Origin of the sequence: Caballeronia sp. Sq4a, from assembly GCF_023170545.1 — a bacterium.
Classification (GTDB): domain Bacteria; phylum Pseudomonadota; class Gammaproteobacteria; order Burkholderiales; family Burkholderiaceae; genus Caballeronia.
This window is the reverse complement of sequence record NZ_CP084250.1, coordinates 508414-566084: the sequence shown is the minus strand read 5'-3', so window position 1 is coordinate 566084 and position 57671 is coordinate 508414. Positions and strand designations below refer to the sequence as shown.

General features: G+C 65.5%; 46 protein-coding genes (2 of these 46 only partly in view). 19 read left to right on the top strand and 27 right to left on the bottom strand.

All coding sequences use genetic code 11. The features are described 5' to 3' along the window. The 4 genes from LDZ24_RS02605 to pdeM all read left to right on the top strand — a co-directional run. Nucleotides 1-1611: the 3' portion of an ATP-dependent DNA ligase gene (locus LDZ24_RS02605; RefSeq protein WP_248321397.1), read on the top strand. It extends 57 nt beyond the left edge of the window; the window shows 1611 of its 1668 coding nt (coding positions 58-1668); the start codon falls outside the window, past its left edge; its stop codon occupies nucleotides 1609-1611. 493 nt (nucleotides 1612-2104) lie between these two features. Next, nucleotides 2105-4819 carry a ligase-associated DNA damage response DEXH box helicase gene (locus LDZ24_RS02600; protein ID WP_248321395.1) on the top strand — a complete coding sequence of 905 codons (2715 nt, stop codon included), beginning with the start codon at nucleotides 2105-2107 and terminating at the stop codon, nucleotides 4817-4819. Between the two features lie 160 nt (nucleotides 4820-4979). Continuing rightward, nucleotides 4980-5582 (top strand): hypothetical protein, encoded by a 603-nt coding sequence (locus LDZ24_RS02595; protein ID WP_248321393.1) that lies wholly within the window; start codon nucleotides 4980-4982, stop codon nucleotides 5580-5582. A 13-nt stretch (nucleotides 5583-5595) separates the two neighbouring features. Then, the gene (gene pdeM, locus LDZ24_RS02590) at nucleotides 5596-6264 is read left to right on the top strand and encodes a ligase-associated DNA damage response endonuclease PdeM (RefSeq protein WP_248321392.1); all 669 of its coding nucleotides are present in this window, start codon (nucleotides 5596-5598) and stop codon (nucleotides 6262-6264) included. Between the two features lie 10 nt (nucleotides 6265-6274). On the opposite strand, the gene LDZ24_RS02585 is transcribed toward pdeM, so the two are convergent. Continuing rightward, entirely contained in the window at nucleotides 6275-6715 is a 441-nt protein-coding gene (locus tag LDZ24_RS02585) for a hypothetical protein (protein ID WP_248321391.1), read from the bottom strand. A 280-nt stretch (nucleotides 6716-6995) separates the two neighbouring features. Here LDZ24_RS02585 and LDZ24_RS02580 point away from each other — a divergent pair, with 280 nt between their 5' ends. Both LDZ24_RS02580 and LDZ24_RS02575 read left to right on the top strand, forming a co-directional pair. Further along, complete coding sequence (locus LDZ24_RS02580; protein WP_248321389.1) at nucleotides 6996-8168, top strand: MFS transporter; 1173 nt, start codon at nucleotides 6996-6998, stop codon at nucleotides 8166-8168. 17 nt (nucleotides 8169-8185) lie between these two features. Then, nucleotides 8186-9355 (top strand): MFS transporter, encoded by a 1170-nt coding sequence (locus LDZ24_RS02575; RefSeq protein ID WP_248321388.1) that lies wholly within the window; start codon nucleotides 8186-8188, stop codon nucleotides 9353-9355. 185 nt (nucleotides 9356-9540) lie between these two features. Here LDZ24_RS02575 and LDZ24_RS02570 read toward each other — a convergent pair whose 3' ends face one another. From LDZ24_RS02570 to hmgA, 3 genes are read right to left on the bottom strand one after another with little or no spacing between them, the layout of a single operon-like run. Next, nucleotides 9541-10878, bottom strand: a complete 1338-nt coding sequence (locus LDZ24_RS02570) for an MFS transporter (RefSeq protein ID WP_248321387.1) — start codon at nucleotides 10876-10878, stop codon at nucleotides 9541-9543. Nucleotides 10879-10888: 10 nt separating this feature from the next. Continuing rightward, entirely contained in the window at nucleotides 10889-12181 is a 1293-nt protein-coding gene (gene fahA / locus LDZ24_RS02565) for a fumarylacetoacetase (RefSeq protein ID WP_248321385.1), read from the bottom strand. Continuing rightward, nucleotides 12178-13506 carry a homogentisate 1,2-dioxygenase gene (gene hmgA / locus LDZ24_RS02560; RefSeq protein ID WP_248321384.1) on the bottom strand — a complete coding sequence of 443 codons (1329 nt, stop codon included), beginning with the start codon at nucleotides 13504-13506 and terminating at the stop codon, nucleotides 12178-12180. The genes fahA and hmgA overlap by 4 nt, the downstream gene beginning before the upstream one ends. A gap of 190 nt (nucleotides 13507-13696) precedes the next feature. Here hmgA and LDZ24_RS02555 point away from each other — a divergent pair, with 190 nt between their 5' ends. Then, a complete protein-coding gene (locus LDZ24_RS02555) occupies nucleotides 13697-14524 on the top strand; it encodes an EAL domain-containing protein (RefSeq protein WP_248321382.1) in 828 nt (275 codons plus the stop codon). Nucleotides 14525-14539: 15 nt separating this feature from the next. Here LDZ24_RS02555 and LDZ24_RS02550 read toward each other — a convergent pair whose 3' ends face one another. Next, nucleotides 14540-16084 (bottom strand): FGGY-family carbohydrate kinase, encoded by a 1545-nt coding sequence (locus tag LDZ24_RS02550; protein WP_248321381.1) that lies wholly within the window; start codon nucleotides 16082-16084, stop codon nucleotides 14540-14542. 331 nt (nucleotides 16085-16415) lie between these two features. Between LDZ24_RS02550 and dalD the strand changes: the two genes are divergently transcribed. From dalD to LDZ24_RS02535, 3 genes are all read left to right on the top strand, one after another. Continuing rightward, a complete protein-coding gene (gene dalD, locus LDZ24_RS02545; protein WP_248321379.1) occupies nucleotides 16416-17816 on the top strand; it encodes a D-arabinitol 4-dehydrogenase in 1401 nt (466 codons plus the stop codon). Nucleotides 17817-17932: 116 nt separating this feature from the next. Further along, nucleotides 17933-19414, top strand: coding sequence for a xylulokinase (gene xylB, locus LDZ24_RS02540; protein WP_206467660.1), 1482 nt, complete (start codon nucleotides 17933-17935; stop codon nucleotides 19412-19414). 71 nt (nucleotides 19415-19485) lie between these two features. Further along, complete coding sequence (locus LDZ24_RS02535) at nucleotides 19486-20433, top strand: sugar-binding transcriptional regulator (protein WP_248321377.1); 948 nt, start codon at nucleotides 19486-19488, stop codon at nucleotides 20431-20433. 4 nt (nucleotides 20434-20437) lie between these two features. Here the strand turns inward: LDZ24_RS02535 and LDZ24_RS02530 are convergent, their stop codons facing one another. The 7 genes from LDZ24_RS02530 to LDZ24_RS02500 form a co-directional block, all read right to left on the bottom strand. Beyond that, on the bottom strand, nucleotides 20438-21301 hold the full coding sequence (locus LDZ24_RS02530) for an MOSC domain-containing protein (protein WP_248321375.1): 864 nt from the start codon (nucleotides 21299-21301) through the stop codon (nucleotides 20438-20440). Nucleotides 21302-21373: 72 nt separating this feature from the next. Further along, complete coding sequence (locus LDZ24_RS02525) at nucleotides 21374-22534, bottom strand: ABC transporter ATP-binding protein (RefSeq protein WP_248321374.1); 1161 nt, start codon at nucleotides 22532-22534, stop codon at nucleotides 21374-21376. A gap of 63 nt (nucleotides 22535-22597) precedes the next feature. Next, nucleotides 22598-23266 (bottom strand): HAD family phosphatase, encoded by a 669-nt coding sequence (locus LDZ24_RS02520; protein WP_248322253.1) that lies wholly within the window; start codon nucleotides 23264-23266, stop codon nucleotides 22598-22600. Between the two features lie 40 nt (nucleotides 23267-23306). Beyond that, complete coding sequence (locus LDZ24_RS02515) at nucleotides 23307-24158, bottom strand: carbohydrate ABC transporter permease (protein WP_175939603.1); 852 nt, start codon at nucleotides 24156-24158, stop codon at nucleotides 23307-23309. After that, the gene (locus LDZ24_RS02510) at nucleotides 24155-25090 is read right to left on the bottom strand and encodes a carbohydrate ABC transporter permease (protein ID WP_206467656.1); all 936 of its coding nucleotides are present in this window, start codon (nucleotides 25088-25090) and stop codon (nucleotides 24155-24157) included. The genes LDZ24_RS02515 and LDZ24_RS02510 overlap by 4 nt, the downstream gene beginning before the upstream one ends. A gap of 75 nt (nucleotides 25091-25165) precedes the next feature. Beyond that, nucleotides 25166-26524, bottom strand: coding sequence for a sugar ABC transporter substrate-binding protein (locus LDZ24_RS02505; protein ID WP_248321373.1), 1359 nt, complete (start codon nucleotides 26522-26524; stop codon nucleotides 25166-25168). Between the two features lie 198 nt (nucleotides 26525-26722). Next, complete coding sequence (locus LDZ24_RS02500; RefSeq protein WP_248321371.1) at nucleotides 26723-27496, bottom strand: L-iditol 2-dehydrogenase; 774 nt, start codon at nucleotides 27494-27496, stop codon at nucleotides 26723-26725. Nucleotides 27497-27857: 361 nt separating this feature from the next. On the opposite strand from LDZ24_RS02500, the gene LDZ24_RS02495 reads away from it, so the two are divergent. From LDZ24_RS02495 to LDZ24_RS02470, 6 genes are all read left to right on the top strand, one after another. Next, entirely contained in the window at nucleotides 27858-28700 is an 843-nt protein-coding gene (locus LDZ24_RS02495; RefSeq protein WP_248321369.1) for a hypothetical protein, read from the top strand. A gap of 245 nt (nucleotides 28701-28945) precedes the next feature. Continuing rightward, nucleotides 28946-29152: a hypothetical protein gene (locus LDZ24_RS02490; protein ID WP_248321367.1), complete on the top strand. Its 207-nt coding sequence runs from the start codon at nucleotides 28946-28948 to the stop codon at nucleotides 29150-29152. Between the two features lie 138 nt (nucleotides 29153-29290). Then, nucleotides 29291-29776: a Fur family transcriptional regulator gene (locus LDZ24_RS02485; RefSeq protein WP_248321365.1), complete on the top strand. Its 486-nt coding sequence runs from the start codon at nucleotides 29291-29293 to the stop codon at nucleotides 29774-29776. After that, the gene (locus LDZ24_RS02480) at nucleotides 29773-30663 is read left to right on the top strand and encodes a metal ABC transporter solute-binding protein (RefSeq protein ID WP_248321363.1); all 891 of its coding nucleotides are present in this window, start codon (nucleotides 29773-29775) and stop codon (nucleotides 30661-30663) included. The genes LDZ24_RS02485 and LDZ24_RS02480 overlap by 4 nt, the downstream gene beginning before the upstream one ends. Further along, the gene (locus LDZ24_RS02475) at nucleotides 30660-31559 is read left to right on the top strand and encodes an ATP-binding cassette domain-containing protein (RefSeq protein ID WP_371747378.1); all 900 of its coding nucleotides are present in this window, start codon (nucleotides 30660-30662) and stop codon (nucleotides 31557-31559) included. The genes LDZ24_RS02480 and LDZ24_RS02475 overlap by 4 nt, the downstream gene beginning before the upstream one ends. Beyond that, nucleotides 31552-32340 (top strand): metal ABC transporter permease, encoded by a 789-nt coding sequence (locus LDZ24_RS02470; protein WP_248321360.1) that lies wholly within the window; start codon nucleotides 31552-31554, stop codon nucleotides 32338-32340. Before LDZ24_RS02475 ends, LDZ24_RS02470 begins: the two co-directional genes overlap by 8 nt. Nucleotides 32341-32367: 27 nt before the next feature. Here the strand turns inward: LDZ24_RS02470 and fghA are convergent, their stop codons facing one another. The 4 genes from fghA to LDZ24_RS02450 all read right to left on the bottom strand — a co-directional run bounded on the left by fghA (nucleotide 32368) and on the right by LDZ24_RS02450 (nucleotide 37104). After that, entirely contained in the window at nucleotides 32368-33216 is an 849-nt protein-coding gene (gene fghA, locus LDZ24_RS02465) for an S-formylglutathione hydrolase (protein ID WP_248321358.1), read from the bottom strand. A gap of 14 nt (nucleotides 33217-33230) precedes the next feature. Then, nucleotides 33231-34337, bottom strand: a complete 1107-nt coding sequence (locus LDZ24_RS02460) for an S-(hydroxymethyl)glutathione dehydrogenase/class III alcohol dehydrogenase (protein WP_248321357.1) — start codon at nucleotides 34335-34337, stop codon at nucleotides 33231-33233. Between the two features lie 34 nt (nucleotides 34338-34371). Further along, the gene (locus tag LDZ24_RS02455; RefSeq protein WP_248321355.1) at nucleotides 34372-35586 is read right to left on the bottom strand and encodes an AGE family epimerase/isomerase; all 1215 of its coding nucleotides are present in this window, start codon (nucleotides 35584-35586) and stop codon (nucleotides 34372-34374) included. A 96-nt stretch (nucleotides 35587-35682) separates the two neighbouring features. Continuing rightward, nucleotides 35683-37104: an FGGY family carbohydrate kinase gene (locus LDZ24_RS02450; RefSeq protein WP_248321353.1), complete on the bottom strand. Its 1422-nt coding sequence runs from the start codon at nucleotides 37102-37104 to the stop codon at nucleotides 35683-35685. A 344-nt stretch (nucleotides 37105-37448) separates the two neighbouring features. On the opposite strand from LDZ24_RS02450, the gene LDZ24_RS02445 reads away from it, so the two are divergent. Continuing rightward, nucleotides 37449-38840, top strand: coding sequence for a nucleobase:cation symporter-2 family protein (locus LDZ24_RS02445; protein ID WP_248321351.1), 1392 nt, complete (start codon nucleotides 37449-37451; stop codon nucleotides 38838-38840). Nucleotides 38841-39009: 169 nt separating this feature from the next. Here LDZ24_RS02445 and LDZ24_RS02440 read toward each other — a convergent pair whose 3' ends face one another. The 3 genes from LDZ24_RS02440 to LDZ24_RS02425 form a co-directional block, all read right to left on the bottom strand. Continuing rightward, nucleotides 39010-40740, bottom strand: a complete 1731-nt coding sequence (locus tag LDZ24_RS02440; protein ID WP_248321349.1) for a bifunctional diguanylate cyclase/phosphodiesterase — start codon at nucleotides 40738-40740, stop codon at nucleotides 39010-39012. Nucleotides 40741-40873: 133 nt separating this feature from the next. Further along, nucleotides 40874-42589 (bottom strand): methyl-accepting chemotaxis protein, encoded by a 1716-nt coding sequence (locus LDZ24_RS28050; protein WP_284506474.1) that lies wholly within the window; start codon nucleotides 42587-42589, stop codon nucleotides 40874-40876. 542 nt (nucleotides 42590-43131) lie between these two features. Beyond that, nucleotides 43132-44277, bottom strand: a complete 1146-nt coding sequence (locus tag LDZ24_RS02425) for a hypothetical protein (protein ID WP_248321347.1) — start codon at nucleotides 44275-44277, stop codon at nucleotides 43132-43134. A 171-nt stretch (nucleotides 44278-44448) separates the two neighbouring features. On the opposite strand from LDZ24_RS02425, the gene LDZ24_RS02420 reads away from it, so the two are divergent. Next, nucleotides 44449-47130: an excinuclease ABC subunit UvrA gene (locus LDZ24_RS02420; RefSeq protein ID WP_248321345.1), complete on the top strand. Its 2682-nt coding sequence runs from the start codon at nucleotides 44449-44451 to the stop codon at nucleotides 47128-47130. A 75-nt stretch (nucleotides 47131-47205) separates the two neighbouring features. On the opposite strand, the gene LDZ24_RS02415 is transcribed toward LDZ24_RS02420, so the two are convergent. The 3 genes from LDZ24_RS02415 to LDZ24_RS02405 are packed head-to-tail and all read right to left on the bottom strand — an operon-like array spanning nucleotide 47206 to nucleotide 53193. Next, on the bottom strand, nucleotides 47206-48741 hold the full coding sequence (locus LDZ24_RS02415; protein WP_248321343.1) for an efflux transporter outer membrane subunit: 1536 nt from the start codon (nucleotides 48739-48741) through the stop codon (nucleotides 47206-47208). 1 nt (nucleotide 48742) lies between these two features. Further along, nucleotides 48743-51943, bottom strand: a complete 3201-nt coding sequence (locus LDZ24_RS02410; RefSeq protein WP_248321341.1) for an efflux RND transporter permease subunit — start codon at nucleotides 51941-51943, stop codon at nucleotides 48743-48745. 17 nt (nucleotides 51944-51960) lie between these two features. Continuing rightward, nucleotides 51961-53193 carry an efflux RND transporter periplasmic adaptor subunit gene (locus LDZ24_RS02405; protein ID WP_248321339.1) on the bottom strand — a complete coding sequence of 411 codons (1233 nt, stop codon included), beginning with the start codon at nucleotides 53191-53193 and terminating at the stop codon, nucleotides 51961-51963. A gap of 393 nt (nucleotides 53194-53586) precedes the next feature. Between LDZ24_RS02405 and LDZ24_RS02400 the strand changes: the two genes are divergently transcribed. Then, nucleotides 53587-54231, top strand: a complete 645-nt coding sequence (locus tag LDZ24_RS02400; RefSeq protein WP_248321337.1) for a TetR family transcriptional regulator — start codon at nucleotides 53587-53589, stop codon at nucleotides 54229-54231. A gap of 9 nt (nucleotides 54232-54240) precedes the next feature. On the opposite strand, the gene LDZ24_RS02395 is transcribed toward LDZ24_RS02400, so the two are convergent. The 5 genes from LDZ24_RS02395 to LDZ24_RS02375 form a co-directional block, all read right to left on the bottom strand. Continuing rightward, entirely contained in the window at nucleotides 54241-54855 is a 615-nt protein-coding gene (locus LDZ24_RS02395) for a cysteine hydrolase family protein (RefSeq protein WP_248321336.1), read from the bottom strand. Between the two features lie 58 nt (nucleotides 54856-54913). Continuing rightward, on the bottom strand, nucleotides 54914-55711 hold the full coding sequence (locus LDZ24_RS02390) for a CoxG family protein (RefSeq protein WP_248321334.1): 798 nt from the start codon (nucleotides 55709-55711) through the stop codon (nucleotides 54914-54916). Between the two features lie 75 nt (nucleotides 55712-55786). Next, nucleotides 55787-56161, bottom strand: a complete 375-nt coding sequence (locus tag LDZ24_RS02385; RefSeq protein WP_248321332.1) for a DUF427 domain-containing protein — start codon at nucleotides 56159-56161, stop codon at nucleotides 55787-55789. Nucleotides 56162-56312: 151 nt separating this feature from the next. Then, nucleotides 56313-56813, bottom strand: a complete 501-nt coding sequence (locus LDZ24_RS02380) for a carboxypeptidase regulatory-like domain-containing protein (RefSeq protein WP_248321330.1) — start codon at nucleotides 56811-56813, stop codon at nucleotides 56313-56315. 129 nt (nucleotides 56814-56942) lie between these two features. Next, nucleotides 56943-57671, bottom strand: partial view of a DegQ family serine endoprotease gene (locus LDZ24_RS02375; RefSeq protein ID WP_248321328.1) — the end only. It continues 774 nt past the right edge of the window; only the last 729 of its 1503 coding nucleotides appear in the window; the start codon falls outside the window, past its right edge — the gene reads right to left on this strand; the stop codon is at nucleotides 56943-56945.

Genomic DNA, 57671 nt, shown 5'->3' with positions numbered 1-57671 from the left:
AAGCTCGAGGCGCTGATCGCGTATTTCTCCGGCGCGGAACCGGAAGACGCGGCGTGGGCCTCGTACTTTCTCGCGGGCGGCAAGCCGCGCCAGTCGGTGCCGACGCGTCTTCTGATCGAATTCGCACGCGAGCGCGCGGGCTTGCCGGAGTGGCTCTTCGAGGAGTCGTATCAGGCGGTCGGCGATCTCGCGGAAACCATCGCGCATGTGCTGCCGCCGCCGCAGCGCGAATCGGAGCTGGGCCTCGCGCAATGGATCGAAGACCGCGTGCTGACGCTGCGCGGCGCGAATCCCGTCGAGCTGCGCGAGCGCATGCTCGGCTATTGGGACGAACTGAACTGGAGCGAGCGGTTCCTGCTGACCAAGCTGATCGGCGGCGGCTTTCGCGTGGGCGTGGCGCGGCAACTCGTCGTGCGCGCGCTCGCGCAGGTGGCGGGCGTGGATCACAAGCGCATTGCGCAACGCATGGTCGGCTGGACCGATTCGCGGCAGGCGCCGAGCGCCGCGCGCTATCTTCGGCTGATCGCGCCGGCGGCCGAGGGCGACGACATCGACACGCCGCATGAGAGCGACATCGGCCTGCCGTATCCGTTTTTTCTCGCGCATCCGTTGCAGGCCGATCCCGCGACGCTCGGCGCGCCCGCCGACTGGATCGCCGAATGGAAGTGGGACGGCATTCGCGCGCAACTCGTGAAGCGCAGCGGCCGCGTGTGGATCTGGTCGCGCGGCGAGGATCTGCTGACCGAGCGCTTTCCCGAACTCGCGTCGCTCGGCGCGGCGCTGCCGGACGGCACGGTGATCGACGGCGAAATTCTCGCGTGGGAGCCGGGCGCGACCATGCCGTTGCCGTTCGCGCGCCTTCAGCCGCGCATCACGCGCAAATCGCTGACGAAGAAAGTGCTCGCCGATTCCCCGGCCGCGCTGCTTGCCTACGATCTGCTCGAAGCCGACGGACGCGACCTGCGCACCGAACCGCTACACGCGCGCCGCGCGAAACTCGATGCGCTCGCGCATACGCTTTCGTCGACGCTCGCGGTCGATCTGCTGCGCGTGTCGCCCTTGGTCGATGCTTCGGACTGGGACGCGCTCGCCGCATTGCGCGACGAGAGCCGGGCGCGCGGTGTCGAAGGGCTGATGTTGAAGGAGCGCGCGTCGATGTACGGCGTCGGCCGCACGAAGGCGTCCGGAACGTGGTGGAAGTGGAAGATCGACCCGTATTCCGTCGATGCCGTGCTGCTCTATGCGCAGCCGGGCCACGGCCGGCGCGCGAGCCTCTACACGGATTTCACGTTCGCGGTCTGGGACGAAGCGGACGGCGTGCGCACGCTGGTGCCGTTCGCGAAGGCGTACTCGGGCCTGACCGACGAGGAGATGCGCCAGGTCGATGCCATCGTGCGCAAGACGACCGTCGAGAAGTTCGGCCCGGTGCGCAGCCTGACGCCGACGCTCGTCTTCGAGATCGGCTTCGAAGGCATTCAGGCGAGCCCGCGCCACAAGTCGGGCATCGCGGTGCGTTTTCCGCGCATGTTGCGCTGGCGGACGGATAAGAGCATCGACGATGCGGATACGCTCGACATGCTCAAAGGCTTTTTGAACGAGGCGATGGCATGAGCGGGCGCTGTTCACGCGACGAGGCGGGGAAGCGCGGAAGGTCGTCGCATGCGACGGGTTCGGGCGGCGGAGTTTGCGTTTGTCGTGAGTTTGGCGGTTGGGATTGCGTGCGCGCTTGTGGCGGTCTTCGAATTGGCGGCGGCTCTCGCATTCGTCGCGGCTCTCGAATTTGCGGTGGCTCTTGCGTTCCCGGCGGTTTTCGCATTCGCGACGGCTCTTGCGTTCGTGGCGGGCTTGGCGTTCGCGGCGTGTCTCGCATTCGCGATTGCGCTGGCGTTCGTAGGAAGCTTCGCGTTCGTGGCGGTCTTCGCATTCCCAACGGCTCTCGCGTTCCCGGCCGGTTTAGCATTTGCGGCAGCTCTTGCGTCCGCGACGGCTCTCGCGTTCCCGGCGGTTTTCGCGTTCGCGACGGCTTTCGCGTTCGCGATTGCTTTCGCGTTCCCGGCCACCGTCGCGTTTCCGATCGCTTCGAATACGCGAGCGAGGCGGCCGCATGAACCGCGACGATCAACTCTCAACCGAATATGGCGACGAGCAATCGCCCGAACCGGCGGCTCGCGCCAGACGCCGCGCCCCGCGTCCCCGCCGCGTGCCGCGCACGCAGGCCGCGCAAGCCAAGCTGGATGCCGCCGCCGAACTCTTCCGGCCCGCGCCGTTCGTCTACGACGCGATCGAAGCCGCCAAGCCGATGGACGAACGCATCGCGCGCTGGTTCGATGCGCGCGGCTGGCAGCCGTTTCCGTTTCAGCGCGAAGTCTGGCGCGAGGTCGAGCGTGGCGCGAGCGGCCTGCTGCATGCGACCACCGGCGCGGGCAAGACATGGGCGATCTGGCTCGGCGCGTTGACCGCCTTCGCCGGCCCGCCGAAGGGAAAGGCGAAGGCAAACCGCAAGCGCCGCTCGCTTACGCAGGCCGCAGACTCAACCGCCGACATCGCCGACATCGCAAAGACGCCGCTCCCCGCCCCGCTCACCGTGCTCTGGATCACGCCGATGCGCGCGCTCGCCGCCGACACCGCCCGCGCCCTGCAAACCGCGGTCAGCGCGCTCGCGGTGCCGTGGACCGTCGGGTTGCGCACGGGCGACACGTCGTCGACGGAACGCGCGCGGCAGAACCGCCGCATGCCGTCGGCGCTCGTCACGACGCCCGAAAGCCTCACGCTGATGCTCACGCGCGCGAACGCCCGCGAAGAACTCGCGCACGTGCGGCTCGTCGTGATCGACGAATGGCACGAGCTGCTCGGCAACAAGCGCGGCACGCAGACGCAACTGGCGCTCGCGCGCCTCGCGCACTGGCGGGCCGATCTGCAAATCTGGGGCTTGTCCGCGACGCTCGGCAATCTCGCGCTCGCCCACGACGCGCTGCTGCATCCGGTGAAGACGCCGCGCGTCGTCGTGCAGGGCGCGCAGCCGAAGACGCTCGTCGTGGATACGCTGATTCCCGAGACCATCGAACGCTTTCCGTGGGGCGGGCATCTCGGCGTGCGGCAGGTCGGGCCGGTCGCCGACGAAATCGAGCATGCGCAAAGCTCGCTCGTTTTTACCAACACGCGGTCGCAGTCGGAGATCTGGTATCGCGCGCTGCTCGATCTGCGGCCGGACTGGGCGGGACTCATCGCGCTGCATCACGGCTCGCTCGACAAGGAAGTCCGCGACTGGGTCGAACTCGGGCTCAAGAACGGGCAACTGAAGGCGGTCGTCTGCACGTCGAGCCTCGATCTCGGCGTCGATTTTCTGCCGGTGGATCGCGTGTTCCAGATCGGCTCGCCCAAAGGCGTCGCGCGGCTGATGCAGCGCGCCGGTCGCTCCGGCCACGCGCCGGGCCGCGTGTCGCGCGTGACGATCGTGCCGACGCATGCGCTCGAACTGGTCGAAGCGGCGGCGGCGCGCTGGGCGATCGGCGAGCATCGCATCGAAGGACGCGACATGCCGTTGAAGCCGCTCGACGTGCTCGTGCAGCATCTGGTCACGGTGGCGATCGGCGGCGGCTTCAAGGCGGCCGATATGTTCGACGAAGTGCGCACCGCGTACGCGTATCGCGATTTGACGCAAGCCGAATTCGACTGGGCACTGGCTTTCGTGGAGCGCGGCGGCGCTTCTCTCGCGGCGTATCCGGACTATCACCGCGTCGTGCTAGGCGATGACGGCGTGTATCGCGTGCCGCGCGAAGACCTCGTGCGACGGCATCGGAACAATGTCGGCACCATCGTCGCAAACGCCACGATCAACGTCGCATATATGACGGGCGGACGCATCGGCGCGATGGAGGAATCGTTCATCTCGCGCCTGAAGCCCGGCGACGTATTCACGTTCGGCGGACGCGCGCTGGAACTCGTGCGCGTGCGCGACATGACCGCTTACGTGAAGCGCGCGACGTCCTCGCGCGGCGCCATGCCGCAGTGGGCAGGCAGCAAGATGCCGCTGTCGTCCGAACTGGCGGAAGCCGCGCTCGTGATGCTCGCCCGCGCCAACGACGGCATCTACGACGAGCCCGAGATGCAGGCCGTCAAGCCGCTGCTCGACCTGCAGGCGAAGTGGTCCGCGCTGCCGGGACCGGGCGTGCTGGTCGTGGAGACGGTGCGATCGCGCGAGGGGCATCACTTCTTCTGCTATCCGTTCGCGGGGCGCATGGCGCATATCGGGCTGGGTTCGCTGATCGGCTGGCGCGTGGCGCGCGATCAGCCGAGCACGTTCTCCATCTCGATGAACGATTACGGCTTCGAGTTGCTGTCGGCGCGTCCGTTCGACTGGGAAACGCTGATCGCGGAAGGACTCTTCTCGCCCGACAATCTGGAGCACGACATTCTCGCGAGCCTGAACGCATCGGAACTCTCGGCGCGGCGCTTTCGCGAAATCGCGCGGGTGTCGGGGCTCATCTATCAGGGCCATCCGGGGCAGCAGAAAAGCGCGCGGCAATTGCAGGCGTCGAGCGGCCTCTTCTATGAAGTCTTCCGCAAGCACGACAGCGGCAATCTGCTGCTCACGCAAGCCGATCAGGAAGTGATGCTCCAGGAGCTGGAATTGAGCCGCCTGCGCCACGCGCTCGTGCGGATGAGCGAGAGCCGCCTTGCGCTCACGCATCCGAAAAAGCCGACGCCGTTCGCGTTCCCGCTGATCGTCGGGCGGCTGCGGGAGAAGGTGAGCACGGAGAAGCTCGCGGATCGCGTCGAGCGGATGTTGGCGGAGTTGGAGAAGGCGGCGCAAGCCTGAAGCATCGCGCGGACGGTCTTTGACCCGGCCGCTGCGAGACATTTCGAACTCCTTCGAATGACGTGCGACGGCATCGGCCTTTACGCTGTCGCGCTGGCCGCTTCGGCCGTCCGCCGGCATTCGAGCCGCGGCTTCTCAGTCGAACCACGCTTCGTCCAACATGAAAAGAACAATACGTACGCTCGCTCTCGCGCTCACCGCTTTAGCCACCGCCGCCTGCGCCAGCGATCCGCGCCTGCTGGATCAGCACGCGCTCTATGAATCCGCCAAGCTGCCCGCGACGAAGGTGCTCATCGTCGTGGATAGCAAAGCCGTCAGCGATCCGACGCTGACCGACGAGATCCACGCTTACACGCAGTCCATGAGCGAGGCCGTGCAGGAAGCGCTCATGCCCATGCGTACCCAGCTGCTCGACGTCACCGCGACGACGGACAGCCGTCCTTCGGCGAAAACGCTCGTCGATATGCGCCCGAGCCATGTGATCCGCATCGCGCCATCGGCGAGTTCGTCGGTGAATGGGATGCCGGTCCGCTACACTTGGGTGCTCGAAGTCGCCGATGTGTCGATCAGGCGATTCGCGGCCATCGACGGAAAGCCGTCCGGCACGAGCATCAAGACGATCCCGATCTACGAAATGCGCGCCGAAGGCGACGCGTGCTTTCTGACCGCGCGCCGGGCGCAGGAATGCGGCGCGGCAATGGGCAAGCTGCTCGGCGAGACGCTGCGCGCCGCGCCCGAGTCGCCGTTCAGTTCCGGCTCTTGAATCTACGAGGACAATGGCAGTAGAAGCCCTGACCATCGATCTAAACGGCCACGCGCTCGTGCTCTCCGCCGAGCGAGCCGCATTCGATCCGCTCGAAAAGAGCCTCTTCATCGCCGATGCGCATTTCGGCAAAGACGCCGTGTTTCGCGCGCGCGGCATTCCGGTGCCGGCGGGCGCCACGGCCGACAACCTGACGCGGCTCGATGCGCTTATCGCGACGCATCGCCCGGAGTCGATCGTGTTTCTCGGCGACCTGCTGCACGCACGCGAATCCCACGCCGATGAAACCCTCGCCGCGCTCGATGCGTGGCGCGCGACGCATCGCGCGTTGCGGCTGGTGCTCGTCGAGGGCAATCACGACCGTCATGCGGGCCAATTGCCGTCGCGCTTCGGCGTGGAACTGGTGCAGGAGCCGTATCGGCTCGGACCATGGGCGCTGTGCCATCACCCGCAGAACGTGGACGACGGCTACGCGCTCGCCGGTCACGAGCATCCGGTGTATCGGCTCGCGACACGGGTCGACAGCGTGCGGCTGCCGTGCTTTCGGTTCGGCCGGCGCGCGGGCGTGCTGCCGGCGTTCGGCGCGTTCACCGGCGGCTTTGAAGTCAACGACGCCGTGCGCCGCGCGAACGAAGCCGTGTACGTGGTCGCAGGCGAGCGCGTGTTCGGCGTGCGGACCTGACCGCGTACGCTCAGTGATACGTCTTCGTCGAAGATTGCAGCTTCGTGAGCGCCCCGCGCTCCAGCTTGTACCAGCCCGCCGTGGTCTGCATGACGACTTCGTCGCCTTGCCAGAACACGCGCTGCACCGTCATGCGCTTGCCCGCGCGCTGAACCAGCGGCGGATTGCGGCGGAAGTCGTAAAGCACCGGGCCGGTGTCCGTCTGCATCAAGGCGCGGGTGATGGAACCGTTGCTGCCCGTTTCGTCGAAATGCGCGAGACGGCGGGCGTCGAAGCGGTCGAACGCCTGGGTGCCGAGCATCGCCGCGAAACCGGACTCATCGCGCAGGAAGTAGACGGTGCCCGCTTGCGTCGCGACGGGGCCGGCGGCATCGCTTTGGGCGTGGACGTGCGTGGCAAGCAGGACCGCGCAGGCGATGGCCGCGCGCAGGCAGGTTTTCAAAGGCAACATATCTCTTCAGTCAGTGCTGTGTTTTTCCAACACCCGCGCCGCGCAACGACTCGCGCATGCCGGGCAAGAATGCAGAATGTGGGCCGCGCCGCTGACCCGAATCATGCAGAATCCTGCGCCGCGCGGGCCAATCCATAAAAGGAACCGCTCATGATCCGGCATTGTCGGCGCGGCGCAATCTCAGGGTTTCTACCAGCACCAAAAATCACCTTTCGGTAGAATTCGAGCCTTCCTTGCGTCGCCATGCAGGCCGGCGCGCCCATTTTCCCCGCCTTTTGCCATGCCCTTGCCTCTCCTCGCTCTTGCAATTGCCGCGTTCGGCATCGGCACGACCGAATTCGTCATCATGGGTTTGTTGCCCAACGTCGCGCGCGATCTCGCCGTGTCGATTCCCGCCGCCGGCATGCTCGTCTCGGGCTATGCGCTCGGCGTGACCATCGGCGCGCCGATTCTCGCCATCGTCACCGCGAAGATGCCGCGCAAGAAGGCGCTGATGGGCCTGATCGGCGTGTTCATCGTCGGCAATCTGCTGTGCGCGCTCGCGCCGAACTACTGGGTGCTGATGGGCGCGCGCATCGTCACGGCGTTCTGCCACGGCGCGTTCTTCGGCATCGGCTCGGTGGTCGCCGCCGATCTCGTCGCGCCGAACCGTCGCGCGCAAGCCATCGCGCTGATGTTCACGGGCCTCACGCTCGCCAACGTGCTCGGCGTGCCGCTCGGCACCGCGCTCGGTCAGGCGGCCGGCTGGCGCGCGACGTTCTGGGTCGTGACGCTCATCGGCATCGCGGCGGCGGGCGCGCTGGCAGTGTGCCTGCCCAAGCACATCGAGATGCGCGAAACCAGCATCCTGCGCGAATTCAAGGTGCTCAGGAACCCGCAAGTGCTGATGGTGCTCGGCATCAGCGTGCTGGCTTCGGCGAGCCTCTTTTCGGTGTTCACGTATATCACGCCGATCCTCGAAGACGTGACGGGCGTTTCGCCGCACGCGGTCACGTACGTGCTGCTGCTCTTCGGTCTCGGGCTGACGGTCGGCAGCACGCTCGGCGGCAAGCTCGCGGACTGGAAGCTCCTGCGCTCGCTGCTGTCGTTCCTGCTGTCGATCGTGGTGATCCTGACGGTCTTCGCCGCGACGATGCACGAATCGATCTCCGCGATGATCACCATCTTCCTGTGGGGCGTGCTCGCGTTCGCCATCGTGCCGCCGCTGCAAATCCTGATCGTCAACCGCGCGAGCGATGCGCCGAATCTCGCCTCGACGCTCAATCAGGGCGCCTTCAACCTCGGCAACGCGACGGGCGCGTGGCTGGGCGGCTGCGCGATCAGCGCCGGCGCGCCGCTGACCTCGCTGCCGTGGGTCGGCGTCGCGATGGCGTGCGGCGCGTTCGGGCTGACGCTGCTCTCCGCGACACTCGACAAGCGCGCGCGCCGTCTCGCCATCGGGCAGGCTGCCTGAGTCTCGCTGCGCGGTCGATGAGAGGCGTCCTCTCGCGCGACTTCTTCGCGCTGATTTCGAGCGTCGCGGTGGTGGGCCTGGGCCTCGGCGCGACGCTGCCGCTCACCGCGCTCGCGCTGACGCAGGCGGGCTACGGGTCGGACGTCGTCGGCATCATGACGGCGATGCAGGCCGGCGGCGGACTCGTCGTCGCGCCGTTCGCGAGCCGCATCGCGTCGCGATACGGCGCACGCGGCACGATCATGGGCGCGGTCGTCGTCGCGGCGCTCGCGACCATCGCGATGCAGTTTTCCATCGACCTGTGGCTTTGGGCCGCGCTGCGTTTCGCGTGCGGCGCGGCGCTGATGCTGCTCTTCACCATCGGCGAGGCGTGGGTCGCCGCGCTCGCGGACGATTCCACGCGCGGCCGCGTCGTCGCCCTTTACGCGACGAATTTCACGCTGTTCCAGATGGCCGGGCCGGTGCTCGTGAGCGTGGCGGGCGGCTGGCAGTCGACGCGCTTCGCCATCTGCGGCGCGATCTTCCTGCTCGCGTTGCCCGCGCTCGCGACGATCCGCGTGTCGCCGCAGGGCCTAGGTGCCGACGGCATGGAGCACGCCGGACACAGCGACTGGCGGCGGGTGCTGCCGCGCATGCCGGCGCTCGTGATCGGCACGGGCTTCTTCGCGCTCTTCGACACGCTCGCGCTTTCGCTCTTGCCGCTCTTCGCGATATCGCACGGCGTGAGCGCGAATACCGGCGTGCTGTTCGCCTCCGCGATCCTGCTCGGCGACACGACCATGCAGTTCCCGATCGGCTGGCTCGCGGATCGCTTCGGGCGCGCGAAGGTGCACATGGGCGCGGGCGTCGTGGTCGTCGCGCTGCTGCCGGCGCTGCCGTGGGCCGTCGCCTATCCGTGGCTCTGCTGGCCGCTGCTGTTCACGATCGGCGCGGCGGCGGGCAGCGTCTACACGCTGTCGATCGTCGCGTGCGGCGAGCGCTTTCGGGGCGCGGCGCTCATATCGGCGACGGCGATCGTCGGCGCTTCGTGGAGCGTCGCGAGTTTCGGCGGGCCGATCGTCGCGGGCACGCTGATGCGGCGCGCGGGCGCAAACGCGCTGATCGCGGTGCTGTTCGCCGCGGCGCTCGCGTTCGTGGCGGCGGCCGCGTGGGAAGGACGCAGACGCCGCGCGTCGGTTGACGCTTAGACCCTGGCTGCTTGACCGCCCAAGCTACCGTCCCTGCGCACGACCGCGAACAGCACGACCAGCAGCGCCGAACAGAACACCGGCACGGCCGCCGCGTGATTCAGCGCGGCCGCTCGCGTTCGTCGCCCCGGCGGCGTGGGAACAACGCGAGACGGCTCCCGTCGGTTGATGCTTGTCACGCGGGTTTAGACCGCCGTCACCACGCTACCCCGTTCCCTGCGCACCACCGCAAGCAGCACGACCAGCAGCGCCGAACAGAACACCGGCACGGCCGCCGCGTGAAACAGCTCGACGTTGCTCCATCCGAGCGCGATCATCTGCCCGCCGACGAGCGGCCCGATCACCGATCCCACGCGCCCGATGCCCAGACTCCAGCCGATGCCGGTGGAACGCAGCGTCGTCGGATAGTAATGGCCGGCGAGCGCGTTGACGGCAGGCTGGCCGCCGACGATGCAAAAGCCCGCGGCGAACACGGCCACGAAGAGCCACATTTGGACGTGCGCGACGCCGCCGATCACCCCGACGCAAAGGGCGCCGACGCAGAAACACCCGAGCAGCACGCGCACGAAGCCGAAGCGCTCGATGAACCAGCCGAGCAGCAAGGTCCCGAGCACGCCGCCCGTCTGCAACAGCGTGCCGACGAGCACCGCCATGCCGGGCGAATAGCCCGCATCGCGCATGACGGTCGGCAGCCAGTTCGAGAGGAAGTACAGGTCGATCAGATTCATGAAGCTGATCGACCACAAGATCAGCGTGACAGGCGCACGGCCCGAGCGGAAAAGCTCGGCCACCGGCGCGCCCTCGCCGCCTTTTTCCCGGACGATGAGGCGCGTCGTCGAGTCGATGCGCAGCGACGGATCGAACTTCGCGAGCCACGCGCGCGCCCGGGCTTCATGCCCCTTCAGCACGAGAAACTGCAGCGATTCGGGCAGCCCGACGAACATGGCGAGCGCGAGCACGAGCGGCACCGCGCCGCCGACCCAGAAGACCGAGCGCCAGCCGAGCGACGGAATCAGCGCCGCGCTCAGGAAACCGCCGAGCGCCGCGCCGAGCGTGAAGCCGCAGGAGACCAGCATCATGCGCTTGACGCGGTGCTGAGTACTGGAGAATTCGCCGACCAGCGCCATCGCGTTGGGCATGATGCAGCCGAGGCCGAGGCCGGTCACGAAACGCAGCGCGGTCAGCACCGGCAGGCTGTGCGTGAAGGCGGTCGCGATCATCGTGAGTCCGAAGAAAAGCGTCGCGCCGATCAGCACCGGCCTGCGCCCGATGCGGTCGGCCAGCACGGACAAGCCGAGCGCGCCGAGCAGCATGCCGAAGAGGCTCGCGCTGAACACCGGCCCGAGCGCGGACTTCGGCACGCCCCATTCGGCGATGACGGCCGGCGCGACGTAGCCCATCGCCTGCGCGTCGAAGCCGTCGATCACGAGGCACAGCCCGCACAGCGCGAGCAGCATGAAGTGAAACGCGGGCCGGTGCGCATCGCCGAGCGCGCGCTCGACGTCGATTGTCGTCTTTGTCATGTTCTATGCCTCACATCAAGGAACGCGCCGGGAGGATGCGCCCCACGCACTCGCCGAAGCCCACGCGATAACCCTCGCCCTGACACCAGCCGCGCAGCGTGATCTCGTCGCCGTCCTGAAGGAACGCGCGCTCGCCGCCTTCTTCGAGCCGCACGGGCCGCTGGCCATTCCATGTCGCTTCGAGCAGGCTGCCGCACGAGTCGGGCGTCGGCCCGCTGATCGTGCCCGAGCCCACCAGGTCGCCCACGCGCGTGTTGCAGCCCGATACCGTGTGATGCGCCAACTGCTGCGCCATCGACCAGTACATCAGCCTGAAGTTGGTGCGCGAGATGGTCGTCGCGGTGGCCGCGCCTTCGGGCCGCAGGTCAACGGACAGCGCGATATCGAAAGCGTGATCGCCCGCATGTTGCAAATACGCGAGTGGCTCTGGCTCCTGCGCGGGCGTCGCGGTGCGGAACGGTTCGAGGGCATCGAGCGTGACGATCCACGGCGAGATGGTCGTCGCGAAGGTCTTCGAGTTGAACGGGCCGAGCGGCACGTATTCCCATTGCTGGATGTCGCGTGCGCTCCAGTCGTTGAGCAGCACCATGCCGAAGATATGCGCTTCGGCTTCTTCGCACGGGATCGGTTCGCCGAGCGCATTGCCTTGCCCGACGATAAAGCCCGTCTCCAGCTCGATATCCAGCTTGCGGCATGCGCCGAAAATCGGGCGCGGCTCGTCGGGCAGCTTCAACTGGCCGTTGGGCCGGCGCACCGGCGTGCCGCTCACCACGACCGACGACGCGCGTCCGTTATAGGCAATCGGCATCTCGGACCAGTTCGGCAGGAGCGCGTTCTTCGGATCGCGGAACATGGAACCGACGTTCGTCGCGTGCTCCTTCGACGAATAGAAGTCCGCATAGCCGGGAATCTCGACCGGCAGATGCATCGTCGCGGTCTCGCGCGGCACGAGCGCGCGGCGGCGCAGCGCGGCATCGTCGCGCAGCGTCGGCGTATCGCGTGCGAGCAACGCGGAGAGCGCGACACGCACCGCGCGCCACGACTCGCGTCCCAGCGCGATGAACGCGTTCAGGCGCGGCTCGCTGAATGTGCCGTGCGCGTCGATCAGCCGCGCGTCTTCCAGCGCCGCCAGGTCCACGATCCAGTCGCCGATCGCGACGCCCGCGCGCGGCCGCTCGTTCACCGCGTCGCTGAAGACGCCGAACGGCAGGTTCTGAATCGGAAAGTCGCTCCTGGGATCGTTCGCGGATTCGATCCAGCTTTTGAGCGTCGGGGCGAGCGTCGCCTTTAGCGCATCGTTCATCGTTGCTCCGGGTTGAAATGTTTCGTGAGGCCCTGCCAGCACTCGTAGTAATGCGCCTGCAGCTGCGCGGTTTCGAGCGCGAACTGCGTGGGCTTGATGAGCGTGCGCGTTTCGAACATGAAGGCCATCGTGTCGCCGACTTTCGAGGGCCTCGACGTATCGCTCGCGGATGCCTTCTCGAACGTATCCGCGTCCGGTCCGTGTCCGGACATGCAGTTGTGTAGGCTCGCGCCGCCGGGCACGAAGCCTTCCGCCTTCGCGTCGTACACGCCGTGCACGAGGCCCATGAACTCGCTCGCGACATTGCGGTGAAACCACGGCGGCCGGAACGTGTCCTCGGCGGCGAGCCAGCGCGGCGGAAAGATCACGAAGTCGATGGAATCGACGCCCGGCGTGTCGCTCGGCGATTGCAGCACGAGAAAGATGGACGGATCGGGATGATCGAAGCTGATCGAGCCGATGGTGTTGAAGTGCCGCAGATCGTACTTGTAGGGCGCATAGTTGCCGTGCCACGCGACCACATCCAGCGGCGAATGGCCGATATCCGCGCGCCACAGCACGCCGTTCAGCTTCGCAACGAGTTCGAAGTCGCCCTCGCGGTCCTCGTAGGCGGCGTGCGGCGTGAGAAAGTCGCGCGGGTTCGCGAGCCCGTTCGAGCCGATCGGCCCGAGATCCGGCAGTTGCAGCAACGCGCCGAAGTTCTCGCAGATGTAGCCGCGCGCCTCGCCGTCGGGCAGCGTCACGGCAAAGCGCACGCCGCGCGGAATCACCGCGATCTCGAACGGCGCGATATCGAGGCGGCCGAGTTCCGTCGCAATCGAAAGCCGTCCCTGCTGCGGCACGATCAGCAGTTCGCCGTCCGCGTTGTAGAAGAAGCGGTCGCGCATCGGGCGGTTGGCCGCGTACAGATGAATCGCGCAGCCGGTCATCGACTCGGCCGCGCCGTTGCCGGCCATCGTCACCCAGCCGTCGATGAAATCCGTCGGCGCGTCGGGCATCGGCAGCGGGTCCCAGCGCAATTGATTTGGCGGCGTCGGCGGAACGTCGGCGAAATTGGCAACCAGCCGCGCGTTGTCCCTCACCCGCGTGAACGGCTTGTGAACCGCCGCCGGCCGGATGCGATACAGCCACGAGCGCCGGTTGTGCGCGCGCGGCGCGGTGAACGCGGTGCCGGAAAGCTGCTCGGCGTAGAGGCCGTACGCCGCGCGCTGCGGCGAGTTACGGCCGATAGGCAGCGCGCCGGGCAGCGCTTCCGTGGCGAAGTCGTTCGCGAAGCCGGACTGATAGTGCCGGCTCGCGTCGGTGTGCGTGTCGAACGGGGGCATCGACGGATCTCCTCGACAAGGTTTTACGAATGTTAAACCGATTACGTTTAGTGAAATAGCTCGTATACCCTGATTCGATGCGACCCGGCGGCATATCAATATGTCAGTTCGGTGCAAGCGGCCATCGCGCGCGCTGATACCATCCGAATAATCACAAGCGTCCGGTCGGCCCGCACCCGAACCCACATCCATGATCTCCCCGTCCCTGCCGGAACTCGTCGCCCGCGCCGCCGAACATCCGTTTCTCGGCGCGCATATCGTGCTGGACGGCGACGGACAGGCGCGGCAGGCCATCGCGCGCTACGGCGAACTGACGGTGGCGAGCGCGTACGAACCGATCTTCGATGTCGGCACGCACAGCTTTCCGCAAACGCTGTCCGCATCGGCCGAAAGCGCGCAACGCTTCGGCGACGAACTCGGCTTGCAGGCGCTGACGTTGATTCAGGGCGACATGCCGCGCGATCCGTTCGCGCACCTCGAAGACGACAACGAGCTCGTCACGCTGGACCGTCTATCGCGCGCGCTGCATGCGTTCAATTTCTTCGGTCCGCAGCGGCCGGGCTTGCTGTTCCTGCGCGTGCACGAGCGGCTTCTCAAAAGCGTGAAGTACGACCACGGCTTGGTTTTCTCGTCGGTGCTGCGCAAGTTCGGCATGAACCCGGCGCGCGTGGTGATCGAGCTGCCCGCGGCGGCGGTCGCGCACAAGACGTTTCTCGGCTATCTGACCAAGAGCTATCAGCGCTACGGATTCAAGGTGGCGGGCAATCTGCCCAATGCCGGGCAGATCATGGCGGTATCGGAGATGGCGCGGCTCGATTTCATCAAGATGGATGCGGGGGCCGCATTGCGCGATTCGGTCGTGAAGCATCTCGTCGCGTATGCGCACCGGCTGAAGATTCCGCTCATCTTCTCGAACGTGTCCGACGAAGCGCAGTTCGACGCGCTTCAACAGTTCGATGTCCACTTCGTGCAGGGACCGGTGTTCGACGCGCATCCGACGCAGATGCGCGAGCCGTGAACGTGAAGGCCGGCGTCAGGCGTCGCGCAGCCGATGCATCGCGTCCTTGAGCGCGGGATAAAGGTCGAGGTACACGCCGAACCGCGCGTCGTACACGCGTTGTCGCGCGGCATCGGGCTTCGCGCGCTCGACGAGCGTGACCCAGCCGCCCTCCGCCGTCTCGCGCGAAATCAGCCCCGCGCCGAGCGCCGCGAGCAGCGCAGCGCCCATCGCGGCTTCCACTTCCTGTTCGATCGACAAGACCGGAAAGCCCGTCACGTCCGCGATGATCTGCATCCATAGATCCGAATGCGCCGCGCCGCCGACGACGATCAGCCGGTCATCCAGCGATTGCGCGCCGCGCCGCCCCGCTTCCATGTTGTGCCTGAGCGCGAACGCGACGCCTTCCAGCACCGCGCGATACAGCGTGGCGCGCGTATGAAAGAGATTCAGGCCGACGAACGTGCCGCTCGCGTGCGCGTCCCACACGGGGCTGCGCTCGCCCATCAGATACGGCAGGAACACGACGCCGTCCGCGCCCGCCGCCACGTTCGCTGCCGCATCCTCCAGCAGCCGATGCGGGTCGCCGTGCGGCGTCGCTTTCGCGGCTTCGATTTCCGCCTGACAGAACTGGTCGCGATACCACGCGACGCACGCGCCCGCCGTACTCGCGCCGCCGAACACATAGAGATCGCGCTTGCCGTTGTAGACGTGCGGCATGGAAACGAGGCCGTGCCGCGCATCGACGCTCTGGTTGACGTAGCCCCAGCACATGCTCGTGCCGATCATCGCGACGTGGTGGCCCGCTTGCGTGACGCCCGCGGCGAACGTGGCGACGGCCGCATCGACGCCGCCCGCGACGACCGGCGTGTTCGCGGCGAGCCCGAGCTTGTCGGCCCATTGCGGCAGAAGCCCGCCGACCACCTCCGACGATTCTACGAGACGCTCGGGCATCATCGAAACGGGAATGCCGAGCATCCCCAGTGCTTCATGTGACCACGCGCGCGCGTTGACGTCGTACACGCCGCCGAGATTGCCCGCCGAGCTGTGATCGACGGCAAGCTCGCCCGTGAGCCGCTGAATCACGAAGGCGTTGGGCGGCAGCAAATAGCGCGTCTTCTGCCAGACATCCGGCTTGTGCTCGCGCAGCCACAGCATCTTCGTGAAGCCGTAGTAGCTGTCCACGCCGTTGCCGGTGATCGCTTCGAGGCGCGGCACGTCCACCTTTTCGCGCACCCAGTTCACTTCGGCGGTGGCGCGGCGATCCATCCAGATCAGGCACGGATGAAGCGCCTCCATATGCTCGTCCACCGGAATGCCCGAGCCGCCGTAGAGGCTGCTCACGCACAGCGCCTTGATCTGCCGCGCGTCGATGCCCTGCGCCTTCGTCTTCTCGACGCATCCGGCGATGCACTCGGTCACCGCATCGAACCAGACGGACGGCCACTGCTCGGCCCAGAGCGGCTTGGGCGTATCCGGATGATAGGCGCTCGAATGCTGCGCGACGATCGCGCCTTCCGTATCCACGACGAGCGCCTTCGTGCTCTGCGTGCCGATGTCGATGCCGATCACATAGTCCATGTCCGTGTCTCGCGTTATGGTTGTGCTTGCCGCTGCCGCTGCTGTTGGTTTCGTCGAAGCCGCATGCACCTTCCGTCAATGCGAGCCGCGTTGACTATCCGGGTATGTCCCAATCCGTCTGCCCGCGTTCGATGGTGCATTGCAACGCGCCCCGCGAAGCTCGCGCGCATGGCATAGCGCGGCGATCCACGCCGCACCGCAGCGACGACGCGCCCGCCGCGCGCCTTGACTTTCAACCGGGCGAATACGATCATTCGACCACCCATCGAGCAAATGCTCACGAACCGTCCGCGCAGAACGGGCGCATCAGCCAATCAGAGGAAGACAAGACATGAGCAGCGTATCCAGCGAAGGCACGGCGAGCGCGAACGTGATCCTGCATATCGGCGCGGGGTCGTTTCATCGCGCGCATCAGGCGTGGTATCTGCACAAGCTGATCGAATCGGGCGATGCGCAATGGTCGCTCGCCGTCGGCAACATTCGCGGTGACATGAACGCCGTGCTCGACGCGCTCGCCGCGCAACACGGCGAATACACGCTGGAGACGGTCACGCCGCAAGGCGAGCGCGAGTACGAAGTCGTGCGCTCGATCAAGAAGGTCGTGCCGTGGTCGGCCGATCTCGGCGAACTGATCGCGACCGGCGCCGCGCCCGCCTGCAAGATCGTCTCGTTCACCGTGACCGAAGGCGGCTATTACCTCGACGAGCACGACAAGCTCGACACCGCCAACCCCGATCTCGCCGCCGACCTCAACGGCGCGAAAACGACCATCTACGGCGCGCTCGCCGCCATCCTCGAAGCGCGCATGCAAGACAATGCGGGCAAGGTCTCGCTGCAGAACTGCGACAACCTGCGCAGCAACGGCGACCGCTTCAAGGCCGGCATGCTCGAATTCCTGCAACGGCGCGGACAGACGGCGCTGCGCGACTGGATGATTGCGAACACGTCGTGTCCGAACGCGATGGTCGATCGCATCACGCCGCGCCCCACGCCCGATGTCGCCGAGCGCGTGAAGGCGGCCACCGGCTTCGACGATCGCGCGCCGGTGATGGGCGAGAAGTTCATCCAGTGGGTCATCGAAGACAAGTTCTGCGCGGGGCGTCCCGCGTGGGAGAAGGTCGGCGCGGAGATGGTGCAGTCTGTGCATCCGTATGAGGAGGCGAAGATCCGCATTCTCAACGCGAGCCATAGCTGCATCGCGTGGGCGGGCACGCTCGTCGGCCTGCAATACATTCACGAAGGCACGCAGGACATGGAGATTCGCGCGCTCGCCGAAGCCTATGTCACCGAAGACGTGATTCCGTGCCTCACGCCGAGCCCGATCGACCTCGCGAAGTATCGCGACGTGGTGCTCGACCGCTTCAGCAATCCGTATATCAAGGATACGAACCAGCGCGTCGCGGCCGACGGCTTCTCGAAGCTGCCAGGCTTCATCGCGCCGACGCTCTCGGAATGCTTCGCGCGCGGCATCGATCCGAACGCGACGGCCATGCTGCCCGCGCTCTTTTTCCGCTTCCTCGAACGCTGGCACGAAGGCAAGCTGCCGTACACGTATCAGGACGGCGTGATGGACCCGGCCGTCGCGCACGGCTTCTTCACGGCAGCCGATCCGATCAAGGCGTTCACCGGCGACAAGCTGCTTTGGGGCAGCATGGCGCAGAGCGAGAGCCTCGAGCGCGTGATGCGCGCGGCCATCGCGCGCGTCGATGCGTGGCTCGCGAACCGTCCATGAGTTCATCCGCAAGCACCTGAAGCTCCGGTATTGTGCTCATGGCGCGCCGTCGCGCCGGGCGGTAAATTTCACGTTTTCGCCGGACATGCGCTCCGGCAACGACCAAGGGCTCGTTCATGTACTTAGGCATCGACCTCGGCACCTCCGAAGTGAAAGTGCTGCTGCTCGCGAGCGACGGCAGCGTCATCGGCACGGCGGGCACGCCGTTCACCGTCTCGCGTCCGAAGCCGCGCTGGTCGGAACAGAATCCGCTCGACTGGTGGGAAGGCACGCGCGCCGCGCTCGTCCAGTTGCGCGAGAAGTTTCCGTCGGAGTTCGCGCAGGTTCGCGGCATCGGCCTGTCCGGTCAGATGCACGGCGCGGTGCTGCTCGATTCGAGCGATCGCGTGCTGCGTCCCGCGATCCTCTGGAACGACATGCGCAGCGACAAGGAATGCGCCGAGTTGTACGAGCGCGCGCCGAACCTGCATGAAATCGCCGGCAATCTCGCGATGCCCGGCTTCACCGCGCCCAAGCTGCTGTGGGTCGCGCACAACGAACCCGCCATCTTCCATCAGACCGCGTGCGTGCTGTTGCCGAAGGACTATCTGCGCATGCATCTGACGGGCACGAAGGTGTCCGATCCATCGGATGCCGCCGGCACGCTCTGGCTCGATGTCGCGCGCCGCGACTGGTCCGACGAACTGCTCGCCGCGTGTGGCATGTCGCGTCAGCAGATGCCGTCGCTTGCCGAAGGCAGCGAGCCGTCGGGCACGCTGCGGCCCGAACTCGCGGCCGAACTCGGCTTGCGCGATGACGTCGTCGTGGCGGCGGGCGGCGGGGACAACGCGGCGAGCGCGGTCGGCATCGGCGCGACCGAACCGGGCGATGGCTTCCTGTCGCTCGGCACGTCCGGCGTGCTGTGCGTGGTCGGCGACCGCTTCCGGCCGAATCCGGCGTCCGCCGTGCACGCGTTCTGCCACGCGATTCCGGACCGCTGGCATCAGATGAGCGTGGTGTTGTCGGCCGCGAGCTGCCTGCGCTGGGTCTGCAAGCTGACGTCCACCGACGAGCCCACGCTGCTCGCCGAAGTCGAGGCGTTGCCTCCGGACGCGCTCGCGACCGCCCCGCTCTTTCTGCCGTATCTCAGCGGCGAACGCACGCCGCACAACGACCCGTACGCGCAAGGCGTGTTCTTCGGCATGACGCACGCAACGGACCGCGCGCTTCTCGGCTATTCGGTGCTCGAAGGCGTGACGCTCGCGCTCACGGACGGGCTGGATGCGCTGCAATCGGCGGGCACGCAAACGCGCGCATTGTCGATGCTCGGCGGCGGCGCGAGAAGCGCATACTGGGGCCAAATGTTCGCCGATGCCTTCGATACCCCGACGCGCACGCACGGCGGCGGGGAAACCGGCGCGGCGTTGGGCGCGGCGCGCCTCGGCTGGCTCGCGGCGGGCGGCGATCCGTCGGTCGTGCTCGCGAAACCGGCGGTGAAGCAGGAGTTCACGCCGAACGGCGAGCGGCATCAGGCCTTGCGACAGCGGCTGAAGAGCTTCCGGGAGCTGTATCAGCACGTGCGGCCGCTGTTCGATCCGGCGCGCCCTCGCCTGGCGTAGCTGACGTAGGGCGCCAGCCACGCCGCGCACTGACGAACCAGCGAATTCGCGAAGGAAAAGAAAAGACCTCAGTGCCTAAATCAACCGAAAAACTCGACCTGGCGACCCGCGCGGCGTGGCTCTACTACGTCGCCGGCAACACGCAGAACGAGATCGCAGAAAAGCTCCAGATCTCGCGTCCCGTGGCGCAGCGGCTCGTCGCGTTCGCGGTGGAAAAGAATCTGATCCGCGTGCGGGTGGATCACCGCATCGCGGATTGCCTGTCGCTCGCGAAGCAACTGTGCGACCGCTACGGCCTCGCGATGTGCGAAGTGGTGCCCATCGACGGCGATTCGAAAGAACAAGTCGACCGCAAGCTCGCCGTCGCGGGCGCGCAGGTGATGGAGCGCTATCTGGTCGATGAGAAGCCGATCGTCGTGTCCATCGGCAGCGGGCGCACGCTGAAGGCGGTCGTCGAGCAGATCGGACAGATCGACCGCCCGCAGCATCGATTCGTGTCGATGGTCGGCGCCATCGCGCAGGACGGATCATCGAATCGCTATGACGTCGCGCAACAGCTATCGGAGAAGACCGGCGGCAAGCACTTCATGCTGCCCGCGCCGCTCATGGCCGACAACGAAGCCGAGCGCGCGCAATGGGTCAATCACCGGCTGTACCGTATCGTCGATGAGCTCGCGCAGAAAGCGGACGTGGCGTTCGTCGGCATCGGCAATGTGGGCGTCAATTGCCCGCTGCATCAGGACGGCTTCATCACGCGCGCCGAAGTGGACGAGATGATGAAGGCCGGCGCGGTCGCGGAATGGCTCGGCTTGCCGATCGACGTGAACGGCAAGCGCGTGCAGTCGAAGACCGGCGCGCGCGTCACGAGCCTGAAGCTCGATGCGCCGCCGAAGCGGCCGACCATCGGCTTCGCGGGCGGCGAGCGCAAGCGCGAAGCGTTGATCGCGGCGCTCAAAGGTCAGTGGCTGTCGGGACTCGTGACCGATGAGCTGTGCGCGAAAGCCGCGCTCGACGCCTGAGCCGTTAGAACGCGATCTGCGCGTCCACCGCTTGGCCCGTTTCGAGCATCGCGCCTTCGCCTTCCACCACCATCGCGTTCTTGCCGAACGTGAGCTTGCCGTCGTGCTGCGCGCTTGCGCGATACGCGCTCATGGTGTCGAGCGGTTCGTGCGGCCAATCGGGATTCGGCGCGCCGGTGAGTTGGTCGATGGTCGGCACCGGGCAGCGCGTGCAGAGCTTCACGAGGCGCAATTGCACGTCGCGGCCGTCCGCGCGAATCAGCATGTCTTCGACGAAATCTTCGTCATAGGCATCGAGCCCGCCGATCACGAGATTCGGGCGGAAACGGTTCGCGGCAATGGCGGGCGCGCCCTTCTGCGCAAGCCGTGCGTTGAGATCATCGAGCGATGCCTGACCGAGCACGAGCAGCGGAAAGCCATCGGCGAAACGCGTGTGCGTGGTGAGCGGCGCGGTCCACTTTTGATCGACGTTGCGCCGCGCCTGCGGTGCGAAGCGCGCCAGGCGCGCGGGCATGCCGAGGAGTTCGCTGAACCATTGCGCGGTCTGCGCGCCGGTGTCGAGCGCATCGACGGTATCGCGCCAGACGGTCGCGCGCATCGGTTCGGCAATCGACAGCGCGGCAGCATCCAGCGGCGTGCGCAGCGTCGGCATGCCGGGCGCGTCGATGACGAGATCGCCGCCATCGAACGCCGTGCGGATCAGCGCCATGCGCGGATGCGCGCGCTGCGTCAGCATGCCGCCCGACGCGTCGGTGACCATCCAGTTGCGGTCGTATTCGAGACCGGTTTCCCGCAGCATCGCGCGTTGCAGCGCGATGCCGGCGCAGGACTTGATCGGATAAACGTAGAGCTCGTTCAGAACGTGCATGGCGCGTGTCGGTGCGGTGGCGGGAGGAGCCGCATTATCGCCTGCCGACATGCGAAGAAAACACGCGCCGCGTCACGCCGACGCGCTTTGCACGCGCGGCATCTTTACCTCGGGATGCTCCGCGAGATACGCCTGCACCGCATTGCGCGCGAACGCCTGCCCTGCTGCGTCGAACATATGGCAGTGGTCCGGCTCCGCGCCGAGCTTCAGCTTCTGGCCGCGCGCGTGCTTTTCCAGCGGCGGAATCCGCGAGATGAGGCCATCCGGCGCCACCGACGTTTCCGCATAGAGATAAGCGGCATCGCCGAGCGTTTCGACGGTCATCGTGCTCGCGGACACGCCGTAGTCGCTCGTGGCGGGCATCGGCTGCAAGTGCTCCGGACGAATGCCGACGGTCACCGCATCGCCCGGCTTCGCGTTGCCCGGCAGCACGCCGACCAATTGCGTCTCACCGGTTTCGTACTTGACGAGCACGCCGTCGCTCTGAACCAGCGCGACCGTGCCCGACAGGAAGTTCATCTTCGGCGAACCGATGAAACCCGCGACGAACTTGTTCGCCGGCGCGTGATACAGCGTGTTCGGCGTGCCGACCTGCTCGACGTTGCCCGCGGACAGCACGACGATCTTGTCCGCGAGCGTCATCGCTTCGACCTGATCGTGCGTCACGTAGATCATCGTCGTCTTGAGATCATCGTGCAGGCGCGCGAATTCGAGGCGCATCTTCACGCGCAGCGCGGCGTCGAGATTCGAGAGCGGCTCGTCGAAGAGAAAGACTTTCGGCTTGCGCGTGATCGCGCGGCCGATCGCCACGCGCTGGCGCTGACCGCCCGACAACTGCTTCGGCTTGCGGTCGAGCAGATGGTCGATATGCAGAATCTTCGCGGCCTGCTTCACGGCTGCGTCGATGGCGGGCTTCTTCTCGCCCGCGAGCTTCAGGCCGAAGGCCATGTTGTCGTACAGCGTCATGTGCGGATAGAGCGCGTACGACTGGAACACCATCGCGATGCCGCGCTTGGCGGGCGGCAGGTCGTTCACGCGCGCGCCGTCGATCATCAGGTCGCCGCCGCTGATGTCTTCGAGACCCGCGATCATGCGCATGAGCGTGGACTTGCCGCAGCCCGACGGCCCCACGAACACGACGAACTCGCCGTCTTCGATATCGAGGTTGACGCTGCGCATCACCTCCGTGTCTTCATAACGCTTGTTGATGTTGCGTAACGTCAGGCTAGCCATGATGTGTCTCCTGTCGGCCTTGCTTTCGCCGAGTCATGTGCGGCGCACGTGTGCCTGTGCGCGCTAATTCGTTTCGAACGACGCGTGTTGCAGCCAGCGATCGACGAGCGCGGGCAGGCGCGCCATGTCGTCGAAGACGAGTGCCGCGCCCGCGCGCCTGAGCGTGTCCACCTGCCCTTCGGTCGCGTGTCCGCCGCCGATGAAACCGAGCACCGGCATGCCCGCCGCCCGCGCCGCCGTGACGCCCGTCACGCTGTCTTCGACGACGAGGCACATCGACGGCTCGGCGTTCATTGCGCGCGCCGCCGCCAGATACACGTCCGGCGCGGGCTTCGGATTGGCGACCATGTCCGCGCAGAAGCGCCGCTCGCCGAAGAAGCGCACGAGGCCGGTGCGTTGCAACGCGGTATCCACGTACGACGAGAAGCTGTTGCTCGCGCAGGCTTTCGTGAGCGGCACGGCGGCCAGCGCCTCGGCGATGCCCGCGACGGGCGGCGCCTGCACCGCCGCCGCCTCGACCGAACGCCGGATCGCGATGACCTGCTCCGGCGTCAAGGTACGATTGACGCTGTCGGCGGCGCTCGCGAGCACGGCCTCGATGCGCAGGCCGAGCAGCGGCAGCACCACCGGCTCGACATCGACGCCCGGCCACAGCGCCTGCAATTCGGTGACGAGCATGCGCGCCGCCACGGCTTCGCTGTCGATCAAGACGCCGTCGCAATCGCAGATCATCAGGCGGTCGTGTGGGAAAGTCAGGTTCACGAGCCCGCCCTCACTTGACCGCGCCGAAGGTGAGACCGCGCACGAGCTGCTTCTGCGAGAGCCAGCCGACGATCAGGATCGGCGCCACCGCGAGCAGCGAAGCCGCCGAGAGCTTCGCCCAGAAGAGCCCTTCCGGACTCGAATACGACGCGATGAACACGGTGAGCGGCGCGGCATTCGAGCTCGACAGGTTGATGCTCCAGAACGCCTCGTTCCACGAGAGGATCACGAGCAAGAGCGCGGTCGATGCGAGGCCCGGCAGCGCCATCGGCATCAGCAGGTAGACGATCTCCTGCCATGTCGTCGCGCCGTCGATGCGGCCGGCTTCCAGAATGTCCTTCGGCACTTCGTTGAAGTACGTGTAGGCCATCCACACGGCAATCGGCAGATTGATGAGCGTGTACACGATGATGAGACCGCTTACCGTATCCAGCAGCCCCGAGTTCTTCCACAAGAGGTAGATGGGCACGAGCACGCCGACCGACGGCATCATCTTCGTGGAAAGCATCCACAAGAGCAGCTTCTGCGTCTTGCGCGTGGGGAAGAAGGCCATCGCGTAGGCGCACGGCACCGCGAGCAACAGGCAGACCACCGTGACGCCGAGTGAGATCAGCACCGAATTCCACGCGAAGCCGAAGTAGTTGCTGCGCGCGAAGACTTCGCGGAAGCTGTCTAGCGTCGGCGAGAAGATGAGCGACGACGAATACGCCTGCTGCTCGGTCTTGAACGCGGTGATCGTCATCCAGAAGATCGGGAAGAACAGCAGGATGGAGACGAGCCACGCGAGGACGCCGGGCACGATGCGCTTTACATGATCCAGCACGGGCACCGAAGTCGTGGAGGTAACGGGATGCGTGCTCATGACTCGTACTCCCCTTTGAGGTTCTTCGCGAGCATTCTCACGAGGAAGAACGCGACGATATTGGCGAGAATCACCGCGAGAATGCCGCCTGCCGAGGCGAGGCCGACATCGAACTGTTGCAGGCCGAGCGCATAGATCAGGTACGACAGGTTGGTCGTCGCGGTGCCGGGGCCGCCGCCCGTCGTCGTGTAGATCTCCGCGAAAATCGACAGCAGGAAGATGGTTTCCATCATCACGACGACCGCGATCGCGCGCTTCAGGTGCGGCAGCGTGATGAAGAAGAACATCGCGAACGGACCCGCGCCGTCGATGCGCGCGGCTTCCTTCTGCTCCTGATCGAGCGACTGAATGGCGGTGAACAGAATGAGGAACGCGAACGGCAACCACTGCCACGCGACGATCACGATTACCGCGAAGAGCGGATACTCGGCGAACCAGTCGATGGGCTGCATGCCGAGAGATCGCATCAGCGAGGCGACGAGGCCGTACACCGGATGCAGGATCATGTTCTTCCAGATCAGCGCGGAGACCGTCGGCATCACGAAGAATGGCGCGATGACGAGCAGCCGCGCGATGCCCTGCCCGATGAACTTGCGGTCGAACAGCACCGCGAGCAGCACCCCGCCGATCACCGTGATCGCCAGCACGGACGCGATCAGCGTCAGCGTATGCGCGATGGACGGCCCGAACGCGGGATCGGTGACGAGGAACTGGAAGTTGTCGAGCCCCGCGAAGCCTTTGACATCGGGATTCAGCAGGTTGTAGCGCGAGAACGAGTACCAGATGGTCATCGCGAGCGGAATGGCCATCCACAGGAACAGCAGCCCGGACGACGGCGTAATCAGCCAGCGGACCGACTTCGCGCGCTTCTTGTCGCGCTCGGCGGCGGACACGTCGAAGTGATCGGCGATGGGGGGATTCAGTTGGCGCATGATCGTGTCACCTCTCGATGATGCCGGCGGGCCGATCTGTGTGAACGGCCCGCTTGCTTGCTGCTTATCTGCCGCTTACTTCTGATAGCCGGCCTGTTTCACCGCGCGATCGGCGGTGGCGTTGGCAGCCTTCAGCGCATTGTCGACGCTCGTCTGTCCGGCGACGACGCCCGCGATGGACTGCCCGACCACCGTGCCGAACGACTGGAACTCCGGAATGCCGACGAACTGGATGCCGCTATACGGCACCTTCTTCAGCGTCGCGTCGTTCGGATTCGCGGACTCGATCGCCTGCAACACGAAGTCGCCGAACGGCGCGGCCTGCTTGTACTCGGGGCGAGCGTAGGTCGACTTGCGCGTGCCCGGCGGCACAGAGGCCCAGCCTTCGTCCTTGCCGACCATCTCGATGTATTCCTTCGACGTCGCCCACGCGGCGAACTTCTTCGCGGCGTCCTGCTGCTTCGACGTCTTCGGAATCGCGAGCGACCACGACCAGAGCCAGTGCGAGCCCTTCGGCGTGACTTGCGTCGGCGCGGCGGCAAAGCCGATCTTGTCGGCCACTTGCGACTGCTGCTTGTTATAGAGCATGCCCGCGGCCACCGTCGCGTCGATCCACATCGCGCACTTGCCCGAGGACATCAGCGTGAGGTTTTCGTTGAAGCCGTTCGAGCTCGCTCCCGGCGGGCCGTCGTTCTTCAGCAGGTCCGCATAGAAGGACACGGCCTTGTGCCATTCCGGCGTGTCGAGCTGCGCCTTCCACTGCTCGTCGAACCAGCGGCCGCCGAACGTGTTCACGACCGTCGAGACGTACGCCATGTTCTCGCCCCAGCCCGCCTTGCCGCGCAGACAGATGCCGTACTGGCCCTTCGACTTGTCGGTGAGCTTGTCGGCGAACTGCTTGATCTGGTCGTAGGTCGGCTGATCCGGCATCTTCAGGCCCGCGGCCTGGAACAGGTCCTTGCGGTAATACGTCATCGAGCTTTCGACGTAGAACGGCAGCGCGTAAAGCTGGCCGTTGTACGAGAGACCGTCGCGGGCCGTCTTCACGACATCGTCGAGATCGTAGTTCGAAGGCAGATTCGACATCGGCGACAGCCAGCCGCGCTTGCCCCACTGCGGCGCTTCGTACGTGCCGATGGTCAGCACGTCGAACTGGCCGCTGTTGGTCGTGATGTCGGTGGTCGCGCGCTGGCGCAGCACGTTCTCTTCGAGAATCACCCACTTGAGCTGAATGTCGGGATTGGCCTTCTCGAACGCCGGCGAGAGCTTTTTCAGCTCGATCATGTCCGGATTGTTGAGCGTGGCGATGGTGATGGTCGTCGCGGCGTGCACGGCGAGCGGCGCGAGCGCGGCGGCGGCAAGCGCGGCCGAGACCGCCGCGATGGAACGCCGCGTGCGCGGCTGGGGCTGGACGGTGCGTTGGGTGCGTTTCATGGGTTCGTCTCCTTTTTCGTTTGCACGGTGCAGCGGATCGTGCATGCATGGCGCACGTGCCGTCTGTGCCGCTGCCTGATTCTGCTGCGCTGGGAACCGCGTGGTTGCTCGTTTTCGTAGGCGTGCCCGCGTATGCTTCGCCGCGACGCCGTTTCACTATAGACGGTGCGCCTCATGCTGCAAGGCGCACGCGCCGGGTCAACTCATCCAGTTGCCGCCATCGACGTTGATCGTCTGCGCGGTGATGTAATCCGAATCCGCCGATGCGAGGAACAGCGCCGCGCCGGTCAGGTCGTCCGGCACGCCCATGCGTCCGAGCGGCACTTCCTCGCCGACGATGCGCTTCTTTTCGCCGAGCGGCCGGTTTTCGTAACGCGCGAAGAGCGCATCGACCTGTTCCCACATCGGCGTATCGACGACGCCCGGCGCGATGCCGTTCACGTTGATGCGCGATTTCGCGAGCGCGAGCGCCGCCGATTGCGTATAACTGATGACGGCCGCTTTCGTCGCGCAATAGTGCGAGACGAGCGCTTCGCCGCGCCGTCCGGCCTGCGACGACATGTTGATGATCTTGCCGCCGCGTCCCTGCTCGACCATGCGCCGGGCGACCGCCTGCATCAGAAAGAACATGCCCTTGACGTTGACCGCGAAGAGGCGGTCGTAGACGTCCCAGGACTCGTCGAGGATCGGGCGCATGTCGAAGAGCGCCGCGTTGTTGAAGAGAATGTCGATGCCGCCGAAGCGCTCCACGGCGCTCGCCACGATGCGCTCGATGTCTTCGCGGCGCGTGACGTCGGCTTCGAGCGCGAGCACGCGGCCGGCGGCGTTTTCATAACGCTGCGCCATGCCTTGCGCGTCTTTCACGTCGACTACGACGAGCTTCGCGCCTTCGTCGAGATAACGCCGCGCGACTGAATCGCCGATTCCGCTCGCGGCGCCTGTGATGACCGCGACCTTGTCTTTCAGTCTCACCGATGTCTCCGATTCTCTGCCCGACCGGCGCGAAAGTGAGCGAACGCTCGACGGCCGATCAATTGCTCTATGTTTGATCGAATGATCGGTGTTGCGGAGGCGCGTGTCAAGGCGTGGTTTCGCGGTTTCGATGCTGCAATGCGCAATCCCAGGCCGCTGATTCGTGTGCGGGCATCACTTCGGAAGTTTGAGTCGCTGAATCTCAGAAAACGTCCATTGACGCGTTTGCGGCTACGGCTTTAAGTTCTTGACCCTCTTCTTCCCGGAATCACTGCGACGGAACCTGATGCGCTGCGCTGTGCGTACTCATACGACGTGAGAATCCGGCGACCCACTTTGGACCGTGCAGGTTTAGCCGCACATGAATGGCAATCAACTCGTAGACTTGCTGGCTCGCTCGAGATTCGCACCGAACGTAATAGCGCTCGCCTTCCCCCTCATTGCGAACGCGGCGCTCGGCGCCTCACATGCCGCCCATCCGGTCGAGACGGTTCAGTCCTCGCACCCGCCCTATGTCGCCAACGTGGCGGACGGGAATCTGATGTCCATTGCGCTGCCGCCGCTGCGCTTGCGGCTCGACATGAACGCCGCGAACTCGATTAGATCAGAGACCGGAGACTTCAAGCCCGCACGGTATTCGTTCCCTGAAGCTCGCGTGCCGCAGTCCGTGCTGTCGAACCTGACTGACATTTACCGCTACGATCGTCGGCGCGACGTCCCTATTGTTTCTTCCGGGGGAGACTGGGTCATTGCCGAGTACTTCCGCGCGGGGTCACACGTGCCGGTCGTGCGATTCCAGCTACTTGGCAAGCAAGTGCAGCGTCAGGAAGTGCTCGACCGAACCGGCAAGGCGGTGGAAATCGTCACTGTCGGCTGGACATCGTCCACGGCAAAAGATGACGAGGATACAACCGAGCCGTCCACGGTCGACGCACATCCTGCATGGATACGTGTGTTCAAGGTATCGCCCGCCGGGAACAAGACACTGGTCGCGTTGGCCTGGCGCAAGACACGCTTCCTAGTGGCGCCGGACCGATACGCTACGCCCAAAGATGCCGAACTCGTTTTCGGGCTGCCGAATGGAAAGGTCAAATGGCGGACGAAGGCGGAATTTCTGAAGGCCAGCCATATCGACCTCGATGCGAAAAGTCTTGGCGGGCCGCCTGAGTCGACGCCGCCTCATTCGCGAAGCACCAAACGATGAGCACAGGCCGTCGTCGTTTCTCACAGTTCTTGTCCGTCTTTTGCCTTCTCTTCACTGTCCGCGCGGCTGTTTCACATTGGCTCGCTGCGCCCGATGAGTTCCATTTGGATCGAGCAGGCAGAGTTGCGCCGACGCCTCGACCCGAACGCTCATACGTCGGGAGGCAAGGAGACGCGTTCGTCTACGAAAAACCCTCGGTCGACGGCGCGGATACCGAAACGCCCGTTCTGGTCTGGTATGTGGGCGTGAGCGAAGGCAACGAGCCTGTCGTTCGCTATCAGGACGGACCGAGCACCGGAACACTGACCTGCTATGTCGACTGTCAGTTCGTGATGGGTATCACGCAGACCGGCGGAAGAATCACGCAGACCGGTCGGATCCGCGTGACGAACGACCCCCTCATCGACGCGATCATGCGCGACGCCCGCTCGGGCGCCCTCTCGCAGCCTTAGTCGCTGCTCTCTCGACGAACGGTCGGCCAGCACCGCGCCGGACGCTTCGGGCACAGCGGAAAGCCGACGTGCAAACCACCGTGATACGTTATATCATCGCCACTCGCTCATAGCGCCGCCTCGCGCGGCCACGATGACATGACCGCATCAATCGAAACCATGCTCGCCCGCGCCGAGGCGTTAGCCGACGAGCGCGGCCTCGCGCTCACGCCGCTGCGCCGGCACGTGTACGAACTCGTGCTGAAGGCGCACAAGCCCATCGGCGCGTACGACCTCATCGACGCGCTGGAGCCGCAGCGCGGCGCGCGCGTGCCCCCGACCACCGTTTATCGCGCGCTCGACTTTCTGGTCGAAAACGGGCTCGTGCATCGCATCGAGTCGAAGAACGCGTTCGTCGCGTGTTGCGACGCCGGCCGCCCGCACGAAAGCCAGTTCCTGATCTGCGACGAATGCGGCGCGACGCTCGAAATTCAGGGACGCGAACTCGCGTCGTCGCTGTCGGCGAGCCCGCCCGCGCACGGCTTTCAGTTGCGGCATCAGGTCGTGGAACTGAGCGGCCTGTGCAGCGACTGCCAGCGCAAGCATCACGCGAACGATCACGCTCACACGGAAGGAAGCCGATGAAACGCGCGTACATCCTGAGTTGCATGGTGGCCGCGCTTTGCATCGGCCAGAGCGTGGCGCATGCCGCTGGCGTGCCGGTGGTCGCGGCCGAAAACTTCTATGGAGACGTCGTGCGCCAGCTCGGCGGCGATCACGTGGAGGTCACGAGCATTCTCAACAATCCCGACGAAGACCCGCATCTCTTCGAAGCCAGCCCGAAGACGGCGCGCGCGCTGCAGCATGCGGCGCTCGTCGTCTATAACGGCGCGGACTACGATCCGTGGATGGACAAGCTGCTCGCGGCATCCAAAAGTAGCGGCAAGGGCAGCGGCAAGCGCACGGTAATCGTCGCGGCGCAGTTGACCGGCAAGAAGTCCGGCGACAATCCGCATCTCTGGTACGACCCGCCGACGATGCCCGCCGTCGCGAAAGCGGTGAGCGCGTATCTGGCGAGCGCGGACCCGGCGCACAAGAGCGACTACGACGCGCGCCTCGCCGCGTTTCTGGCGTCGCTGAAGCCCATCGACGCGCGCATCGCGCAGTTGAAGTCGCGCTATCGCGGCGTGCCCGTGACCGCGACGGAGCCGGTGTTCGGCTATACGGCCGATGCCATCGGCTTCGAAATGCGCAACCAGCGGTTCCAGACCGCCGCGATGAACGAGACGGAGCCGAGCCCGGCCGATATCGCCGCGTTCGAGAAAGATCTGCGCGAACGGCGCGTGCACATCCTGATCTACAACAGCCAGGCGACCGGCGCGCTCACGCGGCGTCTGCTCGGCATCGCGAAAGACGGACATGTGCCGAGCATCAGCGTGACCGAGACGCTGCCCGCCGGCAAGACGTATCAGCAATGGATGGAAACGCAGCTCGACGCGCTCGCGGGCGCGCTGCAAGGATGGCAGCAATGATCCGCGAGTCGAAGGCCGCGCTCGAAGTCGATCGCGTGACGCTCGAGCTCGGCGGACGCGCGATTCTGAAGGATGCGAGCTTCGCCGTTCACACCGGCGAGTTCATCGGCGTGCTCGGACCGAACGGCGCGGGCAAGACCACGCTGATGCGCGCGCTGCTCGGCCTCGTGCCCGTCGCGTCCGGCGCGATTCGCGTGAACGGCGAAGCGGTCGTGCGCGGCAATCCGTCCATCGGCTACATGCCGCAGATTCGCGCGGGGCTCGCCAATCGCCGCGTGCTCGGGCGCGATTTCGTCGCGATGGCCGCCGACGGGCATCGCTGGGGCCTGCCGCATCGCGACGCGCGCACCCGCGCCGACGTCGAGCGCGTGCTCGATCTCGTCGGCGCCCGGCAACTCGCGGCGCGGCCGTTGTCGGAGCTATCGGGCGGCGAGCGCCAGCGGCTTCTGCTCGCGCAGTGTCTGCTCGGCAGCCCGCGTCTCTTGCTGCTCGACGAGCCGCTCATCAGCCTCGATCCGCGCCATCAGACGGGCGTCGTGGAACTCGTGCGGCGCGTGCAGCGCGAACTCAACATCACGGTGCTTTTCTCCGCGCACGAACTGAATCCGCTGCTCAATTCGCTCGATCGCGTGCTGTATCTCGGCAACGGGCGCGCGGCGCTCGGCACCGTCGATGAAGTCATCACGAAGCCCGTGCTTTCGCGTCTCTACGGCTCGACCATCGACGTCATGCGCGTGAACGGCCGCATCTTCGTGATGTCGGGCGATGTGGAAATCGACAAGCTCGATCACGCGCACGAAAACGGCAACGGGCATCAGCACGAACACGAGCACCAGCACGACCACGCTCATACGCACAGCCACGGCAAGAAGGGAAAGCACACGCACGATGTTTGAATACGACTTCATGGTGAACGCCTTCGCGGCGTCGGGCATCGTCGCGGTGCTGGCGGGGATCGTCGGGTATTTTCTGGTGATGCGCGGGCAGACGTTCGCGGGACACGCGCTGTCGCACGTGGGCTTCACCGGCGCGACGGGCGCGGTGCTGCTCGGCGTGTCGCCCATCTGGGGCATGGTCGGCTTCACGCTCGCGGCGGGCGTCGGCATGGGCGCGCTCGGCGAGCGGCTGTCGGGGCGCGACGTGGCCATCGGCGTGATTCTTTCGCTGTCGCTCGGCTTCGGGCTGCTGTTTCTGCACTTCTTCACCGCGTACGCGACGCAAGCCACCGCGCTCCTGTTCGGCAACGTGCTCGGCGTGAGTCACGAAACGCTTGTCGTACTCGCCGGACTCGCGGCGGTGAGTCTCGTTGCGCTGGGCGTCATCATGCGGCCGCTGCTCTTCGCTTCGTTGCAACCCGAGCTGGCCGAGGCAAAAGGCGTGTCGCTGCGCCTCGTCTCCGTGCTGTTTCTCGCGATCACCGCGCTCGCGGTGGCGGCGTGCACGCAGATCGTCGGCGTGCTGCTGGTGTTCGCGCTAATGGTCGGGCCGGCAGCGGCGGCGCAGAACGTGACCACGCGCCTGTCGACGGGCCTGCTGCTCGCCGCGCTCTTCGCGCTGGGGCAAGCGTGGGCGGGCCTCACGCTCGCCTATTACACCGACTGGCCGACGAGCTTCTGGATCACGATGCTCGCCGCCGTGGTCTATGCGGCGAGCCTGGTGGCGCGGCGCGGAAGCTGACCGACTGCTGCCGCTACCGCGCCGCGCTCAACGGCAGAGCACCCGCGCATGATGCGCGATGTGCTCGCCGATGAACGTCGAGATGAAGAAGTACCCGTGGTCATACCCTTCGTGACGACGCACCGTGACGCTATGCCCCGCCTCGCGCGCGTTGCGCTCGAACACATCGGGATGCAACTGCTCGGCGAGAAACTGATCGGCCAGCCCCTGATCGATCAGAATGCCGCCTTCGAAGCGTGACGCTGCATCGCCCTTCACGAGCTCGCTCGCGTCGTACTGCTTCCACGCGTCGCGGTCGTCGCCGAGATAGCCGGTGAACGCCTTCACGCCCCACGGACATTGCGAAGGCGCCGCAATCGGCGCGAACGCCGACACGCTGCGGTACACATCCGGATTGCGCAGCGCGAGCACGAGCGCGCCGTGCCCACCCATCGAATGCCCGAAAATGCCGAGCCGGTCCTCGCGCACCGGCAATTCGGCCAGCACCGCTTCGCGCAAATCCTGCGTCACGTACGAATACATGCGATACCGGTCGCGCCACGGCTCGCGCGTCGCATCGACATAGAAGCCCGCGCCGACGCCGAAGTCCCAGGCGTCCTTCTCGCCGGGAATGTCCGCGCCGCGCGGCGACGTATCCGGCGCGATCAGCGCGATGCCATGCTCGGCCGCGTACCGCTGCGCGCCGGCCTTGATCGGAAACGTCTCTTCGGTGCACGTGAGACCGGCGAGATAGAAGAGCGCCGGCACTTTCGACGCCGACGCAGCGGCGGGCAAGAACACCGAAAAGCGCATCGGCAGGCCGATCGACCGCGACTCGTGCCGATAGATGCGCTGCACGCCATCGAAACAACGGTGTTCCTCGACGAGTTCGAGCATGGCGTCCTCCTCGCTCAATAGATGACGACCGAGCGGATCGACTCGCCTTTCTTCATCAGGTCGAAGCCGTCGTTGATCTGATCGAGCTTCAGATGATGCGTGATGAGGTCGTCGATATTGATCTTGCCTTCCATGTACCAGTCGACGATCTTCGGCACGTCCGTGCGACCGCGCGCGCCGCCGAACGCCGAGCCTTTCCACTCGCGGCCCGTGACGAGCTGGAACGGCCGCGTGCTGATTTCCTCGCCCGCCGCCGCCACGCCGATGATGAACGACTGTCCCCAGCCCTTGTGCGTGCATTCGAGCGCCTGACGCATCAGCTTCACGTTGCCGACGCACTCGAACGAATAGTCCGCGCCGCCATCGGTCAATTGCACGATGCGATCGACCACGTTGTCCACCTCGTTCGGGTTGATGAAATCCGTCATGCCGAACTTCTTCGCCAGCTCGACACGGCCCGGATTGATATCGACGCCGATGATCTTGTCCGCGCCCACCATCTTCGCGCCCTGAATCACGTTCAGGCCGATGCCGCCGAGCCCGAACACGACCACGTTCGCGCCGGCTTCGACCTTCGCCGAATACACGACCGCGCCCACGCCCGTCGTCACGCCGCAGCCGATGTAGCAGATCTTGTCGAACGGCGCGTCCTCGCGCACTTTCGCCACCGCGATCTCCGGCACCACGATGTAGTTCGAGAACGTGGACGTGCCCATGTAGTGAAAGAGCGGCTTGCCGTCGAGCGAGAAGCGCGAGGTCGCATCGGGCATCAGGCCCTTGCCTTGCGTCGCTCGGATCGCCTGACACAGGTTGGTTTTGCGCGAGAGGCAGAACTTGCACTGGCGGCATTCCGGCGTGTAGAGCGGAATGACGTGATCGCCCTTCTTCACGGTGCCGACGCCCGGCCCCACGTCCACGATCACGCCCGCGCCTTCGTGGCCGAGAATCGCCGGGAAAATGCCTTCCGGGTCCGCGCCCGAGAGCGTGTAGTAATCGGTATGGCAGATGCCCGTCGCCTTCACTTCGATCAGCACTTCGCCGGCGCGCGGCCCTTCGAGATCGACTTCCTCGATGGTGAGCGGCTGGCCTGCTTTCCATGCGATTGCGGCTTTTGTCTTCATCGTTCGGTTCCTCGTTTCAATGGCAGTGTTTCGTTCAGCGCAAGACGTTCAGGACTTCGTAACATGCGCCCATCGTGTGATAGTCGGTCTTGCCGGCGGGGCTTTTCTCGTCGCTGTACTGGCGGTTGTCGCGCGTCAGGATGCGATACCACGCGCCGTATTTGTGATCGACGAAATGCGTCCAGCTATAGGCCCACAACCGGTCGTAATCGCTCCAGTAGCGCGCGGCGGCCGACTGATCGCCATCGCGAGCCGCGCGATCGGCGAGTAGCGCCGCCGCCGCGAGCGATTCCGCCTGCACCCAGAAGTACTTGTCTTCGTCGTAGAACTTGCCGTCCGGATCGAAGCCGTAGACCATGCCGCCGTGTTCATGATCCCATGAGAGTTCGAGCGCGCGATCGAACAGCTCCCTCGCGCGCTCTGCATGCCACGCTTGTGGCCGATGCCGGTCGAGAATCAGCAGCAGCTTCGCCCATTCCGTCTGATGTCCCGGCTGAAAGCCCCACGGACGAAAGATGTTGCTGCGGTCGCCCTTGTTGTAGTCCCAGTCGATCGACCAGTCCGGCTTGTAGTGCTCCCACACGAGCCCGCCCGCGAGCGCGGCCTGTCGGTTCACCATGTTGTCGGCCAGAAGCGCCGCGCGATCCAGATAACGCGTCTCGCCGGTCGCTTCGAACGCGGCGAGAAACGCTTCGCATGCGTGCATGTTCGCGTTCTGCCCGCGATAGTCCGACACGTTCCAGTCCGCGCTCGCCTCGTCTTTGTAGAGCCCGTGCGGCGCGTCCCAGAAGTGCGTCTCCATCAGGTTCCACGTTTCGTCGAGATAGGCGCGCGCCTCGTCGAAGCCCGCTTCCACTGCCTTTGCATATGCGAGCACGACGAACGCGAGGCCGTAGCAATGGTTCGTCGCATCCGTCACTTCACGGCCGTTGAGCGTCCACGCATAGCCGCCCGTTTCCGGATTGCGATGAACCTCACGCAGATAGTCGATGCCGTGCCGCACGCCGCCGCGATACTCGTCGAGGCCGTAGTGCTTGTACGCCATCGCGTAGTTGAAGACGAAGCGCGTGCTCGACACGAGATGACGCGACTTGCGGTCGTAGATGGTGCCGCCGTTCTTGTAGAAGTGATAGAAGCCGCCTGCCGGGTCCATGCAGTGCGGGTGATAGAAGATCATCGTGCGCAGCGCGTGATCCAGCAAAAACTGGCGCGAGCGGAAATCGGGTTGCGGCGTGACGGATGCGGACATAGCGGATGTCGTTGATGTTGTAATGAGCCGACGGCGAGGCCCTTGCCTGAAGCCGATGTGAATCGCACGTCAGTTTAAGGGCTCGCGCGCAAGACGTCAGAACCAGTCTTCGACGCGCTCGTAGAGCGTGATGAAACGCGCGTGCCTTTCGTCGAACGCGGCGTCGCCTCGCGGACTCGCGACGCGCGTGCTGGCAGGCGCAAGCGCCGGCAAGTCATCGGCGCGCCAATGCCCCGCCGCCATGCCGCCGATGATCGCCGCGCCGCGCGCCGCCGCGTTCGGGCAATCGCAGGCGTGCAGTTCGACATGCAGCGCATCGGCGAGCAGTTGACGCCAGCGCGCGTCGATCGAGCCGCCGCCTGCAAGCCGCATCGACGACAACGGCGTGCCGCTCGCACGGATCGCGTCGAGTCCCGCACGCAATGCAAATGCCACGCCTTCGAACGCCGCGCGCATCATCGAGCCGCGTGTGTCGTCGAGGCCGAGGCCGAGCCAGCCGCCGCGCGCCGCCGGGTTCATCCACGGAGAACGCTCGCCGCTCAGGTACGGCAGGAAGCTCACGGACGCGCTCGCATCCGATGCGAAGGCGTCCTCGTAAGCGGCGGGCCACGCTGCATAGCCGAGCCAGCCGCGCACCGTCTCCAGCGCGACGCCCACGTTCTGCATCGCCGCCATGCGATACCAGCGCGCGCCACTGCTGGCCGCGCCGCGATACGTATGCAGTCCGCGCACCGGCGACGGCGCTTCGTCGCTCATCACGACGATCTGCCCGCCGCTGCCCGTGGTCAGCAGCGCGTCGCCATCCGCGATGAGGCCGCTGCCGAGCGCGGCGCACGGCGTATCGCCCGCGCCGACGGCCATCCGAATGCCCGCGCGCAAGCCGAGCGCCGAAGCGGCCGCGGCGGACAACGCGCCCGCCGGCGCATCCGATGCCGCAAGCGGCGCGAACCACTCGCGCGACAAGCCGAGCCTCTCGATGAGCGCCGCGTCCCATTCGCCCGATGGGGCAGCGAGCGCGGTCGCGCAAGCGTCCGACGGATCGGTCACGAACGCGCCGCCGAGCTTCGCGCGCAGCCAGTCCTTCGGCTGCAACGCCCAGCGCATGTCGCCGGCGAGCGCCGGTTCGTGCGTCGCGAGCCAGCGCAGGAGCGGCCCGGCCATGCCCGGCGCGACCGGGTTCGGCTGCGGTTCCGGCCACGCGTCGAGCAGCGCGCGGGCCCGCGTGTCCGGCCAGAGCATGGCGGGGCGCAGCGCGCGGCCATCGGCGGCGGTCGGCACCACGCCGTGCATCTGCCCTGAGAAGCCGATCGCGCTCACGGCTTCGCGTTCGTGCGCGGGCAGGCGAGAGGCGGCATCGACGACAGCGGCATACCACGCATCGGCGGATGTCTCGGCCCAGCCCGGCTGCGCGCTCGTCACCGCATACGCCGCGCTCGACGCTGCGACTTCGCGCGCGTATTCGTCGACGATAGCCAGTTTCACGGAACCCGTGCCGAGATCGATGCCGAGAAAACGCATGGATGAGCCGCTCGAAAAGACGTTAGGGAAAACGCGGTAAGCGCGGAATCACGCGGGTTAACCCCGCCGCTCGCCGCGATGAACGAAAAACGGACTATACGCGCGCCGTGATGAACATCATAACGACGCGCCCCTTCAGGCGGCCTTGCAGCAGCCGACAAAAATCCCTCGCGATGCGTCAAGTCCCTTGCAGCAAGGGCCTCCGCGCGCTTCGGCTCTGCTCATCGCGCCGTTTCCATATCGCCCCGCGAACGCGATGTATAGCGCCGCGTGGTCTTGTTCGCGCTTTTTGTCGCACTTACCTTGGAGGCCATTCAAATGGAAAGGCAATCAAGGAGACACATATGGCATCGAGCACGAGCCACCCGAAGGTTCATCCGTGCGACGAACGGCTGCCGACCGGCCAGTTGCTCACGCTCGGCATACAGCACGTCCTCGTGATGTACGCGGGCGCCGTCGCGGTGCCACTCATTCTCGGCGCGGCCATGCATCTGTCGAAGGATGAGGTCGCGTTCCTCATCAGCGCGGACCTGTTCTCCTGCGGCGTCGCGACGCTGATCCAGACGCTCGGCCTGTGGATCTTCGGCATCCGGCTGCCGGTCATCATGGGCTGCACGTTCGCGGCGGTCGGACCGATGGTCGCCATCGGCACGAATCCGTCGCTCGGCATTCTCGATGTGTTCGGCGCGACGATCGCGGCCGGCGTCATCGGCATCTTTCTCGCGCCGATGATCGGCAAGCTGTTGCGCTTCTTTCCGCCGGTGGTGGTCGGCACGGTGATCGCGGTGATCGGCCTGTCGCTGATGGGCGTGGGCATCAACTGGGCAGCAGGCGGCGTCGGCAATCCCGATTACGGCAATCCGGTGTATCTGTTGCTGTCGCTCGTCGTGCTCTCGCTCATTCTGCTCATCAACAAGTTCGCGCGCGGCTTCATCGCGAACATCTCGGTGCTGCTCGGCATCGTCGCGGGCTTCGTGATCGCCGCGATGCTCGGGCGCGTCAACATGGACGGCGTCGCGCATGCGCCGTGGGTCGGCATCGTGCTGCCGTTTCACTTCGGCATGCCGCACTTCGATGCGCTCTCCGTCGCGACGATGGTGATCGTCATGTTCGTGACGTTCATCGAATCGACGGGCATGTTCCTCGCGGTCGGCGATCTCGTCGAGCGTCCGGTCGATCAGAAAGCGCTCGTGCGCGGCTTGCGCGTGGATGGTCTCGGCACGCTGATCGGCGGCGTGTTCAACTCGTTTCCGCATACGTCGTTTTCTCAGAACGTGGGCTTGATCGGCGTGACGGGCGTGAAGAGCCGCTTCGTCTGCGCGACGGGCGGCGTGATTCTCGTCGTGCTCGGCCTCTTTCCGAAGATGGCGCAAGTGGTCGCTTCAGTGCCGCCGTTCGTGCTCGGCGGCGCGGGCATCGTGATGTTCGGCATGGTCGCGGCGAACGGCATCAAGGTGCTGTCGAAAGTGGACTTCGTGAAGAATCACCACAACCTGTTTATCGTCGCGGTGAGCGTCGGCCTCGGGCTCGTGCCGGTGGTCGCGCCGAAGTTCTTCTCGCAACTGCCGCACGCGCTGGAGCCGATTCTTCATAGCGGCATTCTGCTGGCGTCGGTATCGGCGGTCGTGCTCAATATCGTGTTCAACGGCGTGCGCAAGGAACGCGAAGCGCGCTGCGAGATTCGACAGGCCGGGCATGATTTCGACGGCGCGGCGCGCGCATCGGAAGTGCAGTGATGGCTTGAAGGAAGTGCTTGCGGGTGGTGACGGGTTGGCGCCGCGGTGGGAATCGCGGCGCTTTTTTGTTTGGGCCCTTCGGGGCGACGGACGAGAAAAGCGCTCTGTTGTCTAGCGGAGGCAGGCGTCGACATTGCCATTGAAGACAAACTTCGATGCCACAACGAGGTTATCGTGCCGCGTCTTGTCTGCCCAGGGAAGCACGCGACGACGACGCATGCGCGGCCGCGAAGCTGCGTGTGCGATTAAGGTCCAGCGCGGCAGCCGGAACTGGCCTGCCGATGAAATATCCCTGCGCAGCATCGCACCCGAGCGTGCGTACCAGAGCGAATTGCCTCTCGCTCTCGACGCCTTCAGCGACCGTTTGCATGCCGAGCGCGCGGGCGAGCGCCACCATCGCCTCGATCATCGCCCGCCCCTGGCGGCGCGTTTCGTCAACGGTAAGCTGCTGCACGAACGACTTATCGATCTTGATGCGGTCGACCGGCAGCCGGGCAAGATACGAGAGGCTCGAATAGCCCGTGCCGAAGTCGTCGAGAGAGACGGTCGCGCCGAGTTCTCGCACCGCCGCAAGCGATCGCGATGCGGCCAGGAAATCGCTGACGACGACCGCCTCCGTCACCTCGATATCAAGCGCCGAAGCGCACACGCCGGCAGCCTCGGCGGCCTTCGCGACCAGCGCAGCGAGATCGGCGTCTTGTATCGTGGCGGCCGAGAGGTTGACGGCGACCTTGAACCGCATGCGGTCCGACGCCTGCCATTGCGCCGCCTGGCGTAACGCCAGACAAAGCAGCCACTCCCCGGTGGCCTCGTGCGCTCGCGACCCGAGCAGTACATCGAGGAAATCGGCTGGCGTCAAAAGTCCCAGCTCGGGATGGTTCCATCGCAGGAGCGCTTCTGCTCCGACCATGCAGCCCGTGGCCAGGTCCAGTTGCGGCTGATAGTGCAGTTCGAACTGTCCTGTCGCGCTGGCATTTTCCAGGTCCGCGCGCAGCCGCAGGCGAGTCGAGAGACGCTGTGCGTCTTCCCTGCCGAACGACCAGACACGCGAGCCGCCCAGCCGCTTTGCGTGATACATGGCAGTGTCGGCATTGCGGAGCAACTCGTCCGCATTGCCGGCCGACACCGGGTAGCGAGCTACGCCGATGCTCGCACTGACCGAAGCGCGCACCGACGGAGTGTCAATGCGCTCTCGCATGCGCGCGATGATGTCGCTCGCGACGCGCTCGGCTTCGCCATCAGGCGCGTCAACGAGAAAGACCACGAACTCGTCGCCACCGATGCGCGACGCATGGGCGCGCTCGCCCATCGAAGCCGACACGCGCTGGCCGATCACGCGCAAGACTTCATCGCCAGCCGCATGGCCGACCGAATCGTTGATCTCCTTGAAGCGGTCCAGGTCGATGAAGAGCAGATCGACGGAATGGGCGATGCGTCCATCGACGAGATCGCTCAGGCGGTTCAACAGCTCGCGCCGGTTGATGAGGCCCGTGAGCGCGTCGTGCGCGGCTTGATTCGACAAGCGCTCCGACATCCTGCGTGCCTCGCTGACATCGCGGACCAGCACGGTGATGCCGTCCTCGCACGGAAACGCCCGCGCTTCGAACCAGGCGTCGAGGGGCGCATAGAACTCGGTCACTGTCGTAGGCAGCCCGGTCTCGGCCGCCTGCCGATACGCCTTTTCGTAACCTGTCCCGAGAAGCTCGGGATAGGCAGCCCAGATGCCACGACCGATCAGCTCCGCCGACGGAAGCTGCAGCAGCCGCGCAGCAGTGCCGTTGACGCTGCGAAATCTCCACTGTCGATCCAGCAGCATCACGCCGTCCGTGATGTGGTCCAGCAGGTGGAAGCCGTCCGCGTCTTTGGTGCCGTGGACATGTCCGCCAGTGAAGCGAAACACGTCCCGCCGTCGCGAGTCTTGTTTGTCGTTATGCTTCGTCATGACTTCGTGATGTGGTTCAACCGGAGGTCTGGCGTCGTGATGGCGCGGTCGCACTCTCCCGGTCAGTGCGCCGCGACGTCGCGCGACTCTGTTAGAAGACGGACCAGTCGCCCGGCAGCGAGGGCTCGACCTGTCGCGAAGGTTTCACCGTGACTTCCGCATGATGTGGCGTCGCAAGCGCTGCTGCCTTGGCCCGCTGGCGCCCCGTCGACCGGCCGCGCTCTTCGGTAGTGACCGCGGGCGGGAGTTGCTGTGCCGGCTCATCCCTTTCCGACGTCTTGAAGACAGCCATCGCGCTTCGCAGATGCGCCGCTTGTTCCTCCATCGAGGCAGCGGCTGCGGCGGCCTGTTCGACGAGCGCAGCGTTCTGCTGTGTGACCTCGTCCATCTCGCTGATGGCTTGATTGACCTGTTCGATACCGCGGCTCTGCTCTTGGGAAGCGGACGCGATTTCATCCATGATGTCGGTCACGCGCTGCACCGCGGACGTCATCTTCTGCATCGTCTCGCCCGCCTTCGCGACCAGTTCAGTGCCGACGTGCACGCGGCTCGTCGAGCTTTCGATCAGAGCGCGTATGTCCTTTGCCGCACTCGACGAACGTTGCGCGAGGCTGCGAACCTCGCTCGCTACCACCGCGAAACCGCGGCCTTGTTCGCCCGCGCGCGCTGCTTCCACCGCTGCGTTCAGCGCAAGAATGTTCGTCTGAAAGGCGATGCCTTCGATCATCGCGATGATCTCCGCGATCTTGCTGGAGCTTTCCTCGATCGAAGCCATCATGTTGACGACGTCGCCAACGATCTCAGCGCCTTCCTCCGCCACGCTGCGCGCGTTTTCTGCCAAGCCGCTCGCCTGTCGCGCGTTCTCGGAGTTCTGCCGCACGGTCGCGGTCAGTTCCTCCATGCTTGCAGCCGTTTCCTCGAGTGACGCCGCCTGCTGTTCCGTGCGCGACGAAAGGTCCGTGTTTCCCGAGGCGATTTCCTTGCTCGCGTTGGCGATGGCGTTTGCCGACTGCTTCACGGTGCTGACAGCGGCGAGCAGTTGCTTCTGCATCCTCGACATGGCCGCCATCAGACTCGCGTCGTCACCGGCGGCGGTCTGCACAGCGACGGACAGGTTGTTGTCTGCGATCTGATTTGCGAGCGCCGCCGCGACGCCCGGCTCGCCGCCAAGCGAGCGCAAGATGCTCCGGTTGAGCAGTGCGACAACGACACACAGGCTGAGCGCCACGATCAGCACTGCCGCAAGGCTCCAGGCGACCGTTGCGTGAAACGCGGCGTCGATATCATCCATGTACACGCCGGTCATGTAGACCCAGGCCCACGGTTGGTAACCCAGCACGAACGACAACTTGGGAACGAGTTCGCCTGTGCCGGGTTTCGAGAAGGCATAACGGACATAGCCGCTGCCGTCGCGCTTGGCTGTTTCGATCGCATCGCGGTAAATGTACACGCCGTCGGGATCGCGGAAGTCGAGCATCGGCTTACCGATGATCTCTGGTTTCGTGCCGTGCGTGAGTATCTTGCCGCTGTAGTCCAGCACGGTGAAATAGCCGCTGGCGCCGTAGTGGACCTGGCGAATGCTTTCGAGCGCTTCGGCTTGCGCCGACTGTGCAGTCATCGTCCCTGCCGACACGCGCCTCGCGTACGCCCTCACAATGCTGTCGACCACCTGTGACGCATGCTGGAGGTCTAGTTGGCGCTCCTCGATCCGCAAGTTACGTGTGTGATAAGCGTCTGCAAGTGAAAGGCCGACCAGGCAGAGCAGACTAAGGATGAGAGGAAGCCAGAGTTTCTTCGCGAAAGACATTTTCAAAGTTACAGCTCGTTGAGGTTTTGTTCACATACCAATTTCATTGATGGGATAACGGCGCGTGTCCCGTTTTATGAATCGCGCCCTATATAAAGCGTTTGTTCGATGTGTTTTTGGACTCGGCGGTGGTGGTCGACCGTAAGCTGCGGGCGCGTATTCGCAGTCGTACGACTAGTGGTCCAAAGCCTTGCTGCACAACCGACAACGGGCGTATTCCAGTTTTGTTGGAGCGAAGCAATATGCCGTCATTCGCCGGTTCAAAGGCGGAATGTAAGGATTAGTGGAGCCCCTATAAGAAGGATTGATCGACTGCATCAGCAGTCGGTATCACAGACCTGCAGGTCCGCCCTGTCACCATCGCGACTCCCTCGAGTCCGTCAGTCTCATGACTGCCTTTAGCGCTGCTCAACCGGGGCGGTAGCAACGCGACCGCTCGCATTTCAGTTTGAAATACTAATTAGTTATGCCGGTACGAGCGAATGCATCGGACAAGACCATCGAGCCAGCCCATGATGGATAGCAATTAGCATCGGCGTACATCACGACACCACCCGCCCTACCGCCGTCGACTGCTCTGACGACGCGCCGAGATTATCGAGATCCACCGCCGAATACTGCGCGATGCTCATCACCAGGCCATTCCAGACGGCACGCTGTCTAACGTACTCGTCGGCTCCGCCATCATCGATTAGCTGTTTGAGTCCCGCAGCGCGCAGCGCTTGTGCCGCGCGCCCGAAATGGTCGGCCCATGCGACACGCGTGTCATCGCTCAACTCTGTGCCGCAGCCCCGAGCGCGGCGGTCCGAGTGCACGTACGCGCCATCCAGCGTGTCCAGCGTGGCCAACGCGGCCCGCCAAAGCACTTCTACAGCACCGCCATGCCTTAGCAAGTCGGAGGCGTCGTCGCGCAGGCAGGCTCTGAGCAGTGACACCGTCTCGAGCACCATGAAACAGATCGCAGCCAGCGAGAAGTGCGGCTCGGGATAGCGGAAGAAGAAAGTGATCGGGTAAATCCTCAGCGACTCGTGCACCGACGACAGCGACTGGGCAGCGTCGGCAAGCATCGAATAGGCCGTCTCCGGATGCTGCCCGACCGCCAGCCCGTGAATAAGCTCGACTGCGTCGCCTGTTTCTCGCGTGAGGAAGAAGAGCTGCTGCCCCAATGTATTCTGCCGCTGCAATGCACCGTATAGCTGCAACAAGTACGACAGCGTCAAAGTCACGACGGCCGTGCCGATGAACGAGCCGGTCAGGTAGACCATCCTGTACCCGTTCGTGTGCGGGATGAAGTCGCTGGAGCCCGTGATCGACAGGCTCGTCGCCGCGGCGTACACGGCTGCAAAGAATCCCGTCGGTGTCGGCCCCGAACTGGAGCGCACGCTGTCTCCCAGCGCGGGCCACAACAGCAGCGCATCGCCGAGCGTCAGGCAAAGCGTCCAGGTCACAAGCAACAGCACCAGAATCAAAGGGCCCGCGAATGACTGCGCCTCCCGCTTCGGGCCGTCCTTCAGAGGCAGGCGACGGAAGGCCGCCCAGACTCCCCGTGCGATGGCAAGGCTGATGAGTCCGGCGCCGAGCCGCCTGGCTCGTCCCCGACCGACGCGCGCGTACAGGATCGTGAGAAAGATATCGGCGAGCGTGCAGATCATGATCGCGGCGCCGACGATTTGGCCGAACACTCCCATATGCGCACCACCGTGACGTAGAGCCCGCTACGACGGCGTGGCGGGACAACAATGGCAGCAACCGGTGTGCCGTTTGTCACGAGTAGTCGACCCGCTCTGCCCTTCGACGATGGCACGACACATGCTGCCGACTCGTTTCATCACCCGCTTCCCGGATTCTCCAAAGAGTGGATGCCAGCGACTAAAACACTGACGAAGACGCGGTCGCCGAAAAGCGACGGGAGCGACGTTCTGACGGGCTTCGTGCGCGTCCGTGGCGCGCGCGAGCACAACCTGAAGAACGTCGATGTCGACGTTCCCCGCGATGCGCTCGTCGTCTTCACGGGCGTATCGGGCTCCGGCAAGTCGTCGCTCGCGTTCGGCACGTTGTACGCCGAAGCGCAACGTCGTTACTTCGAATCCGTCGCGCCTTATGCACGCCGTCTGATCGAGCAGGTCGGCGTGCCGCAAGTCGGGTCGATCGAAGGTCTGCCGCCCGCCGTCGCGCTCCAGCAGCAGCGCGGCGCGCCTAATGCGCGTTCTTCGGTGGGGAGCATCACGACGCTGTCCAGTCTCGTGCGAATGCTCTACTCCCGCACGGGCAGCTATCCGGCCGGGCAGCCGATGCTCTACGCCGAGGACTTCTCGCCGAACACGGTACAGGGCGCGTGCCCGGTCTGTCACGGCCTGGGACGCGTCTACGAGGTCACGGAAAAGTCGATGGTCCCCGACGATACGCTGACCATCCGCGAGCGCGCCGTGGCCGCGTGGCCGCCCGCATGGCACGGGCAGAATCTGCGCGACATTCTGGTGACGCTGGGCTACGACGTGGACAAGCCGTGGCGTGACTTGCCGAAGAAGGATCGCGACTGGATTCTCTTCACCGAAGAACAGCCGACCGTACCGGTCTATGCGGGCCTCACGCCGAAGGAGACGCAAGCGGCGCTCAAACGCGGCGCGGAGCCGAGCTATCAGGGCACGTTTACCAGCGCGCGCCGTTACGTCCTGCACACCTTCGCTCACACGCAAAGCGCGCTGATGAAAAAGCGGGTGTCGCGCTTCATGGTCGGCAAGGATTGCCCCGCGTGTCACGGCAAACGGCTGAAGCAAGAGGCGCTGTCGGTGACGTTCGCCGGACTCGATATCGCCGAATTCTCGCGGCTGTCGCTCAACCGGCTAGCTGAACTGCTCGAACCGATCGCGCGCGGCACGTGGCCCGAGATCGACCGTGACGGTCATGTGCTCGACGAAGACGCGCGGCGCGCGGCGACGGCGAAACGCGTTGCCGCCGGCGGTTCGGCGCACAAGGCGGCGCCGGACGTGCGACGAACGCCGAACCTCTCGGACGAAAAACGCGCGGCCGCCGAGCGCATCGCCGCTGATCTGTTAGAGCGCCTCGTCACGCTCACCGATCTGGGGCTCGGCTATCTGTCGCTGGATCGGGCGACGCCCACGCTCTCGTCGGGCGAGTTGCAGCGCTTGCGGCTTGCCACGCAGCTTGCGTCCCAGCTTTTCGGTGTCGTGTATGTGCTGGACGAGCCTTCCGCCGGCCTGCATCCCGCCGACAGCGAGGCGCTCTTCGTCGCGTTGCAGCGCCTGAAGTCGGCGGGCAATTCGCTCTTCGTGATCGAACACGATCTGCACATGATGCGGCGCGCAGACTGGCTCGTGGATGTCGGCCCCGCAGCCGGCGAAGCGGGCGGCGAAGTGCTGTATAGCGGGCCACCTCAAGGACTGGCCGCGATAGAGGCATCGCAGACGCGAAGGCATCTGTTCGCCGAGGGTTCGCCCGCGATGCGCCGGCCGCGTGCCGCGCGCGACTGGTTGCGGCTTGCGGGCATCACGCGGAATAACCTTCATGGAATCGATGTCGCGTTCCCTCTCGGCTGCTTCACGACCGTGACAGGAATATCCGGCTCCGGAAAGTCGAGCCTCGTGAGTCAGGCGCTGCCCGAGCTCGTCGCCGCGCGGCTCGGCCGGCTGCTCGACGACGAAGGCGACGAAGAGCAGGACCCGCTGCTCGCGCGCGTGGAAACGCCCGCGGACGGACATATCGCGGGAGGCATGGAAACCGTGAAGCGACTGGTGCGCGTCGACCAGAAGCCGATTGGCCGGACGCCGCGCTCCAACCTCGCGACCTACACCGGCCTCTTCGATCACGTGCGCAAGCTCTTCGCCGATACGCCTGCCGCGCGCAAACGCCGCTACGGCGCGGGCCGCTTCTCGTTCAACGTGGCGCAGGGGCGTTGCCCGACGTGCGAGGGCGAAGGCTTCGTGAGCGTCGAACTACTTTTCCTGCCAAGCGTCTTTACCTCGTGCTCGACGTGTCACGGATCGCGTTACAACCCGCAGACGCTGGAGATCGAATGGCAAGGCAAGAATATCGCGGACGTGCTTGCGATGAGCGTGGATAGCGCATGCACATTCTTCGCCGCCGAGCCTGCCGTGATGCGCGCGCTCACCGTGTTGCGCGACATCGGGCTCGGTTATCTGCGTCTCGGCCAGCCCGCGACGGAACTGTCGGGCGGCGAGGCCCAGCGCATCAAGCTCGCAACCGAATTACAGCGGGCGCATCGCGCGGACACGCTTTACATTCTCGACGAACCGACCACCGGCCTTCACCCCGCGGATGTCGACCGCCTGATGGCGCAACTGCAAGGGCTCGTCGATGCAGGCAATACCGTGGTGGTTGTCGAGCATGACATGCGCGTCGCAGCGGATAGCGACTGGGTCATCGACATGGGTCCGGGCGCGGGAGAGGATGGCGGCCGGATACTCGTCGCGGGCGAACCGCGCGTGGTTGCGGGTCACGAGGAGAGTCGCACGGCGGAGTATCTGCGAGAGGCTATTCGACCGTTGCGCCAGAGTCAGTGATGCCGGACGAGCCGGCGTCCTAAGCGATAAAAGCCCGGCACATCGGCCGGGCTTCCGAACAATCAACTAAACCACTCACCCCGCCACCGCAGCCGACGCCGCCTGCGGCGTACTCGCCGCGCCGACGTCGGCGGGCGCTGCGGGCGTAGCGGGCGCGTCGGCCGGGCGCGGCGCATCGCCGGTATGCTCGATCCACCCGCCGCCCAGCGCCTGATACAGATTGACGAGGTTGGCGAGCCGCTCGGTGCGCACAGTGATGAGCGTCTGCTGCACGGAGTACAGGTCCTGCTGCGCGGTCAGCACGTTCAGATAGCTATCGACGCCCTGCCGATACCGCATCGTCGACAAGTCGAGCCGGCGCTGCTCGGCCGCCGTGTCGCGTTCGAGCGCCCGGATCTGCTGATCGTAGGTGCCGCGCGCGGCGAGGCCGTCGGCGACATCGCGGAAAGCAGACTGAATCGCCTTCTCATACGCCGCGATCTGGATGTTCTTCTGAATGTTCGCCAGATCCAGATTCGCCTGATTCTGACCGCCCTGGAAGATCGGCAGTGTGATCGTCGGCGCGAAACTCCACGCCGCAGAACCGGGCTTGAACAAGCCGCCGAGCGTCGGACTGAGCGTGCCGAAACTGCCGGTGAGCGAAATGCTCGGGAAGAACGCCGCCCGCGCCGCGCCGATGTTCGCGTTCGCCGCGAGCAGGTTCTGCTCGGCTTCCATGATGTCCGGACGACGCGTGAGCAGGTCCGACGGCAAGCCAGCGGGAATGTCCGTCAGCAAGTCCTGCTCGTTGAGCGGCATGCCGGTCGGCAGATCGTCGGGAATCGGCTCGCCGATCAGGAGCGCCAGCGCGTTCACCGCCTGCGCCCGCGCGCGCTGCTGCGCCTGCAAGTTCGCCGCCGCCGTTTCCACCACCGTCTGCGACTGCGACAGGTCCAGCTCGGAAGCCGTGCCGTTGTCGAATTGCAGCTTGACGATGTTGTACGACTCCTGCGCGGTCTTGAGCGTCTGCTCGGTGACTTGCAGCAGGTCGTCCGCCTGCAGCACCTGCAGATATTGCGAAGCCACCTGCGACACGAGCGAAATCTCGAACGCCTTGCGCGCGTAAGCCGTGGAGAAATACTGCGCGAGCGCCTGATCCTTCAGGCTCTGCACGCGGCCGAACAAGTCGAGTTCCCACGACGCGTTCAGGCCCACCGAATACGTGTTCGAGATGGTCCGGTCGAAGAACGACAGATTGCGCGGCGTGCGCTGCTTCGACTGATCCGCCTGCGCCGTGATCGACGGGAACAGCTCCGAGCGCACGATGCGGTACTGCGCCTGCGCCGCCTGAATGTTGAGCACCGACGCGCGCAGATCGCGGTTGTTCTTCAGCGCGATGTCGATGAGCCGCTGCAAACGCGCATCCACGAAGAAATCGCGCCAGCCGATCTCCGCGCCCGCGACGCCGTTCGCGCTGCGCGCGCCGGCATCCGCCGCGCCCGGCTGCGTGGCATACACGCCGCCGGTCGGGAACGTCGACGAGACCGGTGGCGCGGGACGCTCGTACTTCGGGGCCAACGAGCAGCCCGCCAGCACGGCGACGGCCGCTGCAATCAAGGAAAGTCTACGCATTTCAATGTCCTTCGTTGGAGCCGCCGCCATCGCGCGGACGGTGCTCATCGGGATGATGCTGCTCGTAGTGCTCGAGCGCCGTCTCCGGATTTTCCTTCTCGCCGCTGAACTGCGCGCGGATCACGACGAAGAACATCGGGACCATGAAGATCGCGAGGAAGGTCGCGGTCAACATGCCGCCGATCACGCCGGTACCGATCGCGTGCTGGCTCGCGGAACCCGCGCCGTTGCTGATCGCGAGCGGCATCACGCCGAGAATGAACGCGAGCGAGGTCATCAGGATCGGGCGCAAGCGCAGCCGCGCCGCTTCCATCGCCGCTTCGATCGGGCCCATCTTCTCCGACATCTGCAGTTCGCGGGCGAATTCCACGATCAGAATCGCGTTCTTCGCCGACAAGCCGACCGTGGTCAACAGACCGACCTGGAAGAACACGTCGTTTTCCAGACCGCGCAACGTGACGGCAAGCAGTGCGCCGATCACGCCGAGCGGCACGACCATGATGACCGAGAACGGAATCGACCAGCTTTCATACAGCGCCGCGAGACACAGGAACACGACGAGAATCGAGATGCCGTACAGAATCGGCGCCTGCGAACCCGACTGGATTTCCTGATACGAGAGTCCCGTCCATTCGTAGCCGATGCCCGCCGGGAGCTTCGCCGCGATGGCTTCCATCGCCTGCATCGCCTGACCCGTGGACTTGCCGGGGCCAGCCGCGCCCTGGATTTCGACCGACGAGATGCCGTTGTAGCGTTCGAGCTTCGGCGAACCGTACGTCCAGTCGCCGGTGGCGAAGGCGGAGAACGGCACCATCCCGCCCGATCCGTTGCGCACGTACCAGTCGTTCATGTTCTCCGGCGTCATGCGGAACGGGGCGTCGGCCTGCAGGTACACCTTCTTGATCCGGCTGTCCGTATCGAGGAAGTTGTTCACGTACTGCGAAGCCCACGCGATCGAGAACGTCTGGTCGATCGCGGCCGCCGTCACGCCGAGCGCGAGCGCCTTCTCACGGTCGATGTTCACCTTGAACTGCGGCGTGTCGTTCAGGCCGTTCGGACGCACCTGCGCGAGCGTCGGGTCCTTCGCGGCCATGCCGAGCAGCTGATTGCGCGCGGCCATCAGCGCGTCGTGGCCCACGCCTGCGCGGTCCTGCAACTCGAAGTCGAAGCCCGCGGCCGTGCCGAGTTCAGGAATCGACGGCGGATTGACCGGGAACACCACCGCGTTCTTGTAGCCCGAGAAGCGTCCGAACAAGCGGCCGACCAGCGCCTGCACCTTCTGGTCGCCCTTCTGGCGCTGCGCGTAGTCCTTCATGCGCACGAACACGAGACCCGCGTTCTGTCCGCGGCCCGCGAAGCTGAAGCCGTTGACCGTGAAGGTCGATTCGACGATGGACGCTTCCTGATTCAGCAGATAGTCGGAGACATCCTTCAGCGCGCGCGCCGTGGTTTCCTGCGTCGAACCGGCCGGCGTCTGCACGAGCACGAACATCGTGCCCTGGTCTTCGTCGGGCAGGAACGACTTCGGCAGCTTCACGAACAGGAAGCCGACCGCGACGATCACTACCAGATAGATCACGAGCCAGCGCCCGGAGCGCCGGATCACGTGATAGACGCCCGAATGGTATTTCTCGCGGCTCTTGTCGAACGTGCGGTTGAACCAGCCGAAGAAGCCCTTCTCCGCTTCGTGATGCCCTTGCGGAATCGGCTTCAGGATGGTCGCACACAGCGCCGGCGTGAGAATCAGCGCGGTCAGCACGGAGAGCACCATCGCGGAGACGATCGTCAGCGAGAACTGTCGATAGATCGCGCCCACCGAGCCGCCCGACAACGCCACCGGCACGAACACCGCCGACAGCACCAGCGCCACGCCCACCAGCGCGCCGGTGATCTGGCCCATCGCCTTGCGAGTCGCTTCCCGTGGCGATAAGCCCTCCTCCGCCATCACGCGCTCGACGTTCTCCACCACCACGATCGCATCGTCCACCAGCAAGCCGATCGCGAGCACGAGACCGAACATCGATAGCGTGTTGATGGAGAAGCCCACCGCCGCCATGATCGCGAACGTGCCGAGCAACACCACCGGCACCGCGATGGTCGGAATGAGCGTGGCCCGCAGGTTCTGCAGGAACAGATACATCACGAGGAACACCAGCACGATGCCTTCGATCAGCGTCTTGACCACGTCCTCGATGGACAACCGCACGAACGGCGTGGTGTCGTACGGATACTTCACGACGAGCCCGTTCGGGAAGTACTTCGAGAGCTCGTCGATCTTCTGGCGCACGGCCTTCGCGGTGGCGAGCGCGTTCGCGCCCGTCGCGAGCTGAATACCGAAGCCCGCCGCCGGCTGGCCGCTGTACTTGGTGTCGAAGTTGTAGTTTTCGCCGCCGAGCTCGATGCGCGCGACGTCCTTCAGACGCACCTGCGAGCCGTCCTGATTCACCTTCAGGAGCACGTTCCCGAACTGTTCCGGCGTGGTCAGGAGCGTCGCTTCCGTGATGGTCGCCTGCAGCAACTGCCCCGGCACCGACGGCGTGCCGCCGAGCGAGCCGCCCGCGACCTGCACGTTCTGCGCGGTGAGCGCCGCCTGCACGTCCACGGGCGTGAGGCCGAAGTTGTTCAGCTTGTTCGCGTTGAGCCAGATGCGCATGGCGTACTGCGAGCCGAAGAGCGTCACCGTGCCGACGCCGTCCAGACGGCTCACGGGATCCTGAATGTGCGACGCCACGTAGTTCGCGAGGTCGTACTTGCTCATGCTGCCGTCCTGCGAGACGAACGCCAGCACGAGCAGGAAGCTGTTGCTCGACTTCGTGACCTTGGTGCCCAACTGCTGCACGATCTGCGGCAGGAGCGGCGTGGCGAGCTGAAGCTTGTTCTGGACCTGAACCTGCGCGATGTCCGGGTTCGTGCCCGGCGCGAACGTCAGCGTGATGGTCGCGGTGCCGGAGTCATCGGACGTGGAGGACAGATACAGCAAGTGGTCGAGACCGCTCATCTGCTGCTCGATCACCTGCGTGACGGTGTTTTCCACCGTCTTCGCCGATGCGCCCGGATACGTCGCGCTGATCTGAACGGCCGGCGGCGCGATGGTCGGATACTGCGCGACCGGCAGCGTGAAGATGGACGCGATACCCGCGAGCATCAAAACGATGGCGATCACCCACGCGAAAATCGGGCGATCGATAAAGAACTTTGCCATGAGGCGGGCTCCTGGTTTTACGCGCCCGACGCAGCAGACGCGGGCTGCGCGGACGAGGCGGGCTGCGCGGCTTGCGCATCGCTCGCCTGCGACGCTCCGGCTGCGGGCGCCGCGGGCAGTTGCGCGGGCACGGTCTTGACTTCCATGCCCGGACGCACCTTGTCGACGCCCTGCACGATCACGCGATCGCCGGCGGCAAGACCGCTATCGACCACCCAGTTCTGACCGTAGGTGCCGGACGTCACGAGCTGGCGCAGCGCCACCTTGTTCTCCGCGCCGACGACGAGCGCGGTCGGCGTGCCCTTCTGGTCGTGCGTGATGCCGATCTGCGGCACGACGATGGCGTTCGGATTCACGCCTTCCTCGATGCGCGCGCGCACGAACATGCCGGGCAACAGCACGCGGTCCTTGTTCTGGAAGATCGCGCGGACCGTGACCGAGCCGGTGCTCGGATCGACGGTCACGTCGGTGAACTGCAGCTTGCCCTTCTCCGAATACACGCGGCCGTCTTCCAGCACGAGCGAGACTTTGGCTGCGTTCGGGCCGCTCGTCGTGAGGCGGCCTTGCTGGATCTGCTGGCGCAGCTTGAGGCCGTCGAGGCTCGATTGCGTCAGGTCGACGTACATCGGGTCGAGTTGCTGGACGGTCGCCATCAGCGTCGCCTGGCTCGCCTGCACGTACGCGCCCGGCGTGACCTGCGAGATGCCGACCTGGCCGGTCACGGGCGCAACGACATCCGTGTAGCCGAGGTTGATCGCTGCGGTATCGACCGCGGCCTTGCCGGCGGCCACGTCGGCGGCGGCCTGACCTTGCGCGGCGACGGCGTTGTCGTAGTCCTGCTTGCTGACCGCGTTCGCCGAGACCAGCACCTTGTAGCGATTCGCCTGCGCGGTCGTCGATGCGAGGTTCGCCTGCGCCTTCGCGAGCGACGCCTTCGCGTTGTTCAACTGCGCGATGTAGGGCGCCGGATCGATCTTATAGAGCCGCTGGCCCGCCTTAACGATGCTGCCTTCCGTGAACTCGCGACGCAGCACGACGCCGTCCACGCGCGCGCGAACCTGCGCGACGAGATACGCGCTCGTGCGGCCCGGCAATTCGGACGTGACCGGCACGGCGGTCGACTGGATCGTCACGACGCCGACTTCGGGCGTCTGCGGCGGCGGCGCCGACTGTTTTTGTCCGCACGCCGCCAGCAGGATGGCAGCCGTCGCGGCACTGACGAGGTGAAACGGAACCCTTTCGAAGCGCATGGAGCGACCTCTGTGTGTGACTGATAGCGAAAAAAACACGCGCATCGCCGGAACGGCGTCTCAGTGATGAGACGCACTTCTATCTCGAACGGCGATGCGCACATGAGCGAGCATCTGGCGCGCATCAGAACGACGGCGGCGCCACACGCGAATCTGAATAACGATGATGACGAAACTGACGAGCCGACAAATGCTTGCGTCTTGACGTCGTGTGGGCTGGTATTATAAATACATTCACGAATGGATGTAAAAATAAGATACCGCGAAGATTACGGCCGTAACGAGACGTTCCCGCGCCGCCGTTGGACAAAAAAGGTACAGCTTTTCGTTCACCGCATTCACACCCCGCATTGCGATTTATTTTTGCTCGCGGAAAGCCGTCATTCCCAGGATATGGTCAGACGAACCAAGGAAGAAGCGCAGGAGACGCGCAACCGCATTCTCGACGCCGCCGAGCGCGTTTTTTATGAAAAAGGCGTGTCTCGCACGTCGCTCGCGGACATCGCGCAGGCGGCGGGCGTGACGCGCGGCGCCATCTACTGGCATTTCACCAACAAAGGCGATCTTTTCAACGCGATGTTCGAGCGCAGCCTACTGCCGCTCGACGAACTCGTCGAAGCCACGCTCGACGGCAAGGAACCCGACCCGCTCGCGCGCATCCGCGAGATTTTCATCTGGTGCATGCGCAATATCACCGAGGACGAAAAACGCCGCCGCGTGTTCGACATCCTGTTTCTCAAGTGCGAATTCGTCGAGGAAATGGGACCTGTGCGCGAGCGCCAGCAAAACAACATGCGCGACGGCATGGAACGCATCGCGCGGGCGCTGCGCAATGCCATCGACAAGGCGCAACTGCCCGCCGCGCTCGACGTGCGCCGCGCCACGACGCTCCTGCACGCGCTCTTCACGGGCATCCTGCACGATTCGCTGATGATGCCCGAGCGCGTCGATCCGTCGAAGGACGCTGAAGCGCTCATCGACGCCTGTTTCGACGCGCTGCGCGCGAGTCCCGCGCTGCTCACGACCGCCAGCGTCTGAGCGCTGCGCTCAGCGGCCACGCGCCCGCTGGTTCGACGCGTAGATGTTGTCGCGCGGCGGCGCCTCGCCGCTTGCGAGCGCCGCGATCCATTCGTCCGTCGTCAGCACGGCGGCAAAGCGCGACTGCATGACGACCGTGAACACGCGATGAATTTCCTCCGCGCTCGCCTGCCCCGCGCGGTTCTCGTACGGCACGGCGCCGGTGGCGTCGGTCAGGAATTCGACCGATAAACCGGCGTGCACCGCGTGCCGCACCGTGGAATCGTCGCAATTGTGGGTCATGTAGCCGGCGATCACGATGGTGTCGATGTCGTGCGCGGTGAGCCAGTCGCCTAGGTCCGTGCCGGCGAAGGCGCTCGGCAGCGCCTTTTCGACATAGTGAGCGCGCGGGCGCGCCGCGACCGATTCGTGTAGCTCTGCCATTTTCGAGCCGCGCGCGAAGATCGGCGCGGTCGCGGGCGCGAAGTTCTGCACGACGACGATCGGCACGCCGTGGGCGTCGGCGGCATCCATCGCGCGCGAGATATTGGCGAGCGACACGTTCACATCGGGATATTCGATCGGCAGATTGCCGGTGACATACTCGTTCTGCACGTCGATGACGATCAGGGCGCGGCGCGGCATGGTGGATTCCTTCCGAAAACGTCGGGGAGAAACGCAGCACTCTAGCGCCGATCGCCCTTTATTGCAGGCTTGCGCGCTCCGCGAAGAACGCGAGCAGCGCGACGAACACGAGCATCGCGGCCCACGCCCAGCCCGGCAGCCCGAACGGATGCGGATCGTGCTCGTGATGGTGATTGTGATGCCGCTCGCGATGCGCGAACGGATGCCCGCCCAGCCGATGCCGCAGCACGCCGCTCGGCGCGGCATCGCCCGGCGCGCCGTGGACCGCCCGCGCGGTCGCCCCTGCGCGGCGCGAGAACGCCGCCGACATGCCGCCGGGGCGCAGGAACACGTGACGGCGCGCACGGTCGCCGGCCGCGCGCATCGACGGCAGGCCGTGTTTCGCGCGCACGACTTCGCAGAATTCCGCGAAGAAATCGTCGGCGCCTTCGCGCAGCGCATTTTCGATCTGGCGCGCTGGCAAGCCCGCGAGCGGCCCGGAGACCGTCGCCCAGACGGTGTACTCGATCCACGTCGATTCGCCGCCGTCGCCGGGATTGAGCGCCACGGCGATCTGTCCGCGCAACGAACCGACGCCCTCGCCGCGCGCCTTGAAACTGAGCGTGCGGGCGTAGGCGCGGTCGTCGTCCTGTTCGGCATCGCCCTGCCGCGTGCGGCCGGCCGGATGCGCGCGCACGTCGTACCGGGCGCGCAGCGCGCCTAGCGGCACGACCAGCGTGAGCGCGTACTCGCCGGCCGGCGTGCGCGTGAAGGATTCGCAATTGTCGAGACTCGCGCGCAACAACGCGAGATCGCCGAGCGCGTCCTCGACATGTGCCGGCTCGAGCGGCACGCGCAACGCTTCGGTGACTTCCATCCGAGCCTCCGGGACAAGAAACGCGTCTGCGTGCTTTATCGCACGCCGGGAAGATTGCGTCTGTTGGCCGGGCCGCTAAGCCGTCTCGTCGATGCGGTCCACGCGCGACGGATAGAACGCCAGATAGCCTTTGATCTGCGCGGCAGCGTCGAACGGGTTTTCGTAGCTCCACGCCGCGTTTTCCACCGGACCGTCTTCCGTCAGCAGATGGTAGTGCGTGGCCTCGCCCTTGAACGGGCAGTGCGTGGTGTGCGCGGAGCGCTGGAGCCGCGCCATGTTGACATCGGCGCGCGGGAAATAATGAACGGGCTCGTGCCCCTTTTCGATGAGCGTCATCGACGCATGCGTGTCCGCGAACGTGACGCCCTGATGAATCACGCGACAGCGCCGCGCGTTCGGCTTGATCTCGATGCGGCGCGCCTCCTGGCCGTGGTTCAGGTCCGTGCTCATCGTGCGTCCTCCGCGCTGCGGTCGAGAGAATCGCGGGCGCGGTGGCGCCTCGCTCACAAAAAAGCCACGAGCCGGGAGCGACTCGTGGCTTCATTATGAGACAAGTTTTCGCCGCGAGACAGAGGCGGCGTTCGATGCGCGGACTACCGCGTCATTGAATGCTCCAGTGGAACGCGGCCTTCGCCCGGCCCGGCCCGGACACGTTGACGGCCTGCTTCTTTTCCTGATCCTTGTACTTGGCGTACACCGTATAGCTGCCCGGCGGCAACTTGACGAGCATGTACGGCCCCATCGATTCGGTGTTCAGCACTTCACCGCCCTTCCCGCCGACGATGCGCACGGTCACGCCGGACAGATAATCGGCGGTCGGTCCCGTGAAGCGCAACGAGAGCGGCCAGTGCGCCTGTTCGCGCAACAGCGCCCGCGATTCGTCGAGCCCCACGCCGCCCGACGTGTACGAAACATCGCCTTGTTGCTGGATTTGCGGCAGGCCGCCGCCGTTCGCGTTGCCGGCGCTGCCGGTATCGCTCGTGCCCGCGCTCGCTGCATTGGCCGAATCCGCGGACTGCTGCGCCCACGCGCCGCCAGCCAGCCCGACGCTCAATGCGGCCGCGATAAAAGTCGCGGCCAGTTTGCCCGTTTTGCTCTTCATCTTTTTGGCTCCTTTATCCGATGCCGCCGCGCCACGGCGCAGCGGCGTCACGCCCGATGCGCGGTGACACGCGATGGGGCCCCGGCGAGCGTTCGAGCATGCTCCGTGCCCGGATCGCGCGTCGCTGCGTCAGCCGAGGTCGACCGGAACGAAGATCTGCGCGTCGTCGCGCTGGATCAGAAGCGCGATGCTGTCGCCGGCGTGCGAGATCATCGACTTGAGTTGCTGCACGCTCGTCACCGGCTGGCCGTTCACCGCGAGAATCACGTCGCCCGGCTGGATGCCCGCGCTCGCCGCCGCGCCGCTCGCCTGCTGCACGACGAGTCCGCGCGAAAGCGAAGCCTGCTGCTTCTCGTCCGGCGTGAGCGGCCGCACCGCGACGCCGAGCCGCGCATCCTGCGACCCGCCGCCCTGATCGCCGTTCGCGTCCGCGCTGGCGGTTTTCGCGTCCTTGAGCGCGCCGACGGTCACGGTCAAATCCTTCGAGCTCTTGTCGCGCCACACCTGCACCTTCGCCGAGCTGCCCGGCGACAACCCGGCCACTTGCGACGGCAGCGAGGTCGAATCCGTCACCGGCACGCCGTTGAGCGCGGTGATCACGTCGCCCGGTTGCAGGCCGGCCTTCGCGGCGGGTCCGCCCGGCTCGACCGAGCTCACGAGCGCGCCCTGCGGCGACTTCATGCCGAAGGAATTCGCGAGCGTCTGGTTCATCGCCTGCACGGTGACACCCAGGCGGCCGCGGTCCACATGACCGGTCTTGATGAGCGCGTCCTTGACCTTGATGGCTTCGTTGATCGGGATCGCAAACGACAGGCCCTGGAAGCCGCCCGTCTGCGAGTAGATCATCGAGTTGATGCC

Bases quoted from the DNA above. Each gene is read 5' to 3' on its own strand.
- LDZ24_RS02425 (WP_248321347.1), bottom strand. From the start codon at position 44,277: ATGGGAGTGTTCGGCCAAATCGTCGGCGCCGCGATCATGATCTGCACG.
- LDZ24_RS02380 (WP_248321330.1), bottom strand. From the start codon at position 56,813: ATGAAGAGCAAAACGGGCAAACTGGCCGCGACTTTTATCGCGGCCGCA.
- pdeM (WP_248321392.1), top strand. From the start codon at position 5,596: ATGGCAGTAGAAGCCCTGACCATCGATCTAAACGGCCACGCGCTCGTG.
- LDZ24_RS02395 (WP_248321336.1), bottom strand. From the start codon at position 54,855: ATGCCGCGCCGCGCCCTGATCGTCATCGACGTGCAGAACGAGTATGTC.
- LDZ24_RS02445 (WP_248321351.1), top strand. From the start codon at position 37,449: ATGGCATCGAGCACGAGCCACCCGAAGGTTCATCCGTGCGACGAACGG.
- LDZ24_RS02420 (WP_248321345.1), top strand. From the start codon at position 44,449: ATGCCAGCGACTAAAACACTGACGAAGACGCGGTCGCCGAAAAGCGAC.
- LDZ24_RS02570 (WP_248321387.1), bottom strand. From the start codon at position 10,878: ATGACAAAGACGACAATCGACGTCGAGCGCGCGCTCGGCGATGCGCAC.
- LDZ24_RS02510 (WP_206467656.1), bottom strand. From the start codon at position 25,090: ATGCGCCAACTGAATCCCCCCATCGCCGATCACTTCGACGTGTCCGCC.
- LDZ24_RS02475 (WP_371747378.1), top strand. From the start codon at position 30,660: ATGATCCGCGAGTCGAAGGCCGCGCTCGAAGTCGATCGCGTGACGCTC.
- LDZ24_RS02400 (WP_248321337.1), top strand. From the start codon at position 53,587: ATGGTCAGACGAACCAAGGAAGAAGCGCAGGAGACGCGCAACCGCATT.
- LDZ24_RS02450 (WP_248321353.1), bottom strand. From the start codon at position 37,104: ATGCGTTTTCTCGGCATCGATCTCGGCACGGGTTCCGTGAAACTGGCT.
- LDZ24_RS02595 (WP_248321393.1), top strand. From the start codon at position 4,980: ATGAAAAGAACAATACGTACGCTCGCTCTCGCGCTCACCGCTTTAGCC.
- LDZ24_RS02515 (WP_175939603.1), bottom strand. From the start codon at position 24,158: ATGAGCACGCATCCCGTTACCTCCACGACTTCGGTGCCCGTGCTGGAT.
- LDZ24_RS02600 (WP_248321395.1), top strand. From the start codon at position 2,105: ATGAACCGCGACGATCAACTCTCAACCGAATATGGCGACGAGCAATCG.
- LDZ24_RS02575 (WP_248321388.1), top strand. From the start codon at position 8,186: ATGAGAGGCGTCCTCTCGCGCGACTTCTTCGCGCTGATTTCGAGCGTC.
- LDZ24_RS02580 (WP_248321389.1), top strand. From the start codon at position 6,996: ATGCCCTTGCCTCTCCTCGCTCTTGCAATTGCCGCGTTCGGCATCGGC.
- LDZ24_RS02410 (WP_248321341.1), bottom strand. From the start codon at position 51,943: ATGGCAAAGTTCTTTATCGATCGCCCGATTTTCGCGTGGGTGATCGCC.
- LDZ24_RS02585 (WP_248321391.1), bottom strand. From the start codon at position 6,715: ATGTTGCCTTTGAAAACCTGCCTGCGCGCGGCCATCGCCTGCGCGGTC.
- fghA (WP_248321358.1), bottom strand. From the start codon at position 33,216: ATGCTCGAACTCGTCGAGGAACACCGTTGTTTCGATGGCGTGCAGCGC.
- LDZ24_RS02415 (WP_248321343.1), bottom strand. From the start codon at position 48,741: ATGCGTAGACTTTCCTTGATTGCAGCGGCCGTCGCCGTGCTGGCGGGC.
- LDZ24_RS02495 (WP_248321369.1), top strand. From the start codon at position 27,858: ATGAATGGCAATCAACTCGTAGACTTGCTGGCTCGCTCGAGATTCGCA.
- hmgA (WP_248321384.1), bottom strand. From the start codon at position 13,506: ATGCCCCCGTTCGACACGCACACCGACGCGAGCCGGCACTATCAGTCC.
- LDZ24_RS02520 (WP_248322253.1), bottom strand. From the start codon at position 23,266: ATGATCTGCGATTGCGACGGCGTCTTGATCGACAGCGAAGCCGTGGCG.
- LDZ24_RS02530 (WP_248321375.1), bottom strand. From the start codon at position 21,301: ATGCACGTTCTGAACGAGCTCTACGTTTATCCGATCAAGTCCTGCGCC.
- LDZ24_RS02550 (WP_248321381.1), bottom strand. From the start codon at position 16,084: ATGGACTATGTGATCGGCATCGACATCGGCACGCAGAGCACGAAGGCG.
- LDZ24_RS02555 (WP_248321382.1), top strand. From the start codon at position 13,697: ATGATCTCCCCGTCCCTGCCGGAACTCGTCGCCCGCGCCGCCGAACAT.
- LDZ24_RS28050 (WP_284506474.1), bottom strand. From the start codon at position 42,589: ATGTCTTTCGCGAAGAAACTCTGGCTTCCTCTCATCCTTAGTCTGCTC.
- LDZ24_RS02480 (WP_248321363.1), top strand. From the start codon at position 29,773: ATGAAACGCGCGTACATCCTGAGTTGCATGGTGGCCGCGCTTTGCATC.
- LDZ24_RS02460 (WP_248321357.1), bottom strand. From the start codon at position 34,337: ATGAAGACAAAAGCCGCAATCGCATGGAAAGCAGGCCAGCCGCTCACC.
- LDZ24_RS02505 (WP_248321373.1), bottom strand. From the start codon at position 26,524: ATGAAACGCACCCAACGCACCGTCCAGCCCCAGCCGCGCACGCGGCGT.
- LDZ24_RS02455 (WP_248321355.1), bottom strand. From the start codon at position 35,586: ATGTCCGCATCCGTCACGCCGCAACCCGATTTCCGCTCGCGCCAGTTT.
- LDZ24_RS02390 (WP_248321334.1), bottom strand. From the start codon at position 55,711: ATGGAAGTCACCGAAGCGTTGCGCGTGCCGCTCGAGCCGGCACATGTC.
- LDZ24_RS02470 (WP_248321360.1), top strand. From the start codon at position 31,552: ATGTTTGAATACGACTTCATGGTGAACGCCTTCGCGGCGTCGGGCATC.
- dalD (WP_248321379.1), top strand. From the start codon at position 16,416: ATGAGCAGCGTATCCAGCGAAGGCACGGCGAGCGCGAACGTGATCCTG.
- LDZ24_RS02385 (WP_248321332.1), bottom strand. From the start codon at position 56,161: ATGAGCACGGACCTGAACCACGGCCAGGAGGCGCGCCGCATCGAGATC.
- LDZ24_RS02405 (WP_248321339.1), bottom strand. From the start codon at position 53,193: ATGCGCTTCGAAAGGGTTCCGTTTCACCTCGTCAGTGCCGCGACGGCT.
- xylB (WP_206467660.1), top strand. From the start codon at position 17,933: ATGTACTTAGGCATCGACCTCGGCACCTCCGAAGTGAAAGTGCTGCTG.
- fahA (WP_248321385.1), bottom strand. From the start codon at position 12,181: ATGAACGATGCGCTAAAGGCGACGCTCGCCCCGACGCTCAAAAGCTGG.
- LDZ24_RS02485 (WP_248321365.1), top strand. From the start codon at position 29,291: ATGACCGCATCAATCGAAACCATGCTCGCCCGCGCCGAGGCGTTAGCC.
- LDZ24_RS02525 (WP_248321374.1), bottom strand. From the start codon at position 22,534: ATGGCTAGCCTGACGTTACGCAACATCAACAAGCGTTATGAAGACACG.